This is a genomic window from Spiribacter curvatus (assembly GCF_000485905.1).
In the GTDB taxonomy this organism is placed as follows: domain Bacteria; phylum Pseudomonadota; class Gammaproteobacteria; order Nitrococcales; family Nitrococcaceae; genus Spiribacter; species Spiribacter curvatus.
This window is the reverse complement of the sequence record NC_022664.1, coordinates 1,801,468-1,857,285: the sequence shown is the minus strand read 5'-3', so window position 1 is coordinate 1,857,285 and position 55,818 is coordinate 1,801,468. Positions and strand designations below refer to the sequence as shown.

General features: G+C 65.0%; 59 protein-coding genes and 1 pseudogene (2 of these 60 cut by a window edge). 42 read left to right on the top strand and 18 right to left on the bottom strand.

Translation table 11 applies throughout. The features are described from left to right. From SPICUR_RS09830 to SPICUR_RS09635, 14 genes are all read left to right on the top strand, one after another. A protein-coding gene (locus tag SPICUR_RS09830; protein ID WP_418064541.1) for a nucleotidyltransferase family protein crosses the window boundary here: on the top strand, positions 1-228 show its 3' portion. 114 nt of this gene lie to the left of the window's left edge; 228 of the gene's 342 nt are visible here — the last part of the coding sequence; its start codon lies beyond the left edge, outside the window; it ends in the stop codon at positions 226-228. Positions 229-475: 247 nt separating this feature from the next. After that, complete coding sequence (locus SPICUR_RS09110) at positions 476-856, top strand: helix-turn-helix domain-containing protein (RefSeq protein WP_237220331.1); 381 nt, start codon at positions 476-478, stop codon at positions 854-856. Next, entirely contained in the window at positions 856-1,437 is a 582-nt protein-coding gene (locus SPICUR_RS09105; protein ID WP_023368281.1) for a PIN domain-containing protein, read from the top strand. Before SPICUR_RS09110 ends, SPICUR_RS09105 begins: the two co-directional genes overlap by 1 nt. A gap of 456 nt (positions 1,438-1,893) precedes the next feature. After that, positions 1,894-3,246, top strand: a complete 1,353-nt coding sequence (locus tag SPICUR_RS09100) for a hypothetical protein (protein ID WP_023368279.1) — start codon at positions 1,894-1,896, stop codon at positions 3,244-3,246. A 49-nt stretch (positions 3,247-3,295) separates the two neighbouring features. Beyond that, positions 3,296-3,697: a type II toxin-antitoxin system RelE/ParE family toxin gene (locus SPICUR_RS09095; RefSeq protein ID WP_023368277.1), complete on the top strand. Its 402-nt coding sequence runs from the start codon at positions 3,296-3,298 to the stop codon at positions 3,695-3,697. After that, positions 3,690-4,091: a helix-turn-helix transcriptional regulator gene (locus SPICUR_RS09090; RefSeq protein ID WP_023368275.1), complete on the top strand. Its 402-nt coding sequence runs from the start codon at positions 3,690-3,692 to the stop codon at positions 4,089-4,091. Before SPICUR_RS09095 ends, SPICUR_RS09090 begins: the two co-directional genes overlap by 8 nt. Next, positions 4,081-4,476: a protein-export chaperone SecB gene (locus tag SPICUR_RS09085; RefSeq protein ID WP_023368273.1), complete on the top strand. Its 396-nt coding sequence runs from the start codon at positions 4,081-4,083 to the stop codon at positions 4,474-4,476. Before SPICUR_RS09090 ends, SPICUR_RS09085 begins: the two co-directional genes overlap by 11 nt. A gap of 48 nt (positions 4,477-4,524) precedes the next feature. Further along, entirely contained in the window at positions 4,525-5,718 is a 1,194-nt protein-coding gene (locus SPICUR_RS09080; RefSeq protein WP_023368271.1) for a LegC family aminotransferase, read from the top strand. A 78-nt stretch (positions 5,719-5,796) separates the two neighbouring features. Next, a complete protein-coding gene (locus tag SPICUR_RS09075) occupies positions 5,797-6,075 on the top strand; it encodes a hypothetical protein (protein ID WP_023368269.1) in 279 nt (92 codons plus the stop codon). 24 nt (positions 6,076-6,099) lie between these two features. Beyond that, positions 6,100-6,618, top strand: a complete 519-nt coding sequence (locus SPICUR_RS09070) for a hypothetical protein (protein ID WP_041381895.1) — start codon at positions 6,100-6,102, stop codon at positions 6,616-6,618. A 27-nt stretch (positions 6,619-6,645) separates the two neighbouring features. Next, positions 6,646-7,833, top strand: coding sequence for a UDP-N-acetylglucosamine 4,6-dehydratase (locus SPICUR_RS09065; protein WP_023368265.1), 1,188 nt, complete (start codon positions 6,646-6,648; stop codon positions 7,831-7,833). 9 nt (positions 7,834-7,842) lie between these two features. After that, the gene (locus SPICUR_RS09060; protein WP_023368263.1) at positions 7,843-8,562 is read left to right on the top strand and encodes a sugar transferase; all 720 of its coding nucleotides are present in this window, start codon (positions 7,843-7,845) and stop codon (positions 8,560-8,562) included. Further along, positions 8,559-9,875: a nucleotide sugar dehydrogenase gene (locus SPICUR_RS09055; RefSeq protein WP_023368261.1), complete on the top strand. Its 1,317-nt coding sequence runs from the start codon at positions 8,559-8,561 to the stop codon at positions 9,873-9,875. Before SPICUR_RS09060 ends, SPICUR_RS09055 begins: the two co-directional genes overlap by 4 nt. Before the next feature lie 93 nt (positions 9,876-9,968). After that, the gene (locus SPICUR_RS09635) at positions 9,969-12,431 is read left to right on the top strand and encodes an MraY family glycosyltransferase (protein WP_148291349.1); all 2,463 of its coding nucleotides are present in this window, start codon (positions 9,969-9,971) and stop codon (positions 12,429-12,431) included. On the opposite strand, the gene SPICUR_RS09045 is transcribed toward SPICUR_RS09635, so the two are convergent. After that, positions 12,387-13,739: an O-antigen ligase family protein gene (locus SPICUR_RS09045; protein ID WP_148291348.1), complete on the bottom strand. Its 1,353-nt coding sequence runs from the start codon at positions 13,737-13,739 to the stop codon at positions 12,387-12,389. The two genes, SPICUR_RS09635 and SPICUR_RS09045, sit on opposite strands and share 45 nt — an antisense overlap. A 775-nt stretch (positions 13,740-14,514) precedes the next feature. Between SPICUR_RS09045 and SPICUR_RS09040 the strand changes: the two genes are divergently transcribed. The 3 genes from SPICUR_RS09040 to SPICUR_RS09030 are packed head-to-tail and all read left to right on the top strand — an operon-like array spanning position 14,515 to position 17,920. Next, positions 14,515-15,435: an NAD-dependent epimerase/dehydratase family protein gene (locus tag SPICUR_RS09040; RefSeq protein WP_023368253.1), complete on the top strand. Its 921-nt coding sequence runs from the start codon at positions 14,515-14,517 to the stop codon at positions 15,433-15,435. After that, on the top strand, positions 15,432-16,004 hold the full coding sequence (locus tag SPICUR_RS09035; RefSeq protein WP_041381893.1) for a sugar transferase: 573 nt from the start codon (positions 15,432-15,434) through the stop codon (positions 16,002-16,004). The genes SPICUR_RS09040 and SPICUR_RS09035 overlap by 4 nt, the downstream gene beginning before the upstream one ends. Before the next feature lie 17 nt (positions 16,005-16,021). Beyond that, the gene (locus SPICUR_RS09030) at positions 16,022-17,920 is read left to right on the top strand and encodes a polysaccharide biosynthesis protein (protein ID WP_023368249.1); all 1,899 of its coding nucleotides are present in this window, start codon (positions 16,022-16,024) and stop codon (positions 17,918-17,920) included. On the opposite strand, the gene SPICUR_RS09025 is transcribed toward SPICUR_RS09030, so the two are convergent. After that, entirely contained in the window at positions 17,854-19,224 is a 1,371-nt protein-coding gene (locus SPICUR_RS09025) for an O-antigen ligase family protein (RefSeq protein WP_148291347.1), read from the bottom strand. The genes SPICUR_RS09030 and SPICUR_RS09025 overlap by 67 nt on opposite strands. Before the next feature lie 823 nt (positions 19,225-20,047). Beyond that, complete coding sequence (locus SPICUR_RS09020) at positions 20,048-20,932, bottom strand: fructosamine kinase family protein (protein ID WP_023368245.1); 885 nt, start codon at positions 20,930-20,932, stop codon at positions 20,048-20,050. 101 nt (positions 20,933-21,033) lie between these two features. On the opposite strand from SPICUR_RS09020, the gene SPICUR_RS09015 reads away from it, so the two are divergent. Together SPICUR_RS09015 and rfbB are read left to right on the top strand one after the other, a co-directional pair. After that, complete coding sequence (locus SPICUR_RS09015; RefSeq protein WP_023368243.1) at positions 21,034-21,318, top strand: type II toxin-antitoxin system Phd/YefM family antitoxin; 285 nt, start codon at positions 21,034-21,036, stop codon at positions 21,316-21,318. Positions 21,319-21,371: 53 nt separating this feature from the next. Beyond that, a complete protein-coding gene (rfbB, locus tag SPICUR_RS09010; protein ID WP_023368241.1) occupies positions 21,372-22,466 on the top strand; it encodes a dTDP-glucose 4,6-dehydratase in 1,095 nt (364 codons plus the stop codon). Between the two features lie 42 nt (positions 22,467-22,508). Here the strand turns inward: rfbB and SPICUR_RS09825 are convergent, their stop codons facing one another. Together SPICUR_RS09825 and SPICUR_RS09820 are read right to left on the bottom strand one after the other, a co-directional pair. Further along, positions 22,509-23,069: a GNAT family N-acetyltransferase gene (locus SPICUR_RS09825; RefSeq protein ID WP_076742149.1), complete on the bottom strand. Its 561-nt coding sequence runs from the start codon at positions 23,067-23,069 to the stop codon at positions 22,509-22,511. Then, entirely contained in the window at positions 23,059-23,259 is a 201-nt protein-coding gene (locus SPICUR_RS09820) for a type II toxin-antitoxin system TacA family antitoxin (protein ID WP_237220360.1), read from the bottom strand. The genes SPICUR_RS09825 and SPICUR_RS09820 overlap by 11 nt, the downstream gene beginning before the upstream one ends. A gap of 256 nt (positions 23,260-23,515) precedes the next feature. On the opposite strand from SPICUR_RS09820, the gene SPICUR_RS09000 reads away from it, so the two are divergent. Both SPICUR_RS09000 and SPICUR_RS08995 read left to right on the top strand, forming a co-directional pair. After that, a complete protein-coding gene (locus tag SPICUR_RS09000; protein WP_418064546.1) occupies positions 23,516-24,067 on the top strand; it encodes a glutathione peroxidase in 552 nt (183 codons plus the stop codon). A gap of 9 nt (positions 24,068-24,076) precedes the next feature. Then, the gene (locus tag SPICUR_RS08995) at positions 24,077-24,877 is read left to right on the top strand and encodes an ElyC/SanA/YdcF family protein (protein WP_023368231.1); all 801 of its coding nucleotides are present in this window, start codon (positions 24,077-24,079) and stop codon (positions 24,875-24,877) included. 28 nt (positions 24,878-24,905) lie between these two features. Here the strand turns inward: SPICUR_RS08995 and SPICUR_RS08990 are convergent, their stop codons facing one another. Further along, entirely contained in the window at positions 24,906-25,115 is a 210-nt protein-coding gene (locus SPICUR_RS08990) for a DUF2905 domain-containing protein (RefSeq protein WP_202951845.1), read from the bottom strand. After that, positions 25,112-25,774 (bottom strand): ribose-5-phosphate isomerase RpiA, encoded by a 663-nt coding sequence (gene rpiA, locus SPICUR_RS08985; protein ID WP_023368227.1) that lies wholly within the window; start codon positions 25,772-25,774, stop codon positions 25,112-25,114. Before rpiA ends, SPICUR_RS08990 begins: the two co-directional genes overlap by 4 nt. 51 nt (positions 25,775-25,825) lie before the next feature. Between rpiA and ilvA the strand changes: the two genes are divergently transcribed. After that, positions 25,826-27,337, top strand: a complete 1,512-nt coding sequence (gene ilvA, locus SPICUR_RS08980; RefSeq protein ID WP_023368225.1) for a threonine ammonia-lyase, biosynthetic — start codon at positions 25,826-25,828, stop codon at positions 27,335-27,337. Positions 27,338-27,416: 79 nt separating this feature from the next. Here ilvA and SPICUR_RS08975 read toward each other — a convergent pair whose 3' ends face one another. Continuing rightward, entirely contained in the window at positions 27,417-27,773 is a 357-nt protein-coding gene (locus tag SPICUR_RS08975) for a TraR/DksA family transcriptional regulator (RefSeq protein WP_023368223.1), read from the bottom strand. Positions 27,774-28,333: 560 nt separating this feature from the next. Between SPICUR_RS08975 and SPICUR_RS08970 the strand changes: the two genes are divergently transcribed. The 6 genes from SPICUR_RS08970 to SPICUR_RS10040 all read left to right on the top strand — a co-directional run bounded on the left by SPICUR_RS08970 (position 28,334) and on the right by SPICUR_RS10040 (position 30,444). Continuing rightward, a complete protein-coding gene (locus tag SPICUR_RS08970) occupies positions 28,334-28,645 on the top strand; it encodes a type II toxin-antitoxin system RelE/ParE family toxin (protein WP_237220330.1) in 312 nt (103 codons plus the stop codon). Then, a complete protein-coding gene (locus tag SPICUR_RS09815) occupies positions 28,638-29,009 on the top strand; it encodes a HigA family addiction module antitoxin (protein ID WP_023368219.1) in 372 nt (123 codons plus the stop codon). The genes SPICUR_RS08970 and SPICUR_RS09815 overlap by 8 nt, the downstream gene beginning before the upstream one ends. Before the next feature lie 123 nt (positions 29,010-29,132). Then, entirely contained in the window at positions 29,133-29,348 is a 216-nt protein-coding gene (locus SPICUR_RS08960; RefSeq protein WP_023368216.1) for a DUF1289 domain-containing protein, read from the top strand. After that, a complete protein-coding gene (locus tag SPICUR_RS08955; RefSeq protein ID WP_023368214.1) occupies positions 29,317-29,586 on the top strand; it encodes a cysteine-rich CWC family protein in 270 nt (89 codons plus the stop codon). Before SPICUR_RS08960 ends, SPICUR_RS08955 begins: the two co-directional genes overlap by 32 nt. A 12-nt stretch (positions 29,587-29,598) precedes the next feature. Further along, entirely contained in the window at positions 29,599-30,111 is a 513-nt protein-coding gene (locus SPICUR_RS08950) for an adenine phosphoribosyltransferase (protein WP_023368212.1), read from the top strand. Between the two features lie 117 nt (positions 30,112-30,228). After that, positions 30,229-30,444, top strand: a complete 216-nt coding sequence (locus SPICUR_RS10040; protein WP_023368210.1) for a hypothetical protein — start codon at positions 30,229-30,231, stop codon at positions 30,442-30,444. 59 nt (positions 30,445-30,503) lie between these two features. On the opposite strand, the gene SPICUR_RS08940 is transcribed toward SPICUR_RS10040, so the two are convergent. The 4 genes and pseudogenes from SPICUR_RS08940 to SPICUR_RS08925 all read right to left on the bottom strand — a co-directional run bounded on the left by SPICUR_RS08940 (position 30,504) and on the right by SPICUR_RS08925 (position 36,465). Further along, positions 30,504-31,298 carry an ABC transporter permease gene (locus tag SPICUR_RS08940; protein ID WP_041381889.1) on the bottom strand — a complete coding sequence of 265 codons (795 nt, stop codon included), beginning with the start codon at positions 31,296-31,298 and terminating at the stop codon, positions 30,504-30,506. A 2-nt stretch (positions 31,299-31,300) separates the two neighbouring features. Beyond that, positions 31,301-32,315: pseudogene (locus SPICUR_RS08935) on the bottom strand (ATP-binding cassette domain-containing protein). After that, the gene (locus tag SPICUR_RS08930; protein WP_023368206.1) at positions 32,315-35,368 is read right to left on the bottom strand and encodes an efflux RND transporter permease subunit; all 3,054 of its coding nucleotides are present in this window, start codon (positions 35,366-35,368) and stop codon (positions 32,315-32,317) included. The pseudogene SPICUR_RS08935 and the gene SPICUR_RS08930 overlap by 1 nt, the downstream one beginning before the upstream one ends. Then, on the bottom strand, positions 35,365-36,465 hold the full coding sequence (locus SPICUR_RS08925) for an efflux RND transporter periplasmic adaptor subunit (protein WP_041381886.1): 1,101 nt from the start codon (positions 36,463-36,465) through the stop codon (positions 35,365-35,367). The genes SPICUR_RS08930 and SPICUR_RS08925 overlap by 4 nt, the downstream gene beginning before the upstream one ends. Before the next feature lie 69 nt (positions 36,466-36,534). Between SPICUR_RS08925 and SPICUR_RS08920 the strand changes: the two genes are divergently transcribed. Then, positions 36,535-37,380, top strand: a complete 846-nt coding sequence (locus tag SPICUR_RS08920; protein ID WP_023368202.1) for a universal stress protein — start codon at positions 36,535-36,537, stop codon at positions 37,378-37,380. A gap of 17 nt (positions 37,381-37,397) precedes the next feature. Here SPICUR_RS08920 and SPICUR_RS08915 read toward each other — a convergent pair whose 3' ends face one another. The 3 genes from SPICUR_RS08915 to folE are packed head-to-tail and all read right to left on the bottom strand — an operon-like array spanning position 37,398 to position 39,013. Beyond that, positions 37,398-38,048, bottom strand: a complete 651-nt coding sequence (locus SPICUR_RS08915) for a LysE family translocator (RefSeq protein ID WP_023368200.1) — start codon at positions 38,046-38,048, stop codon at positions 37,398-37,400. Between the two features lie 24 nt (positions 38,049-38,072). Continuing rightward, entirely contained in the window at positions 38,073-38,453 is a 381-nt protein-coding gene (gene folX, locus SPICUR_RS08910; RefSeq protein ID WP_023368198.1) for a dihydroneopterin triphosphate 2'-epimerase, read from the bottom strand. Next, positions 38,450-39,013, bottom strand: a complete 564-nt coding sequence (gene folE, locus SPICUR_RS08905; RefSeq protein WP_041382569.1) for a GTP cyclohydrolase I FolE — start codon at positions 39,011-39,013, stop codon at positions 38,450-38,452. Before folE ends, folX begins: the two co-directional genes overlap by 4 nt. Positions 39,014-39,133: 120 nt before the next feature. On the opposite strand from folE, the gene SPICUR_RS08900 reads away from it, so the two are divergent. From SPICUR_RS08900 to SPICUR_RS08850, 11 genes are read left to right on the top strand one after another with little or no spacing between them, the layout of a single operon-like run. After that, positions 39,134-41,437 (top strand): glycoside hydrolase family 15 protein, encoded by a 2,304-nt coding sequence (locus SPICUR_RS08900; RefSeq protein ID WP_023368194.1) that lies wholly within the window; start codon positions 39,134-39,136, stop codon positions 41,435-41,437. Beyond that, positions 41,434-42,732, top strand: coding sequence for a glycosyltransferase (locus SPICUR_RS08895; RefSeq protein ID WP_023368192.1), 1,299 nt, complete (start codon positions 41,434-41,436; stop codon positions 42,730-42,732). The genes SPICUR_RS08900 and SPICUR_RS08895 overlap by 4 nt, the downstream gene beginning before the upstream one ends. A gap of 21 nt (positions 42,733-42,753) precedes the next feature. Then, a complete protein-coding gene (gene wrbA / locus SPICUR_RS08890) occupies positions 42,754-43,356 on the top strand; it encodes an NAD(P)H:quinone oxidoreductase (protein ID WP_023368190.1) in 603 nt (200 codons plus the stop codon). 11 nt (positions 43,357-43,367) lie between these two features. After that, on the top strand, positions 43,368-44,327 hold the full coding sequence (locus SPICUR_RS08885; protein WP_023368188.1) for a glutathione S-transferase family protein: 960 nt from the start codon (positions 43,368-43,370) through the stop codon (positions 44,325-44,327). Between the two features lie 17 nt (positions 44,328-44,344). Next, on the top strand, positions 44,345-45,010 hold the full coding sequence (gene ribA / locus SPICUR_RS08880; RefSeq protein WP_023368186.1) for a GTP cyclohydrolase II: 666 nt from the start codon (positions 44,345-44,347) through the stop codon (positions 45,008-45,010). Beyond that, entirely contained in the window at positions 45,007-46,083 is a 1,077-nt protein-coding gene (locus SPICUR_RS08875) for an efflux RND transporter periplasmic adaptor subunit (RefSeq protein ID WP_023368184.1), read from the top strand. Before ribA ends, SPICUR_RS08875 begins: the two co-directional genes overlap by 4 nt. Positions 46,084-46,087: 4 nt before the next feature. Next, entirely contained in the window at positions 46,088-49,228 is a 3,141-nt protein-coding gene (locus SPICUR_RS08870; RefSeq protein ID WP_041382564.1) for an efflux RND transporter permease subunit, read from the top strand. Continuing rightward, positions 49,225-49,827 (top strand): glutathione S-transferase family protein, encoded by a 603-nt coding sequence (locus tag SPICUR_RS08865; protein ID WP_041381885.1) that lies wholly within the window; start codon positions 49,225-49,227, stop codon positions 49,825-49,827. Before SPICUR_RS08870 ends, SPICUR_RS08865 begins: the two co-directional genes overlap by 4 nt. A gap of 12 nt (positions 49,828-49,839) precedes the next feature. Next, positions 49,840-50,532: an AzlC family ABC transporter permease gene (locus SPICUR_RS08860; protein WP_041381883.1), complete on the top strand. Its 693-nt coding sequence runs from the start codon at positions 49,840-49,842 to the stop codon at positions 50,530-50,532. Next, positions 50,525-50,845: an AzlD domain-containing protein gene (locus SPICUR_RS08855; RefSeq protein WP_023368176.1), complete on the top strand. Its 321-nt coding sequence runs from the start codon at positions 50,525-50,527 to the stop codon at positions 50,843-50,845. The genes SPICUR_RS08860 and SPICUR_RS08855 overlap by 8 nt, the downstream gene beginning before the upstream one ends. Positions 50,846-50,903: 58 nt before the next feature. After that, complete coding sequence (locus SPICUR_RS08850; protein WP_023368174.1) at positions 50,904-51,863, top strand: LysR family transcriptional regulator; 960 nt, start codon at positions 50,904-50,906, stop codon at positions 51,861-51,863. Here the strand turns inward: SPICUR_RS08850 and SPICUR_RS08845 are convergent, their stop codons facing one another. Genes SPICUR_RS08845 through glpK form a run of 3 tightly spaced genes read right to left on the bottom strand, consistent with a single transcriptional unit; the run spans position 51,864 to position 54,356 of the window. Further along, complete coding sequence (locus SPICUR_RS08845) at positions 51,864-52,376, bottom strand: TspO/MBR family protein (protein WP_023368172.1); 513 nt, start codon at positions 52,374-52,376, stop codon at positions 51,864-51,866. Continuing rightward, entirely contained in the window at positions 52,376-52,819 is a 444-nt protein-coding gene (locus SPICUR_RS08840; protein WP_023368170.1) for a VOC family protein, read from the bottom strand. The genes SPICUR_RS08845 and SPICUR_RS08840 overlap by 1 nt, the downstream gene beginning before the upstream one ends. Before the next feature lie 43 nt (positions 52,820-52,862). Further along, positions 52,863-54,356: a glycerol kinase GlpK gene (gene glpK, locus SPICUR_RS08835; RefSeq protein ID WP_023368168.1), complete on the bottom strand. Its 1,494-nt coding sequence runs from the start codon at positions 54,354-54,356 to the stop codon at positions 52,863-52,865. A gap of 110 nt (positions 54,357-54,466) precedes the next feature. Here glpK and SPICUR_RS08830 point away from each other — a divergent pair, with 110 nt between their 5' ends. Together SPICUR_RS08830 and glpD are read left to right on the top strand one after the other, a co-directional pair. Further along, the gene (locus SPICUR_RS08830) at positions 54,467-55,318 is read left to right on the top strand and encodes a DeoR/GlpR family DNA-binding transcription regulator (RefSeq protein ID WP_023368166.1); all 852 of its coding nucleotides are present in this window, start codon (positions 54,467-54,469) and stop codon (positions 55,316-55,318) included. Positions 55,319-55,365: 47 nt separating this feature from the next. Further along, a protein-coding gene (glpD, locus tag SPICUR_RS08825; RefSeq protein WP_023368164.1) for a glycerol-3-phosphate dehydrogenase crosses the window boundary here: on the top strand, positions 55,366-55,818 show its start. The gene runs 1,077 nt beyond the window's last position; only the first 453 of its 1,530 coding nucleotides appear in the window; the start codon lies at positions 55,366-55,368; its stop codon lies beyond the right edge, outside the window.

Sequence of the window (55,818 nt, the reverse complement as noted above, 5' to 3'; positions counted from 1 at the left end):
CGCGCGCACAATGCTCGGGTTTTTGGTTCGGTCGCACACGGTGCGGATACTGATGCCAGCGATTTGGATATCCTGATTGATCCGTCCCCTAACGCCACTTTATTTGACATCGGGGCGATCAGGCATGAACTGCTGACGTTACTGGGTGTTCCGGTAGACGTTGTCACACCAAAAGCGCTGCCCCCTAAATCAAGGGAAGCGGTACTGGCAGAAGCACGACCGGTATGAGTCGTGATGCCGGCCGTAGTCATGAGAGGGTTTGGCTGTCGGAAGTGTCTCGGTATGCAGAGGTCACTCTGTGACCGACCGGAAGCAAGGTAAGTGTTGCGTTTGTTGCACTTATTGCACATAATATTCGTGTCTTGGAACTTCTGAGGTTGATTCGATGGGGGTTGTAGATAAAAATCATGAGATTTCTCTGTCAGGTCTTACTCCCCGTGACAGGGAGATGGCGCTAGCAGCTCAGCGGTGCATCATGGCGGCGCTTGACCACTCGCGTGCTGCGGCCATTACCCTGCAGACCGATACTGATGAGCAGCCGACTGTTGAGCTGCCACCCGCAGCGCTAAAAGTGATTGGGCAGTTACTGGGAGAAATGAGTGAGGGGCGTGCCGTCACCCTCATGCCTTCTCAGCAGGAAATGACAACGGTCCAGGCAGCGAACTTTCTCAACGTATCGAGACCGTTTGTGATTAAAGAGATCGAAAAGGGCCAGTTACCCTGTCGCAAGGTTGGCTCTCATCGACGGGTTGCTTTCGACGATCTCGTGGCCTACGCGAAACAGATGCGTGAAGGGCAAAATGTAGCGCTCGAGCGCATGGCTGAAAATGAAAGAGAGCTTGGTCTCGACGATTGATGGCGGGCTACTTTCGCTATACAGCACTTTTGGATGCATGCGTTCTCTACCCTATCGCTATCGCCGATTCGCTGTTGAGTTTAGCAGTGGCAGGTTTCTATGCCGCTAAGTGGACAGCCAGGATAGAGGATGAATGGATTGCGGCGCTTGAAAAAAACCGACCAGACCTCAGGGGTAGGCTTGGGACTAGGCGGGATAGCATGCGTAGTGCGATACCAGATTGGGAAGTGAAAGAATCGGCTTGGTTGCCTGTGGAAGAGAGTTTGATTATGCCTGATCTTAACGACCGGCATGTGCTCGCAGCGGCAATCACTGGGCATGCTGACTGTATCGTCACCACAAATCTGAAGCACTTCCCAGAAAGCGTGCTCTTTGAGTTTGGCGTCGAAGCAATTGATCCTGACACCTTTATTGTTAACCAGTGGGATCTAGATCCAGTCACCGCGATAAGCGCGTTTAAGCAGATGCGAGCACGGCGGAAACGACCGAATACGGGCGCAGCAGATTTCTCGGACTATCTCGAGCGGGCTGGCTTACCTGCGACTGCCCATCGCCTGCGTGACGCCTCAGAGCTGATTTGATAGAGACACTCGGGTATACGAATGTTTGCTTGGTGCAAAAACTCTGAATAAATGACAACAAATTATGATGAAAAAAAGTTCATATAGCGGCCGACTGGGATGAGCATATTTTGGCGAACGGGAAGCTTTGGAATGGCGTCTCCCGAAATCGCAATCTTGAGCTGTCACGCATTAAGAATAACGATGGGACGTGGGCTGTAACCCTCCGCAAAGGAAAGTCTGGCAGTGCCCTTCGAAAGGACGCCAGGTTTTCCAAGTCCGGAATGAACCTGGAACAAGCAACCCGGGAAGCGTATAGGGTGCTGCAGCAGTTTGTCTCTGGTAAGGCATAACCAGTCGCTAGCTGTGCAGTCTCATGAGGTTGTCCCCGGTTAGTCCGACGGTGCGAATCGGTGTCTGGTGGTTGAGGCATGAATCCCCGGCCAAGGGTTGGAACAAAGCGACAAGGAGTCAGTCATGCCACTTGCCAATCGCATCGAACAAACCTCGCACGGCTTCAAAGGCGAGCCCGCCCGGCTGATCCCGAGCGTTGCGGACAACGCACTGGAGAGGCGGGGTGTCTCTATCCTCCTCTCCGCGCTGACGGCGGTGCATGAGTACCGCAAGGTCATGCTTGAGTCGCTCGGGCATCGGGTGGGGCAGCGCGCTAGGCTCGAGGCGTGGACCGAGGTCGTCTTCCCGGATGAGAAGTCCCGGGGCAAGAAAAACGACGATCGCAGGCCCGATGGCGCGATCGTCCTCAACACGGGCAAGAAGACCTGGAAGGCGCTGGTCGAGGCCAAGGTCAATAATGCCGAGCTCGATGAGCAGCAGCTCCTGGACTACTTGCGCCGGGCTCGGACGCATGGCTTCGATGCGGTCATCACCATCAGCAACCAGTTCACCGCATTGCCAGAACACCACCCGGTGGCCGTGGATGGCCGGCTGACCCAGAGCGTGAGTCTTTATCACTGGTCGTGGACCTATCTGCTCACCCAGGCCGAGCTGCTGCTGGAGAGCGAGGGGATCGAGGACGCCGACCAGCACTACATCCTCGGGGAGGTCGTCGCCTACTTCGATAGTGACAAGAGCGGGGTGAAGGGCTTTACCGAGATGAACGCCGAGTGGGGCGATCTGGTGCAGCGATGCCGATCCGATGCCCGACTGAATCGCACGGCAGACGAGGTGGTGAACACCGTCTCGAGCTGGCACCAGGAACAGCGCGAGCTCTGCCTCAAACTCTGGCCGCTGGTGCGCGCCCGTGTCGACCTCAAGCTGCCCCGGGCTCACAAACGCGACCCCAAAAAGCGCCTGGCTGATGACTGCGTCGCCCTTTGCAATGACAAACGCCTGACCTCGCAGATCGTCGTGCCACACGCGGCGGCACCGATGGAGATCGTGGCGGACCTCAACCGTCGCGTGATCACCTGCGAGATGACCCTCGACGCCCCAGCGGACAGGAAATCGACCAAGGCCCGAGTGAACTGGCTGACTCGCCAGATTCCGGTGGGCGAGGACGGGGGTGACGCCAGGGTCTGGATCCAGGCAAGGCGCCGTGGCGGCTCTGCCGAGACCGCGAAAACGCTGTCAGCGCTGCGCGATGATCCCATCGCCATCGACGATGACAGCACCGCTAACACGCCGCCCACATCTTTTGTCATCTGGATGGAGGCCGATGACGCCCGCGCCTTCGGCGGCAAGCGCAAGTTCGTCGAGCAGTTGGAGGCTCTCGTCCCGACCTTCTACGAGCACGTCGGCCAGCACCTCAAAGCCTGGGTGCCCCCGGCGCCGAAGGTGAAGCGGGAAGTGGAGGAGGAGCCGGAGGCATGAGAGGCCTATCACCGCAGAGTATTGACGAGTGTTTACCTGAGAGTTAACAATGCACCTCCTGAAAATGCCATGGAAAGGCAAGTTTGAGCTGCTGGCCGTCTGCCGCGATCGAGGTGACTGCCTGTTGCTGGAGTTTTTCGACGAGCTGGAGGCCAACTTGGTCAAAGATCGGGACCGTATGGTGAGTTTGTTGGAGAAAGCGGCGATAAGTGGTCCCCCAAGGCACAACACAGACGCCAGTAAGCGTCTGGACGACGGAGTTTACGAGTTCATACGCGGCTCCCTCCGAGTCCTCTGGTATTACGACAGTGGACGGGTGATCGTCTGCACACATGGCTTCGTTAAGAAGGGGCAAAAGACGCCTCGCCAGGAAATCGGCACCGCGAAGCGGTATATGGCGCAGTACCAAGCCGCGAAGCGTGACAACACGCTGGAGGTAAGCGATGAGTAAGCGGAGTTTTACAGATCTGCTAGAGGAAGCGAAGACCGGCGACGCATACTGGGTAGAAAAAGTCTCGCTCGAGTTCACCGAGGATCTTTGCGAGCGGATGGACCGGCAGGGGATGAGTCGAGCTGACCTTGCGCGCCAGATTGGGGTCAGCCGCGGCTATATCACCAAAGTCCTGCGTGGCAGTGGAAACGTCACGCTCGAGACCATGGTCAAGCTTGCCCGGGCAGTTGGTGGTGAGTTGGAGGTTAGGCTGAACGAGCCGGTTGATAACCGCCAATGGTCTGCCGACCCGAAGCCGGCAAAGGAACCAAAGCGTTTGTTGGGCGGTTTCACGAAAACCGGTTTACAGAAGCCGATGGCAGGAGGTCGTCGTGACACCCCCATTGCAGCTTGAGAACTATTTCTTCAAGCGCTTGCTGGTGGATGCGCAGTTGCCTGATGGGGAGGACGACCCGCAGTTCGAGCGCTCACCTGCGGTAAACACTGAGATTGAACTCTATCCGCATATCGAGGATGAAAACCGCTATCAGTTGCGGATGACTATTATGCGGGACGAGGCTGAGCTCGGGCCAGGCACTTATGACGTTGAAGTCGAGGTTTACGGTTTCTTCTCGGTATCACCGGATTGGCCAGAGGACGAGCGTGAGACAGTCGTGCGCATAACCGGCGCATCAATTCTCTACGGCGCTGCCCGAGAGCATCTACTATCCGTGACAGCCAGAGGACCCTGGCCCGCGTTGATGTTGCCCACCGTAAGCTTCGCGCCGAGCGCAGAATAGCCCTCCCTAAGCTCCGCAAGTTGGAGCGCAAATGGCACACATAGCCTCATGACCCTAATCAATAACATCCGCTCCATCTACGGCGATGGCCCCGTGCCCCTGCATCGCCCGATCTTCGCCGGCGATGAAAAGGCGCGCGTGCTCGAGTGTATTGACTCCAACTTCGTCTCATCGGCTGGGGAGCTGATTGGCGAGTTTGAGCGCCAAGTGGCGGCGTTTACTGGCGCGTGCCATGCCGTAGCCACGGTCAATGGCACAGCGGCGATTCAGGTAGCGCTGCGCCTATCCGGCGTTGAGCCCGGCGACGAAGTCATTACGCAGGCATTGACCTTTGTCGCGACGGCGAATGCGGTGGCTTACACGGGTGCCTCGCCGGTGTTTGTGGATGTGGATGAGGACACGTTGGGGCTGTCGCCGGAGGCGCTTGAGCGGTTTCTGGAAGACGCCGCAGAGGTAACCGGAAAGGGTGCCATCAATCGTCACACGGGCCGCCGCATTGCGGCGGTGCTGCCGATGCACACCTTTGGCCACCCGGCCCGTATCGAAGCGATCGCTGAGATCTGCGAGCGCTATCGCCTACCGCTGGTGGAGGACGCCGCTGAGGCCCTCGGGAGTTGGGTAGATTCGCCGGGCGACACAGCGGGCGAGCTGGACACCGCGATCAACCGCCGTCACGCCGGCACCATCGGCCGACTCGGCACACTCAGCTTCAACGGCAACAAAATCATCACTACTGGCGGGGGTGGCATGATCCTGACCGATGACCCGGATCTCGCCGCCCGCGCCAAGCACCTCACCACCACCGCCAAGCGCCCGCACACCTATGAGTTCGTCCACGATGAGCTGGGCTATAACTACCGTATGCCCAACCTGAACGCCGCCCTGGGCGTGGCGCAGATGGGGCGTCTGCCCGAGATGATTGCCGCCAAGCGCGAGGTCGCCGCCCGCTACGAGGCCTTTTTCGCCGATCGCCCCGAGACCTTCATCACCGAGCGTCCCGGTACCACGGTCAACTACTGGCTGAACGCCATCCTGATGGCGGATCGCACTGAGCGCGATGCCCTGCTCCAGGCCACCAACGCCGAGGGCATCATGACCCGTCCCATCTGGGAGCTCATGACCGATCTGCCCATGTACCAGCATTGCCAGCACGACGGCCTGGCAGTCTCTCGCTGGCTGCAGGACCGCATCGTCAATCTGCCCTCGTCAGTGCCTGATGGGCGGCTGACCCAAAGTGGTTGACCGACGAGCGGACTCGCTCGGCCGTGGGTGTGTTGTACGATGTGAGTCGAGGGTACCTGAAGAGTTCGCGGAGGCCACATGCAAGCAGAACAGTTGTCTCGGGCCGGCATAAGCCCGGAAGCGCTCGAGGCCGAGCTTAATCAGATGCATGCCCCTGACTTCGTTAAAAACCTGCGCGTTAGTTGGGGTCAGGATGCAACCGGTGATGAGGCGGTGTGGGTCTGGATGCGTGTCCCCGAAGGCGTGACAGCGCAGCCGGGGGCCATGGCTGCCATTAAGGCATACAAGAAACAGATACAGGTTAGGGTTTTTGAGCTTGCCCCTGGCGTCTGGCCTTATTTCCGACTCGAGAACTGAGGCGGCTGAGACAAGGAGGTCTCTATGGCGCTGGCAGATGATTTGCTTGGCCAGGCCCACCAACTCGCAAGACACGAGCCGAAAAGGCCCAAACAAGCCAGCCTTCGGCGGGCGGTATCCACTGCCTATTATGCGTTGTTCCATCTTTTACTCGACGCGGTGGCCCGGGAGGTCGTCTCTGGACAAGGCCAGTATCAGCTCCGTGGCTTAGTGGCGCGATCCTGTCAGCACGGGGCCATGAAGGATTTCTGCCAGACCATCGTTAATTCCGATGGCAAAAAGCTGCCGGTGCCTGCTAATGACCTGTTGGATCGGCCGCTCTCACCCGCGCTGGTTGATGTTGCAAATGCGTTTGTCCAATTGCAGCAGGCCCGACATGAGGCGGACTACGATCTCAGTCGGCGCATCGCGCGTGACGATGCCCAAGAGTTGCTGGATGCAGCGGATCAAGCATTCCACTCGCTTCGCAGCATCGACAAAAAAGCATCGCAACGGCGCCTTTTCCTGCTCGGCTTGATGTTCCACCAACGCTGGAACCGGTAATAAGCCGTCTCATTTCCGGGAATAACGATGAATACGCTCTCCCTCATCGGCCGCGACGCGCCGCTCTTTGACGAAGATATCGCCGCGCACGAGCCGGCGCTCACCGAAAAAGTGGCGGGTAGCCGATTTCTGATCATCGGTGCCGCAGGCACGATCGGTCAGGCGGTCACTCGAGAGATCTTCCGCCGCAATCCGGCCGCGCTGGATGTGGTGGACATCAGCGAGAACAACCTGGTCGAGCTGGTCCGCGACCTGCGATCAAGTATTGGCTACATCGATGGTGACTTCCGCACGTTTGCCCTGGATGCTGGCTCGACCGCTTTCGCGGCTTTAATGCGCGAGCCCACCGGGTATGACTATGTGCTCAACCTCTCGGCGCTTAAACATGTGCGGTCTGAGAAAGACCCCTACAGCTTGATGCGCATGGTGGAGGTCAACATCGAGAACACCCTCGCCACGGCGCGCTGGGCGCGGGAAAAAGGCGCGTCGAAGTATTTCTGTGTCTCCACCGACAAGGCCGCCGCACCTGTCAACATGATGGGCGCGAGCAAGCGCATCATGGAGCTCTTCCTGATGCGCGAGAGCCAGACCCTGCCGGTTTCCATGGCGCGCTTCGCCAATGTGGCGTTCTCAGACGGTAGTCTGTTGCACGGATTCAATCAGCGGCTGCTGAAGCGTCAGCCCATTTCCGCGCCGAGCGACGTGCGGCGGTATTTCGTGACCGACACCGAGTCGGGCGAGCTCTGTCTGCTCTCCTGCCTGCTGGGGGAGAGCCGTGACATTTTCTTCCCCAAGCTCAGCGAGCGGCTGCATCTGATGACATTCTCCGAAATCGCGGTGCGCTATCTGGCCGCACGCGGTCTGGAGCCGGTGCCCTGCGAGACGGAGGACGAAGCGCGTCAGAGCGTTGAACGTCTTGCCGCGAAAGGCCAATGGCCCTGCTATTTCTTTGCGAGCGACACCACCGGCGAGAAGGACTTCGAGGAGTTCTACACCGACGGCGAGGATATCGACTGGCAGCGCTTTGAGCGCCTGGGCGTGATCCGCAATCCAGCCGAGTTTGATGAAGCCAAGCTCGATCATTTCCTCGCCGAGATCGCGCGCCTTCGCGCCACCGGGACCTGGCAGAAATCGGATCTGGTGGAGCTGTTCTTTGAGATGCTCCCGGATTTTGCTCACAAAGAGACCGGGCGGTATCTGGACTCACGGATGTAGTCTGACGGTATGCAACGATTCTTTGATCTGATTTTCTCCTCGCTGGCGCTTCTGGCGCTGGCACCCTTGCTGATCCCAATTGCCATAGTGCTGCGCCTGACCGGCGAGGGCGAGGTGTTTTTCCGCCAGGACCGCGTGGGGCAGGGCGGCCGCCCGTTCGGGCTTTTGAAGTTCGCCACCATGCTCAAGAATAGCCCCAATATCGGGACGGGCACCGTTACGGTGGCGCGCGACCCGCGCGTGCTGCCAGTGGGCCGTTTCCTGCGCAAGACCAAGCTGAACGAGCTCCCGCAGCTCATCAACATCTGGCGCGGTGAGATGAGCGTCATCGGTCCCCGTCCGCAGACGCAGCGTTGTTTCGATGCGTTTCCGGAGGAGGCTCAGGCGGACATTGTGCGGGTGCCGCCGGGGCTGTCCGGGATCGGCTCGATAATCTTCCGCGGTGAAGAAGACCTATACGAGGGCTTTGAAGATCCCGACTGGGTCTACGACACCCTGATCATGCCCTACAAGGGCGAGCTCGAGCGCTGGTATGTCCGCAATCGCACACTGCGCAATTACTTTCTGCTCATCGCGCTAACCGCATGGGTAGTGGTGTTTCCGAGCAGCGGGCTCGTCTGGCGGGTTTTCACTGATCTGCCGCAGCCCCCAGCAGAGCTCGCCGCCCACTTGCCGGGGTATCCCTCGACGCAACCCCGCTCTCAACCCACGCATGGACGCCACGAATGAACTTACCTGATAACCCAAAGATCGCCGTCATCGGCCTCGGCTATGTCGGTTTGCCGCTGGCCGCTGCCTTTGCCGAGGCCTACCCGGTCACCGGCTTCGATATCGATCCACGCCGCATCAGTGAGCTGAAGGCAGGCTATGACCGCACCGATGAGCTGACGGTGGACGAGTTGGATGCGGGCGTTGCCCACGACATCCGCTACACCAGCGACATGAGCCGCCTGCGCGACTGCAATGTCTTCGTGATCACCGTGCCTACGCCCATCGATGAGCACCGCCGCCCGGATCTCACGCCCTTATTAAAGGCCAGCGAGACCGTCGGTCAGGTCATTCAGCCCGGCGCCATCGTCATTTATGAGTCCACCGTCTACCCCGGTGCCACCGAGGAAGACTGCATTCCGGTGATCGAACGGGTCTCGGGGCTGACCTATGGCGAGGACTTCCATGCGGGCTACAGCCCCGAGCGCATCAACCCCGGCGACAAGGCCCATCGGGTGACCGATATCGTCAAGGTGACCAGCGGTTCATCGCCCGAGGTCGCCGACTTCGTCGATGCCCTCTATGCCGGGGTCATTACCGCGGGTACGCACAAGGCCCCGAGCATCGCCGTCGCCGAGGCCGCCAAGGTCATCGAGAACACCCAGCGCGATGTGAACATTGCGCTGGTCAACGAACTGGCCATGCTTTTCAACCGCTTGGATCTGGATACGGAAGCCGTGCTCGAGGCCGCTGGCACCAAGTGGAACTTCCTGCCCTTCCGCCCGGGGCTGGTGGGTGGTCACTGCATTGGCGTCGATCCCTACTACCTCACCCACAAGGCCCAGGCCGTGGGTCATCACCCCGAGATGATCCTCGCCGGCCGGCGCCTCAATGACGCCATGGGCGCCCATGTAGCGCATGAAGTGGTCAAGGGCCTGATCCAGCGCGGCGTCTGCATCCCCAAGGCGCGCATCCTCGTGCTCGGCCTCGCCTTCAAGGAAGACACTCCAGATCTGCGCAACACCCGCGTCATCGACATCGTCCGCGAGCTTGAGGACTACGGCGCCACCGTCCCCGTCCATGATCCGGTGGTGGATGCGGAAGAGGCGCGGGAGGAGTTTGGGCTGGAATTGGTGCCGGCGGAGGCGCTGGAGGGGCTCGCGGGTGCGGGTGCCGAGGATGCCGCGGGCTATGACGCCGCCATCCTCGCCGTTGGCCATCGCCCGCTCGTCCAGCAGGGCGCTGAAGGGATCCGGGCGTGGCTCAAGCCCGGCGGGTATCTGTATGACGTCAAGTACGCGCTCCCCGCCCACGCGGTGGATGGGCGGTTATAGCGCCGACGGGCGCTCCCTCCGTGTGGGGGATACCCAGATCGCCGCTGATCGGATAGTTTCGGCCTTAACAATGCAAGCAGACAGGATGTCGGTTTGGAACAACTTCTCGCGGCAGGCACTGCTGGATTCACCGCTGCACTGTTGGTCGCGGTCTTCGCGATTGGGGTGCTGCGCCGACACGCGAGGCGCTTCGGCCTGGTGGACCGGCCCGGTGGGCGTAAGCAACATCAGCGGCCAACACCGGTTGTGGGTGGTCTGGGCATGGCCATCGCGCTGGCGGCCGCGTTGCCAATCGTACTGGGACTGCATGAGACCGATTCAGGCTTTGGCACCCTTCTAAGCGCGGGCGCCCCCTTTGCGGGTGCGCTTCTCGGTCTGCTGCTCTTCGGCCTTGTCGATGATCAGCGTGGTCTGGGCAGCGCTCCGAAGTTCGGCGTACAAGTGATGGCAGCACTCGTGGCGGTCTTTGCTGCGGGACTCGCGCTTGAGCGCATCGGTATATGGCCGGGTGGTGGACTCATTGCAATGGGCTTTCTCGCCGCACCGGTCGCCGTGATTGCCATCGTTGGCTTTGTGAATGCCTTCAAAATGATCGACGGCGTGGATGGCCTGGCCGGGAGCACGGCAGTGGTCATGCTCGCTGCGTTGGGCATTGCGGCATGGGTGGCTGATGCCGCCTCGGCCATGCTGATTGCCGCGACGCTATGCGGTGCCTGCCTCGGTTTTCTGGTCTTTAATCTGCGCACGCCCTGGCGCCCACGAGCGACTGTTTTCCTCGGCGACGCAGGCACGTTGATGCTTGGGTTCGCGATCGCCTGGGTGGCGATCGATGTCTCGCAGCGCGCGGCCTCTCCGATTGCGCCGGTGGGCATTGCCTGGGTGCTCGCGTTGCCGGTCATCGATACGCTCAATCTGATGATCCGGCGATTGATGCGGGGTCAGAGCCCGTTTCACGCCGATCGCAATCATTTGCACCATATTCTTGGACGCGCCGGGTTCACGCCCGGGCAGACGGCGATGATCTTCAGCGGCCTCACGCTTGTCATGGCCGTGATTGGCCTGGCGGGGTCGCTCATCGGTGTCCCCGATGTCCTGCTCGGATTGGCCCTTTTGCTGGTCGCCAGTGCTCACTATTTTTTCGTGCGCTACGCCTGGCGGACCACGAAGGCGATCCGGCGGCTGCGGGGGTTGTTGGCGCGATCGGATGCCGACCGGCTACCGGTCATCGACCGCATGGCGCTTGTGGGGATCTACACCGTTGCGTTGGCGCTGCCGGCAGGCCGAGGTGGGATAGTGGGCGCTGGAGTGGCGTTGATCGGGCTGGCATCACTCGCGCAACGACAGGCGATCGCCGCCGCTCTGCGCGGCCTTGCCATTACACGGCTTGCGCTCATGATGGCGGCCTGGATGACGCTTGCCGTTTTTCTGCGGCCCGAGCCGTTGGCAGCCGTCTGGCTCCCCGTGATGTGGATGACCGGGGCGTTCGCGCTGCCGCTCGGCTGGTGGCTCGGCCGCTACCGGCATCATGCGTTACCGCTTTTCTCGCTGGCGGTGGCGTCGCTCATCGGCACTTGGGCGCTCGGAGCGGACTGGCAGATGCTCGAAGCCGGCTACCTCCGCACCGCCGATCACTGGGGTAGTGTCCAGACCGGTGGCCTCCTCCTGGTGCTGATGCTCATGGTTCTGGTCGGTGCCGGTGCCTACGGGATCACGAGCTATACACGGCGCTGGCGCGCACGGGCGAGCCTGGTGAGTGCTGTCCTTGGGGTAACCATGCTGCTGCTCTTGCTGCTTGGCCTGTCCTTGCAATCGGCCGTCGCGGCCGGGTTGGTTGGGCTTGTCGCCATGGTGGTGGCCGCCATGCGACCGGGTGAGCAGCGTGCGCTTCGCGTCAGCGTTGTGGGCGCGACGGTTGTGACCATCCTGCTGGGGAGTCTGCTCGCGAATACGTTCAAGCCGCCGGGCGTGTCCCTGGATGAGCAGTACTGGGGGCCGGTTCAGGCTGCTTTCCTCTATCTCGGTGGCGCAACGACGCAGGCCGAGACGCGCTATCCCGGCGTCGCCTCGAGGCTGGCGGACTGGCGGTCGGTTGTTCAGGCATCGGCGCAGCGTCCCCTGGCGGGCGACGGGCGGCCATTCACGGCGGAAGAGCGCCCGCAGGGGGCTTTACCAACTTATCGATCAGCTTATGCATCATTGCTACTGACAGGCGGACTGCCGGGGCTGGGCTTGTTCGTCGCATTGATCGCTGTTTGGATGCGGGCGGTCTCGCGTGCGGGCCGCCGTCAGGCCTGGCCGCTCGTTCAAGTCATCACCGCGTATGGGCTTTTGTGGAGTGTGCTCGGCTTGTTCTTGCTCTCGCCCGTGGTTCATGACCCATTGAGTGGCGTGATCATCACCGCTGTCTGGGCGTTGGGCGTGGCGGCCAGTCTTGATTCGCATCAGTCCAGCTCGGCGGGCGCACCGCCTGCCACGAGTGGAGATGAACCGAGTTCTCCCTCTAGGGTGCCATTACGTATCGTCGACGGGGGAGCGGCGCGCCGGATCGACCGATAAGCCCACCAGCACGGCAGTCATGAATGCGAACGTCATTGCACCGATGTTGTGATTGAAGTTCACCTGCGTGAGTCCGGTCGCCATAAATCCAAACATGAAAATAAGCCCGGCAGTCGCTACGGCGAGACAGGGCGCCTTTAACGTTTGCGACGGGTCGCCGGGTGGTCTGGTTCTCAGTCGCAGAAAGCACACCGCTGGCATGAGGTAGAGGCCTAAGAGAACCGCTCCACCAATGATCCCCTTTTTGACGAGCGTGTTGAACCACTCGTTGTGGGCGTGAGTGAATTGCGCGGCGCCAGACGCGATGTAGCCCGACGCACCCAGTTCGCGCGTTCGCTCGATGTAGCCTTGCTCACCCCAGCCGGTCAGTGGCCTTGACTTGAACAACCGCCACGCGCCTTTCCACATATCAAGTCGGTAGCCAACGCTGCTGGTGCGGTCGGTGCCGTCAATGTAATGCTCTAACTGCTGCGCGGCGCCGGTTATGCGGTGTGCGACGCCGGTCGCCGGTTGGAGATAGACGGCAGCGACCAGTAGCGCGAGCGCCATCGGAGCGAGGACGAGATAGCGACGCGTGTGACCAAGCCGCACGGCGGCCCAGAGCCCGATCAGCAGTGCCGGGCCAAGTGCCAGCCAGGCGCCGCGACTGCCGGAGAGGAAAGACCCCGTCAGGCCGCCGATGCCACCGAGGATCAATATTGCAACCGTGAGCGCACGACCGCGTCGCGTTGTCGGTCGGCTGGCCGCCCAGATCGTGCCGGCCAAGCACATCAATCCGATCAGCATGCTGGCATTGCCGAACTGGATCGTCTGCGCAAAGCCGTTGGCGCGCGAGTGGCCCTCGATGAGTTTCTGGGTGATGGCCAGTCCACCCGTGCCGATGCCGCCCACCGCCAGACCCAGCCAAAGCGCACCCTGTTGGATACGCGCCTGGGCGAAGACGCTCAGGCAGAAGGCCGCGAGCAGAAAGCGGCTGGGCCGGTCGAACTCCCTCAGGCCTTCGCCCCGCAGCGCCGCGTCCCCCATCCAGTAGAGGGCGTAGAGGATCATGAACGCAATCACCGCCTTCACGGCGGTCGGCAGAGGCGGCTGTTGTGCCCAGGTGCGACGGTTGGCGACGAGGTGGGTGACCGCCGCGATGAGCAGTGCCACTGCGCCGATGGAGTAGCCATCCGGGACGGTCAGCGCCAGTGCCGGGAACAGGAATACCGCGGCGGTGATGAACTGCTCGCTGCGGGTGAGGGGCGCCCTCGGCGGCGTTGGCGTTGGCGTGGGCGTAGGCGGGTTGGATGCGCTGGCGGTGTTCAATGTGCGGGTCCGATCGTCCGTGAGCAGGGGCAATATACCTTGATCAGTGGCGATGACGCATTGTTGGCTGGGAGTGACATGCGCTGGGTGACGGACGTGGCGCGCGGCGCGGCGCGGGGCGGCGCGCTGGGCTTTGTCGGGGACGGTGGGCAATGTCTGACCGCTGAGCGTTGAGGAGTGATCAGTGAGCGGTGGGCAGTGAGCAGTAAGCAGTGAGCAGTGAGCGCAGCCTGTCCCAACTCGGAAGGTCCCTTGGTTGCGATACCTTTTTCTGGGGAGTGGTAATGCGCGACGTTCTACGTCCAACGGTTTTATGCCATGCGTTAGTGCGGTTGAGCGGTCTCAGCCGGGTGAACGCCGTTCCGGCGCGCGTAACTCGTTGATTCTCCGATCTGCATAATAGGAGGCCGTTTTACGTCTGGCCTAATGATGTTGTACGAAGAACGTCATGCCTAAGCCCCCTCCGCTATAACACCCTCATCGCCTTGCCTGCCCAAAGCGCGTTAGTGCGCCCTCAACCATCATGTCGCTCTGAATCAGATCCTTAGCCCAGCAGTTTTCCCTGATGAGTTCGCGGAGGGGCCGGTCTCGGATGCGTGCCTAATAAGGCCTTACGATGCAGGTGGGCAAATCACCGGGAGCAGAGCACACACCACCAATATCGATGAGGCCGCCCCAAGTAGACCCGCCGCCGTATACTATGGCTCATGATCTCCCGCATTGCCGTTTACAATCTGCAGATCCCCGCGACCGGGCGCGATGACCGCGATATGCGATGACGGATGTGTCAACACCGATCCTGGTCACCGGGGCCAGCGGGTTCGTCGGCCGCGCGCTTATGCCCGCCCTTGCCACGGCGGGTTATGCGCTCACCACGCGCCTGCCCCGACCGGCACCCGACACCGACTGGACCGATTGGCTGATGCCCGGCGGTGCGGTGATCCACCTCGCCGCAAAGGCCCATGAGCAGGCGGCTGGGGCGGGGCTTGATGGGCTTCGTCCGGCGAATGTCGCGGCTACCGTCAATCTGGCCTGCCAGTCTCAGGCCGCCGGGATCCGGCATTTTATCTTTTTGAGCTCTATCGGCGTGCTTGGCTCGGCGAGCAGGACACCGCTCACCGAGGCCGATCCACCCGCGCCGGCGAGCCCTTACGCGCAGAGCAAGCATGAGGCGGAGACCGCGTTGTGCCAGCTCGCCACGGGCAGTGACATGCTCGTTACGATCATCAGGTCGCCCCTCGTTTACGGACCCGGTGCGCCGGGCAATATCGGCCGGCTCCTACATTGGGCCTGTTCTGGGCGGCCATTGCCGCTGGCCGCGGCGACGACCAACCGCCGTCACCTGCTTGGCCGTGACAACCTCGTTGATTTCATCGAGCATGCGCTCATGCACCGTCAAGCCGCCGAGGGGGTCTTCCATGTTGCTGATGATCGGGCTGTCTCGACCCGCGAGCTACTGACAGTGCTCGCCGCAGGCGCGGGTCGTTCGCCGAGGCTCTTCAATGTCCCGCCGAGGCTGCTGTGGGCGGGCGCCCGGCTGATTCGTCGTCGCGACCTCGCCGAGCGGTTGCTCGGATCACTGACTGTCGACACGGCACGAGCACGTGAGCGGCTCGGCTGGGTGCCGCCGCGCCCCGTCGAGGCGGGGCTGCGCGAGGCGGTCCTGCGGTCCAGCGCCCAAGGCGAGTCGGTATGATCCAGCGGGGGACCATCCGCGCGTTGGATCTGACGTTGTCAATGATCGGCGGTCTGGTCCTGTCACCGATTTTCCTCGGTGTGCTCCTGGTTGGCTTCGCGGAAACCGGATCGCCGCTGTTCCGCCAGGTGCGGGTCGGTCGACATCAACGGCCCTTCACACTGGTGAAGTTCCGTACCATGCGCCCGGATACACCCTCGGTCGCTACCCATCTGGCCGATACCTCGGCCGTGACCCGGCTGGGTGGTTTCCTGCGCCGCACCAAACTCGATGAGCTGCCGCAGCTCTGGAACGTGATCAAGGGCGACATGAGCCTGGTCGGACCGCGACCCTGTCTGCCCGAGCAGCGCGCCCTGATCGAGGCGCGCGCGGCGCAGGGCGTATTCATCCATCGCCCCGGGATCACCGGGCTTGCCCAGATCCATGGCATCGATATGGCCGAACCTGAACGACTGGCCGAGTGGGACGCGCGCATGCTCCGCTCGTTCTCATTGCCGGCGTATTTCCGCTACATTGTGCGGACGGTGACCGGCGCGGGACGCGGGGACCGGATCCACTCAAGGGATTGATACGCAGGGATTGAACAATGGGCCGACCGAAAAAACGCGCCACCATGCTGGTCGGGGATGCCCTGATGATGGCATTCGTGGTCTGGGCGGCGTTTGCACTGCGCATGGGCGAGGGGTTCTCGGTCAAGTTCTACCAGTTCTGGTACCTGCACCTCCTCCTGCCGGCGATCAGCCTGCCGCTTTTCTACATCTCGGGGATGTACAACTCGGTCCTGCGGCACATGGGCCCCTCCGATGTCTGGTCAGTGGTGCGCGGGGTGACCCTCTCGACCCTGGCGTTCATCCTGATCGTGGTGCTCGGTGACCTCGTCGCCGTTCCGCGGACCACCCTCACGATCTACTGGCTGATTGGCCTGCTGTTCATCGGCGGCAGCCGTTTTCTGGTGCGGGCGTGGCATCAGCACTATGCGCGCTCGCGCGGCAATCAGGAGCCCGTGGCCATCTATGGCGCCGGCGCGGCCGGGCTGCAGTTGGTGAGCTCGCTGATGGCCACGGGTGAACATATCCCGGTCGCCTTCATCGATGACAACCGCCAGCTCCATGGCACGCTCGTGCGTGGCGTGCCCGTGTACCCGCCGAGCGAGCTGGATCGGCTGATCCGGCGCCTGAGCATCCACTCGGTGCTGGTGGCGTTACCGTCGGTGTCGCGCCAACGCCGCCGCTCCATCATCAAGGCACTCGAGCGCTATCCGGTGCATGTCCGCACGATTCCCAGCATGACCGATCTAGTGACCGGCTCCGCGCGGCTCCGGGATGTGCGCGAGGTGGATATCGAGGACCTGCTCGGTCGCGATCCGGTCGACCCGGATCAGCAGTTGCTCGAGGGATCGATCACCGGACGCTCGGTCATGGTGACCGGCGCGGGAGGCTCCATTGGGGGTGAGCTCTGCCGCCAGATCATCCAGCTTCGCCCCCGGCGCCTGGCGATCTTCGAGCGCTCGGAGCTGGCGCTCTATCGCATTGACCGCGAGCTCCGCGCCCTCGCCAAGACCCATGGCCATGACTGCGAGATCATCCCGCTGCTTGGATCGGTGGTGCATCGCCGGCGCATGACCGAGTGCATGCGCAACCACGGCATCGAAACCGTCTATCATGCCGCCGCCTACAAGCATGTCCCGCTGGTGGAGGCCAACCCGCTCGAGGGGATCCGCAACAACGCCTTCGGGACCTGGCATACGGCGGCTGCGGCCGAGGCGGCTGGCGTGCGGTCGTTTGTCCTGATCTCCACGGACAAGGCCGTCCGGCCGACGAGCATCATGGGCGCGACTAAACGCATCGCTGAGCTCGGTGTTCAGGCGCTGGCCGCAGAGGCCTCGACAACGGTCTATAGCATGGTGCGGTTCGGCAATGTCCTTGACTCTTCGGGCTCGGTCATCCCGCTGTTTCGTGAGCAGATCCGCGAGGGTGGGCCGGTCACCATTACCCATCCCGATGTCACACGCTATTTCATGACCATCCCCGAGGCGGCGAGCCTGGTCATTCAGGCCGGCTCGCTGGCGAAGGGTGGCGAGGTGTTCGTGCTGGATATGGGCGAACCGGTCCGTATCCATGAGCTGGCGCGGCGGATGATCCAGTTGAGCGGCTTCACGGTTCGGGACCGGGAGAACCCGCACGGTGATATCCCGATCGAGTATATCGGCCTGCGCCCGGGCGAGAAGCTCTTCGAGGAGCTCCTGCTCGGTGAAAACTGTGAGCACACCGATCACCCGATGATCCAGCGCGCGCGGGAGGAGTGTCTGCCCGTCGGACGCATCGTCGAGTGTCTGGAGTGCTTGGAGACGGCTTGTCGGGAGCAGGATGTGGAGGCGGCTGAGCGGATGCTCGGTGAGTGCGTGGTGGGTTTTGAGCGTCAGGACGCGCGGGATTCATTCGCATCGCTGACAGCGCCGACCAGCACGGCCGTCATAAACGCATAGACCATCACGCCGATATTGTGGTTGAAGTTCACCTGCGTCATGCCGGTCGCCATCAGACCGAGCGTGAAGATGAGCCCGGCGGTGGGCAGGGCGATTCGGCCGGCGAGTCCCTCACGGCGGTCGCGTTCACCTCGCCGATACACACCGCTGAAGACAATGAGGGGCGACAGGTAGAGCCCAAGCAGGATCGTGGCGCCCACAATGCCCTTTTTCGCCATCACGTTCAGCCATTCGTTATGGGCATGGGTGAAGTCGGCGGCGACCGGGTCGATCACGCCCGCCGCTCCCAGGGAGTCGGTCTTGCTTACGTAGCCAAGCTCGCCCCAGCCCAGCATCGGCCGGGCCTGGATCAGCTGCCAGGCGCCTTTCCACATCTCCAGTCGAAGCTCGACACTGCGGGCGCGGACCGCGGGAGCGAGGGGATGCTCGGGTGCCGCGGCGGCTGTGGTGTCCGCCGTGTTGCCGGGAGGCGGGGTGTCGGTGCTGGCGGTGGACAGGAGATAGGTGGCGGCGGTGGTGAGCAGGATCATCGTCGCGGTGATCAGCATGAGGCGTCGCCCGCGCCCCAGTGACCCGGTGACCCAGAGCCCGATGAGCAGTGCAGGGGCGAAAGCGAGCCAGGCGCCGCGGGTGCTCGGCAGCAATGCCCCGATCAGACCGCCGCCAGCCCCGCCTATAAGGGTGACGATGAGCAGCGTCCTCTGGACGTTTGGACGGTTGTGGTCGGTGGGCAGGCGCATCGCCCAGAGAAGGCCGGCCATGCACATCAAACCGATGAGAACGCTAGCGTTGCTGAACTGAATGATCTGCGAAAAGCCCGATGGGCGCGGGATGCCCTCGATCATTCGCTGCCATAACGCAACCCCTCCGGCACCGATGCCGCCCACCGCCAGACCCAGCCACAGCGCGCCCTGCTGGATACGCGCCCGGGCGAAGACGCTCAGGCAGAACGCCGCGAGCAGAAAGCGGCTGGGTCGGTCGAACTCTCTCAGGCCTTCGCCCCGCAGCGCCGCGTCCCCCATCCAGTAGAGGGCGTAGACGATCATGAACGCGATCACCGCCTTCACGGCGGTCGGCAGGGGCGGCTGCTGCGCCCAGGTGTCGCGAGCGGCGATGCGGTGGCTGACCGCCGCGATGAGCAGTGCCACTGCGCCGATGGAGTAGCCATCCGGGACGGTCAGCGCCAGCGCCGGGAACAGGAATACCGCGGCGGTGATGAACTGCTCGCTGCGGGTGAGGGGCGCCCTCGGCGGCGTTGGCGTTGGCGTGGGCGTAGGCGGGTTGGATGCGCTGGCGGTGTTCAATGTGCGGGTCCGATCGTCCGTGAGCAGGGGCAATATACCTTGATCAGTGGCGATGACGCATTGTTGGCTGGGAGTGATATGCGCTGGGTGACGGACGTGGCGCGCGGCGCGGCGCGGGGCGGGGCGGCGCGCTGGGCTTTGTCGGGAACGGTGGGCAATGTCTGACCGCTGAGCGTTGAGCAGTGATCAGTGAGCGGTGGGCGCTGGGCGCTGGGCAGTGGGCAGTAAGCAATGAGCAGTGAGCGTAGTCTATCCTAACCCGGAAGGGCCCTTGGTTGCGGTACCTTGTTTTGGGGAGTGGTAATGCGCGACGTTCTACGTCGAACGGTTTTATGCCATGCGTTAGTGCGGTTGAGCGGTCTCAGCCGGGTGAACGCCGTTCCGGCGTGCGTAACTCGCTGATTCGACACTCGGCCTGGTCATGTGCCGTTTTACTTCGGGCATTGAGATACTTGACGGAGAACGTCACGCGTTATCCCCCCTCTGCCATAACACCCTCACCGCCTTGCCTGCCACCTACCGAACCGGCTGCGCATCGGCGGCTTGTCTTCACCCGCCGAAACCTGGAGCGGATGATGCGTGATGATCGTCCGGCCACAAGGGTGGCGACGCCCAAGCGCTTGAGGAGATTATCGACGAGCGGTATGTCGGATAAATCTCGACGCCGTGGTGGCCGGCTGAGGTGAATGCGCCGAGGACCCAATGGACATTGCACTGCAAGGATGCACCTAAGTGCAGACGTGCCATGTTTTCAGAAAATGGCACATCATGTATCGCGCGATCTAGGGAGGTCTGATGGCCTTTCGATAGACGGATTGGGCGATCACACCTGCGCCAGCAACCGATCGATCATCCCCTCCGCCTCTCGGGCATACGGCCCGCCGAACAGATTCGCGTGATTGAGGATGTGGTAGAGCTGATAGAGCTCGCGGCGCACGGGATATCCCGCATCCAGCGGCCACACTGCCTCGTAGGCCGAGTACGCCGCCGCCGGCAGTCGGCCGAATAGCTCGGACATCGCCAGATCGCTCTCCCGATCGCCAAAGTACACCGCAGGGTCGTAAAGCACCGGCGCGCCCGACCCATCAAACGCGACATTCCCCGACCAGAGATCGCCGTGCAGCAGTGAGGGAGCCGGGGTGTAATCGCTGAAAAACGCCCCTAACCGTGCCGCCAGCGCCTCGCCGCGATCCTGCAACCGCCCGCCAAAGCCATTGCGACGTGCGAGGTCGAGCTGAAACCGCAATCGATGCTCGCGGTAGAACGCTACCCAGTCGCGCCCCCAGGGATTGACCTGATCGGTGTCGCCGATGGTGTTGTCGCGATCCCAGCCGTACTGATCCGCCGTCACTGCGTGCAGATGCGCCAAAGCATGACCCAACGCCGCTGTATCCCCGCGCGGACGCAGATCGATCCACTCCATCACCGCATAACTGCGATTGCCTGCGACGCCGGTAGTCAATGGTCGCGGCACGCGCGGGCCTTCGGCGGCCGCAGCCATGGCCGCCAGCCCCGCCGCCTCGGCCTCGAACATCCACAGCCGATCGGCGCGGTTGAGCTTCACGAACCAGCGCTCTGTCGGCCCCTCCAGCCGATAGGCGGCATTGATATCGCCACCACCGACCGATGTGCGCCGCATGGGCGCGGGCGCATGACCCGATGCCTCGGCGATGGCCTGCTCAATGCCGGCCCAGCAGTCGTCGTTCATTTCATGTCCCGTGACGTGTCGCTGGTGTTGAATCGCACACCATCATCGCTGTCACCGCGATTCGCATCAATGCGTTGCCGAGCGCGGCAACGGCGACTACCTTGGACGGAACACTGGTCACCAAGCGGTGCATGACGATGGATGCCGGTTCCATAACGCTCCCCAAGGCCAAGGCACATCTCCATGAGCTGGCGGATCGTGCCGAACGGGGTGAGTCGGTGACGATCACTCGGCACGGACGGCCAGTTGTCCGACTTGTCCCCGTCGAGGTCGAACGCCAGCCCATTAATGCCGACAGGCTGCGCACGTTGACTGATCAGATGCCGATGGCTGGAGAGGAATCCGGTTTGTTCATGCGCCGGGCGCGGGAGAGTGAACGTTTCTAGCGTCGATAAGCTCAGCGTGAGCGCGCGATCCCCCTTTTGCTAGACTCAATCCCATGAAAATCCTCATCACCGGTGGCGCCGGGTTCATCGGCTCGGCGCTCATCCGCCAACTTCGCAGTGACCGGCGGGCCGAAATCGTCAACGTCGATGCGCTCACCTACGCCGGCAACCCCGAGTCCCTCCCCGGGCTCGAGCATGATCCCGGGTATCGGTTCGAGCGGGTGGATATCCGCGATCGCGAGGCCCTCGAACGGGTCTTTCGTGAGCATCGCCCTGATGCCGTGATGCACCTTGCCGCCGAGAGCCATGTGGACCGCTCGATCCTCGGCCCCGGCGTGTTCGTCGATACCAACGTGGTCGGCACGCAGAACCTGCTCGACGTCGTCCGCGCTTACTGGGAGGGGCTCGACGACCGCCCCGAGGCCAGTGGCTCGAGCCCGCGCGAGGGCTTCCGCCTGCATCACATATCGACGGACGAGGTCTTCGGCGACCTGCCGACCGACGCGCCGGCGTTCACCGAGGCGACGCCCTACGCACCGAGCTCGCCCTACGCCGCCAGCAAGGCCGCGAGCGATCATCTGGTCCGCGCCTGGCACCGCACCTATGGTCTGCCGGTGGTGATCACCAACTGCTCGAACAACTACGGGCCCTACCAGTTTCCGGAAAAGCTCATCCCGCTGATGATCCTGAACGCGCTTGCCGGCAAGCCCCTGCCGGTCTACGGCGATGGGGGACAGATCCGCGACTGGCTGCATGTGGACGATCACGCCGAGGCGCTGTGGGCGGTCCTACAGCACGGCAAGATCGGTCGCACCTACAACATTGGTGGGGATGCCGAGCGCACCAACCGCGAGGTGGTCGAGGCGCTGTGCGAGACGCTCGAGACGATCCAGCCCACGGAGACCGGCAGTGGCTATCGCACCCTCATCACCTCGGTCACCGACCGGCCCGGCCATGACCGGCGTTATGCGATCGACAGTCGGCGCATTCAGCACGAGCTCGGCTGGCGGCCGGCCCACACCTTTGAGCAGGGCCTGTGCGAGACCGTGCAGTGGTATCTGGACCACCCCGAGTGGGTCGCCCGCGTTCAGTCGGGTGCCTACCGCGAGTGGATCGAGGCTAACTACGCCAGGCGCAATAGGCCCTGAGGATCTTGTCAGACGACGCCCTGGCCGGGAAACAGCGCCTGATCAATGGGCTGCGGCGCGGCGCAATGTATCCAGAGTGATGAACATGCGCCCTGGTTGACTCGGGAAAGAATGAAAACCGAGCGCAGTGTAAAATGCTTGTCGGCGGCGCGCGGCATCTTCGCCGTCGTCATCGAGCACATCCAGAACAAGCGCCGCGAGTCCGATCTGAGTGGCGGCATTAAGCACGCGCTGGAACGCATCCGCTATCAGCAACCGCCCCAATCCGCGTCCCTGAACGGGGGACGAAACGCCAAGCATCGAGAGGTAAGCAGCCGGTATCGCGCCATGGGGTGGTACGTTGCGCAAGAGACGTCGGGGTAGTTCGGGAACGTCGGGCAGGTCGAGCCGGTGAGCGTTCAAGGCGTAGTATCCGACGACCACTGCATCCGCCGATACCGCGACTTGAACCCGCGTGTGATCATCGGCCTGCTGTTTTCTGGCTGACCGCTTGAGAAAGTTGTCGACTCGCGTGATACCCGATGCGAACGCTGTGCGGTCATGCCTTCCAGGGTCGAGCGGCTCGATGCGAACGCGCTGAAGATAGTCAGGATCAGTCGGCATCGCCACGAGTGCTGCGGTGCAATTCGAAAAGCCCGCGGAGTGACTCGGTCGGCTCTGCCGGCGTGTCAAGTGCGGCAAGGAATGCCTTGCTATCGGCCTCGCTCAAATGGCTTCGCTCATGGGACTCTATAGTACCTCGCGCATGTTCATGGAGGACGCTGAGTGCATAACTCGTATCCTCCATGCCCATCAGGCTGGCAGCCCGATGAATATCGGCTTTGAGCGAGGGCGGTGCGCGAAACTCCAGACGCGCTGAACGCTTTTCATGGGAATGACGGCTATCCACTGTTCGATCTCCTTAATGGGATGATTAAAGTACGGCATAATGCCGTACAAATCAAGTATTGATCGCGCCCACTGGATCGCTCTCGGGCACCGCATGGTCTACAAAACCGTTGATGGAGCGCGGATAATGGCTCAGCTCCGCTATTACGATGGAGGGACCGATCATGAGACTCGCCTGCATTGCCGCACTGCTGACGGCCCTGATCACCGGAGGACTCTTCATGACATCCACGGCCAAGGCCAACGACTGGCTCGATCACGACATGCGCCGTCTGCACTCGAGTGAGACGGTGAATGTCCAGGCGCTGGCGGACGGGGCGCCGGCGGTATTGCTGGTCAACACCGCCAGTCACTGCGGCTTCACCGGTCAGTTCGAAGGATTGGAGGCGCTGCATCAGGCCTATGCCGATCATGGGCTCAAGGTGATCGGGTTCTCGTCGGATTCCTTCAATCAGGAGGCCGATGACGAGGCGGCCGCCGCGGAGACCTGCTTTGTGAACTTCGGAGTGAGCTTCGACATGATGGCGACCGTGCCGGTCCGCGGCGGCGATGCCCACCCGGTGTTCGCCGAACTGGCGCGTCAGTCCCGTGCCCCGCGCTGGAATTTCAACAAGTACCTGATCAATCCCGCCGGCGAGGTGGTCGAGGTGTTCGGGGCGATGACCCGACCTGGCTCGGATAAGGTCAAGCGCGCGATCGAGCGGTTGTTGTAGCCCCGATCCATGTTCTTTTTCACCAAACTCGCCGGCGCGCTACTAAAGCCACTCAGCCTGGTCGTCATCGCCCTGCTGGTGGGGCTTTTGATGGCGGCGCTGACGCGCTTCCGGCGCAGCGGTCTGGCGCTGATGGGGGTGACAACGCTGTCGCTCGCCTTGATCAGTTGGTGGCCGGTGTCGAACAGCCTGATGGCGCCGCTGGAAGGCGGATACCCACCCCTGGCAGTGAGCACACCCGCTGAACCCACCGAGCAGATGCTGCCGCAGGACGTCGCAGTCATCGTGGTGCTGGGCGGCGGCGCCGTGGATGATCCGTCCCTGCCGTTGAGCGCCCAGCTCTCGGCGACATCCCTGCAGCGACTCATCGAGGGCATTCGGTTGTGGCGGATGCGGCCCGACGCTTTGCTGGTGACCAGCGGCGCCCTGCCACGCGGCCGGTCCCAGGCTGCTATTGCCGCGGATATGGCCGTAGCGCTGGGCGTGCCGCGGGCGCAGATCCGGATGCTGCCGGCGGCGCGGAATACCGACGAGGAGGCGGCGGCTTATGCCGAATGGGTGAGCACCCGCGATGACAACACGGCGGGCTTGCGCCAGCCGCTGCTGGTCAGCTCGGCGAGCCATCTGCCGCGGGCCGTCGCCGCGTTTGAGCACGAGGGCATCGAACCGCGACCGGCCCCGACCGCCTATCGGGCCATCCCACAGCGGTTCGCCCGCCCGGGTGACTTCGCCCCCAGCGCCGATGACCTGCGCACCACCGAGGCGGCCTGGCATGAGTATCTGGGCCGGGTATGGGCCAGGCTGCGCTAATCGCCGTCACCCCCCGTCTGCCGCGCGTTTAACGCCGCAGCCACCAGATAATCACCGACACCACAACGCTGACAATGATTGAGGTGGTGATCGGGAAATAGCCGGTGAACCCCTCGCGACGGATCACGATATCCCCCGGCAGCCGACCGAGGCCGATTCTGCTGATCACCGGCCAGAGTAGACCAATGACCAGGATCGCAATGCCAAGCGTGATCAGCGCCTTCTGCATGCCGCTCAGGCAGCGGTGAACCGCTGCACCCCGGTGTCTGTCCCCACCAGTAGTTCATCCGCCGGCCGCAGGGCGAACAGCCCATTGGTGACCACGCCGGCGATGTCGTTGAGCTGGCGTTCCATGGCGATGGGCTGGGACAGATCCAGGTGCCGGACATCAAGGATGAGGTTGCCATTATCGGTGGTGAACCCCTCGCGTAACGCCGGATGACCGCCGAGCCGGACGAGCGCACGGCCGACGTGGGAGCGCGCCATGGGGATGACCTCGATGGGCAGCGGGAAGTCCCCGAGCGCGGTCACCCACTTGCTCTCATCGACAATGCAGACGAACTGCCGCGCGATGGCGGCGACGATCTTCTCGCGGGTGAGTGCGCCGCCACCGCCCTTGACCATCTGCAGGTGGCGGGTGATCTCGTCGGCGCCGTCCACATAAACGCTCAGCTCACCGACGCTGTTGGCGTCGCGGACCTCAATGCCGTGTCGACGCAGCCGCGCGGCGCTGACCTCGGAGGCGGCAACCGCGGCCTCAATGCGGATATCCGAGGCGGCGAGGGCGTCGATGAACTGATCGACGGTGGAACCACTGCCAACACCGATCACGCTGTCGGGTTCGATCCTATCGACGGCGGCCTCGGCGGCGGCGCGTTTCTGGGTGTCGACGCTCATGGCTTGTCTCTCCTGTACACTGTCGCCCTTTGGGCTGATTCCCGGTTGGGCATGAAATCCTATCTACAACGCATTCTGACAGCGAGTGTCTATGATGTCGCTGAGCAGACACCGCTGACCCGCGCGACTAACCTCTCGCGTCGGCTGGGCAACGAGATCCTGCTCAAGCGCGAGGACATGCAGCCGGTGTTCTCGTTCAAGATCCGCGGGGCGTATAACAAGATCGCGAGCCTCACCGAGGCGCAGCGCCAGAAGGGCGTGATCTGCTCGTCCGCGGGCAACCACGCCCAGGGCGTGGCGATCTCGGCACAGAAGCTTGGCATCAAGGCGACCATCGTCATGCCGCGGACCACGCCGAGCATCAAGGTGGATGCGGTGCGCAACTTCGGTGGCCGGGTGGTGCTCCACGGCGATAATTACGATGCCGCCAAGGCCCATGCCGCCAAGCTCATCGAGGAGCGCGGGCTGACGTTCATCCCGCCCTATGATGACCCGGACGTGATCGCCGGGCAGGGCACGGTGGGCATGGAGATCCTCAGTCAGCACCCACGACCCATCGATGCGGTGTTCGTGCCGGTGGGCGGGGGCGGCCTGATCGCCGGGATCGCCGCGTATATCAAGCAGCTCCGCCCGGATATCCGCATCATCGCGGTCGAGCCCGAGGATGCGCCAACGCTGGCGAGCGCGATGGCCGCCGGCGAGCGGGTGACGCTCGATGAGGTGGGGATCTTTGCCGACGGCGTGGCGGTGCGCCAGATCGGCGAGGAGACCTTCCGGATTGCCCGCGAGCTGGTGGATGAGTGCATGCTGGTGAGCACCGATGAGATCTGTGCCGGCATCAAGGATATCTTCGAGGATACCCGTACGGTGATGGAGCCCGCCGGTGCGCTGGCGGTCGCCGGGATCAAGAAATATGTCGAACAGCGTGGCGTGACCGGTGAGACGCTGATCGGCATTAATTGCGGCGCCAATATGAATTTCTCGCGCCTGGGCCATGTCGCCGAGCGCGCCGAGCTGGGTGAGCATCGCGAGGCGGTGCTGGCGGTGACCATCCCGGAGCGGCCGGGGAGCTTTCGGGAATTCTGTGAGACTATCGGCAATCGCGCCATTACCGAGTTCAACTATCGGTTCGCGCATGCCGACGAGGCCCATGTGTTCGCGGGGATCGGCCTGAACGATGGCCTGGCGGAGCGCGATGAGGTGGTTGAGGCGCTGCAGGCGAAGGGCTACCCGGTGCTGGATCTGACCGATGATGAGATGTCGAAGGTGCATGTACGGCATATGGTCGGTGGCCGCGGCCATAACGTCGATCACGAGGTGCTCTATCAGGTGCGCTTCCCGGAGCGCCCCGGCGCGCTGCTGAACTTTCTCAAGCGCCTGGGCCGGCGCTGGAATATCTCGCTGTTCCACTACCGCAACCACGGGGCGGACTATGGCCGGGTATTGGTCGGGATCCAGGTGCCGCCGGATCAGCGTGAGAAGTTCGAGGAGAGCCTGGATAAGCTCGGGTATCCGTATCGCAACGAGTCGGATAACCCGGCGTATGCGCTGTTCCTGAGCTAGCGGAGTACACGCCGCGCCGCGCATTGCCCACCGCTGGGGGCGTGGCGCTCGCCGCTCGCCGCTCGCCGCGAGCGGGTTGCTAGTCCGCGCAGTCGATGCAGCGCGTCGCGGCCGGGTCGATCTCGAGGCGTTTCGGGTTGATGAGCTCACCACAGCGCAGGCACTCGCCGTAGGTCCCATCGTCGCATCGTTGTAGCGCCGAGGTGATGCGCGTGAGCGTGAGCTGGGCGCGCTCGTTGGTCGCCTGAGCCATCGCCTGCTGCTGGAGCGCGTCCATGCGCGAGAGCCGCCCGACCCGGGTCTGGTCGAGCTCCACCGTCGCGCGTGAGTCGTCGCGCGCCTGGTTCTGACCCTCGATCTCGGCGCGTAATGCATGCAACCGCTCGCGGAAGTGCGGGATATCGATGCCGTCGTCCTGCATGTCGTCGTCTTGCATGGTGAACGACACTACCACGCCGAAGGGCGTTGTCTGTGTTTTCCAGCGACCGAGTCACGCGTGACGGAGAACGTCCCGCACCGCACCGCTCGACGTCCGCCATCCCGCATGAAGCGAAGGGCATGAACGGCCGCTATGACCGGATCGGCGGCGTCAGGTCGGTCGTATTCTCATGCCCTTCGTTGAACGGACAACGTTATGAGGTTTAACGGAGTCTGAAGCGCGTTACCCCCCTCCCTGAGAACATGATGCATCTCTTCCCTCCTATGATTGCCCCGCTCGACCCACCGTTAATCGGCTTCGCGCCCAGCCACACCCCAGCACTACCCCAGCACCGCCCCAGCACCGCCGCGTTGCCCGACGAACGGCCACCTCACCCACCGTCATCCATGATTAACTGGCCCCGACATCCGACATCCGACATCCGACATCCGACATCCGACATCCGACATCCGACGCTCAACGCCGATCAGCCACCTGCACAGAGGCCGCCATCGATGATTCGATCCTTTGCCTCGCCGGACCTGCTAGCCGTCTGGCGCGGACGACAGCCGGAATGCATGCATCCGAGGCTCGCCTTCGCCGTGCGACGCGATCTCGCGATCATTCATGCCGCCATCGACCAGAATGACCTCCTCCAGGCCTGCGGCGAGCGTCTCCAGCCGCTCGAGGACCCGTCCGTGCCCTTCGATGCCGATGCCGATCCCAACGGCATCCCCATCAACACAGCAGATGAGATCACCGCTCTCGGCGCGCCCAATGAACTGAAGACCCTGCGCGTCGGCTACGGCTGGTGGCTCATTTTCCAGTTCCGCGCCGGTGATGCCCAAGGCATCGACCTTGAAGCCGTCCCCGAGCCAAGCGATGATTGAAAGACAGCCCCCAACCGCGCCTCGCCTGACCGACGACGCCGAATCACCCATTCCGCCGGGGCAGGTCCTTGGCAGCGAGTTCATGGTTCCGCGGATGATGAGCGCCTCATTGCTCGCCCGCGCCCTGGGTGTGCCGGTCAACCGGATCACTGACATCCTTGGTGGCAAACGCCGGATCACCGCTCGAACAGCCCTATTGCTTGCCGAGTATTTCCACACTTCCCCGGAATTCTGGCTCCGTCTTCAGATGGACGCCGATCTCCGGCAGGCCCGTCGGGATCGATGCAACCGCTGCCACACGCGCAGGATGGCGATCGAGCGCCCCCAACACCGTCCCCAATACCGCCCCCAACACAGCCCTTAAAACGCCCGCCCGACCGGCGCAATGCACACGGACCGCGCCTGCTGACCGCACCCACAGGCCGCGTCATTGTCCTTCAGCTTGGGTTTCTGGTAGAACGTATCCCCAACATATTGTGGAGGACGCATGAGCGCATCATCACCCTGTATCAGCATCTGCGAAGTCGAGGACGGCCGCTGCATCGGTTGTGGACGCACCGAGACCGAGATCGTCGAGTGGCGCGACTATCCCGAGGACAAGCGCCTCGCGATCATGGACCGGCTCGACGAGGAGGCGGCCAACGGCGGCTGGCTGGCGGCGGATGCGTTCGATGCCGGTGCGGGCCGGCGGGCTGATGCCTGAGCACGAGCCCAAGCGCTGTCCCCGCTGCGGCAACGACTTCGAGTGCCGCCTGGGGACGATCCATCGCTGCCAGTGCGTCGACATCATGCTCGGTGATGACATGCGCGAGTCCATTGCCGCGACCTACGACGACTGCCTGTGCCGGGCCTGCCTGCTCGAGCTGGCCGAGACTCCGACCCGCGCCACCACCTCGCAGGCGCGGCGCGTTTCCCGCTATCATGGACAGACCAAGGATTGAGGAGACGGAGCCGTGACCGCCACCATCGAGGACCGAGACGCCGCCGTTGCCCAGGTCGAGGGCCTTATCCGCGACATTCCCGACTTCCCCAAGCCGGGGATCATCTTCAAGGACATCACGCCGCTGCTCGGCGATGCCGAGGGCTTTAAAACGGCCGTGGATCTGCTGGCCGAAGACCTGCAGGGTCCGGCCCCGGAGTACATCGTCGGCACCGAGTCACGCGGGTTCATCTTTGGCGCCGCGCTCGCTTACCGCATTGGCGCCGGCTTCATCCCCGTGCGCAAGCCCGGCAAGCTGCCATCCGACGTCTACGCCTGCGAGTATCAGCTTGAATACGGCACCGACGCGCTTGAGGTGCATCGCGATGCGCTGGCTCATGGCGCCCGCACGCTGATCGTCGACGATCTGCTGGCCACTGGGGGAACGGCCCGGGCCACCGGTGATCTGCTGCGTCGGCTGGGGGCGGAGATGCTCGGCTACAGCTTCATCATCGAGCTGGGTTTCTCAACGCCCGCGAACACATGACCGACGCGCCGGTGCACTCGCTGATCCAGTATTGAAGCGAGATGGATAGTTGAATGTCCTCCTGCGGGACTTTTGGATATTCAGGGATCCATTCTATGGCCGCCAGGCAAAGAGTTTATGCGCGCAGGCATCACCCGTGTGACGCTGCGGCGCATTGAAAACGGTGACCCGGGCACTGACATCGGGCTTTATTTCGAGGCCGCCACCATTGTGGGTGTGCCGCTTTTCAGTGCGAGCCCGGCAGAGCTGCGACGCGCCAACCATGAAGCCGCGGATCGACTGACGCTCCTGCCACGTCACGCCCACTCCCCCAGAGTGGATGATGATTTCTAGCGCCGAGCAGCCGCTGGGCGCCTACGTCTGGATCTGGCTGCCGGAGCGGACAGAGCCGGTCACCGGATCAGCCGTCGCCGCGCCAGGGCCGCGCTGATCCAGTAGCTGCCCACCGCATAGCCCAGGATCACCGCCAGATGCAGTACCGGTGCGTCGACGGCCGTGCCGGTCATCAGCGGCCGGACCAGCATCACCACATGCGCGAGCGGCAGGAACTGCGCGCCGATGCCCACCGCGTCGGGCAGCCCCGATAGCGGAAAGAATACGCCCGAGAGCAGCAGCATCGGCGTCATCACCAGCGTGAAGTAGTACAGAAAGAAATCGTAGCTCGGCGAAATCGCGGTGACGATCATCGCGATACCGGCAAACGAGAACCCCGCCAGCAGGATCACCGGCAGCACCAGCAGCGCCTCGGGCCCGGCGACCAGGCCCAGCACCGACGCCACCAGCACGATGGCGCTCGCGTTGATCAGTGCCTTGGTGGCCGCCCAGGCGATCTCACCCAGCACCACGTCATCGACGTTCATGGGGGCGGCGAGCATCGCCGCCCAGGTCTGCTGCTGGGTGAGCCGGGTGTAGGCGGAGTAGAGCGCCTCGAAGGTGGCGCCGGTCATCGCCGCCGAGCAGACGATGCCGCTCGCCAGGAACACCATATAGGGCATGGATTCGACCTCGCCGACGAACTGCCCCAGCCCATAACCGAGTGCCAGCAGATACAGCACCGGCTCGCCGAAGTTGCCGAGCAGCGAGGGCAGCATGAGCTTGCGCCACACCCGCAGGTTGCGCAGCCACACGGCGATGAACCGCAGGCTGAGCTGCGGGGCGGTTTTCAGGTGGTCAGCAACGCTTGCCATCATCAGTCGCGGAGCTCCCGTCCGGTCAGGCGCAGAAAGACATCCTCAAGGCTTGCCGGCCGGTAGAGATACCCCGGCCCGATCAGTGCCTCGATGCGCTGGATCAACGCCTCGCGATCCTGGCCATAGATCAGCACCGTCTCGCCCACCGGCTCGATCCGAAAGCCGGCGTCCGCCAGCGGTGCCAGCCGTCCGCCGACGGCACCACCGCCATCGCGGCCATCGCCGTGCGCCTCGACCCGCCCCGCGACATCCGCGCGGACATCGGGGTCGATATCACCGGCTCTGTTCAGCCGCCCCATCCACTGCATGGCCTGATCGCCGCGCAGCTCCACCACATGCGGCTCGATATGCGCGGCAATCAGCGCCGCCGGGCTGTCGCAGGCGACGATCCGGCCGTGATCGATGATCGCGGCGCGGTCGCAGAGCCGCTCGGCCTCTTCCATGTAATGGGTGGTCAGCAGCAGGGTGCGGCCCTGGCGGCGCAGCGTGTGCATGCGCTCCCAGATGTGCTGGCGGGCCTGCGGGTCCAGCCCGGTGCTGGGCTCGTCCAGGGCGAGCAGCTCCGGGTCGTTCACCAGCGCCCGGGCCAGCGTCAGGCGGCGCTTCATGCCCCCCGACAGCCCCTGGATGGGGTCATCGGCCCGGTCGGTCAGCTCGGCGAAGGCGAGCAGCGAGTCCATCCGCGCCTCCACTGCCCGGCGCCGGGCGCCGTAGTAGGCCCCGTAGGTGATGAGGTTTTCGCGCACGCTGAAGTCCGGATCCAGGTTGTCGAACTGCGGCACGATCCCGGCGCGCTCACGCATGGCCCGGGCCCGCTGCGGGATCGGCTCCCGCGGCACCCCCGCTGCTGGGGGGTGTGAGCCCCAGCAGCATGCGCAGCGTGGTGGTCTTGCCGGCGCCGTTGGGCCCCAGCAGCGCAAAGCACTCGCCCGCCTCGATGGTCAGGTCAATGCCATCCACCACCGTCGTCGTGCCGTAGATCCGGGTCAGTCCCCGGGCCGTCACCGCCGCCATCAGGCCGCTGCCGCCTCCGACGGGCTGGCGTTATGGTCCCGCGCCAGCAGCAGATAGAACGCGGGCAGCACGAACAGCGTAAAGACCGTGCCGATGCCAAGCCCCGTGGCGACGGTCAGGCCGATGTGGAAGCGGCTCACCGCGCCCGGACCGGTGGCGATGAGCAGCGGCACCATGGCCATGATCAGCGCCAGCGAGGTCATAATGATCGGCCGCAGGCGGATGGCGGCGGCCTCCTCGACCGCGTCACGCTTGCCCAGTCCCTTATTGATCTGCAGGTTATTGGCGAACTCGACGATCAGGATGCCGTTTTTGGCCACCACGCCGATCAGCGTGATCAGCCCTACCTGGGTGTAGATGTTCACCGTCGCGAACCCGAGGGTGATGAACGCCAGCGCCCCGGCGATGCTCAGTGGCACCGAGACCAGGATGATCGCCGGATCACGCCAGCTCTCGAACTGCGCGGCGAGCACCAGATAGATCACCAGGATCGACAGGAAGAAGGTCAGCACCAGCGCCCCGCCCTGACCGGCGAACTGCCGCGACTGACCGGTGTAGTCGATGTTATAGCTCGCCGGCAGGATCTGACCGGCGGTGGTCTCGAGATAGTTCAGCGCATCCCCCAGCGGCACACCCGGTGCCGGGATCCCCTCGAGCGTCACCGAATTGAGCTGCTGGAACTGGTTGCGTGAGCTCGGCACCACCGAGTCTTCCAGCGTCACCAGACTCGAGAGTGGCACCGACTCGCCCTGGGGCGTCTCGATGTAGTAGTCCTCGAGCATCGAGGCATCGGCCCGGAACGGGCGATCGACCTGCGGGATGACCTTGTAGCTGCGGCCATCGAGGTTGAAGCGGTTGACGTAACCGCCGCCCAGCATCCCTGACAGACTGCTCCCCAGGTCCGCCATGCTGATGCCCATGTCCGCCGCCTTGTCGCGATCGACGTTGACGGTGGTCAGTGGGCGGTCGAACTCCACGGATTTATTCAGGAACAGGAAGTTGCCGCTGCCCATGGCCTGGCCGATGAAATCGTCCGCGACGCTGTCGAGGGCCTCATAGCTCGCCGAGGTGGTGAGCACGAACTGCACCGGTAGGCCGCCGCCGGATCCGGGCAGACTCGGCCGCGGGAACACCGCCGTATCAAGCCCGGGGTTGGGCGTGAACTTGGCGTTGACCTCCTGCTGCACCTCGGTCTGGCTGCGTTCGCGCTCGCCGGTGGGCACCATCTTGAACCCGCCGAATACGGTATCCGGCGACAGCCCGCCGAGGATCATGAACGACTCGCTGTACTCATCGATGCTCTCCGCCGCGGTCTGATAGCGCTCGGCGAACTCGGAGAGATAATCGAACGTCGCCGTCCGCGGCGCGGTGCCCTGGAAGAACAGAATGCTCTGATCCTCGGTGGGGGCGAGCTCGTTCTGGCTCATGGTGAACATGAAGTAGTTCGAGCCGAGCACGACCACGCCAAACAGGATCAGCACGCTCTTGGTGTCCAGCAGGCTGTGGAGGCTGCGCTTATAGGCCGCCGACAGGCCGTTGAACGCCCGCTCGACAAAGGCCTCGAAGCGCCCCGGATTGCCGCCCGGCTTGAGCACCGCCGCGGAGATCATGGGCGAGAAGGTCAGCGCCACGATCCCGGAGATGAGCACCGCACCGGCCAGGGTGAAGGCGAACTCGGTGAACAGCGTCCCCACCAGACCGCCCATGAACCCGATCGGGGCATAGACCGCGAGCAGCGTCGTGGTCATGGCGATAATGGGCACGGCCAGCTCACGGGCGCCCATCAGGGCGGCGTCGATGTTGGAATAGCCCTCCTCGATATGGCGGTGGATGTTCTCCACCACGATGATGGCGTCGTCGACCACCAGACCGATGGCGAGCACCATCGAGAGCAGGGTGAGGAGGTTGATGGAGTAACCGAGCGCGATCATGACCGTCGCCGCGCCCACCAGTGACAGCGGCACGGCCAGCGAGGGCACGATGGCCGCGCGGATCGAGCCGATGGTCAGGAAGATCACCACCAGCACGATCAGCACCGCCTCGGCGATGGTCTTGAAGACCTCGTTGATGGAGTCCTCGATGAACTCACTGGCGTCATAGGGCAGGGCGAGCTGGACGTCGTCCGGGAGCTGATCGCGCAGGTTGGGCAGTTGCTCGCGCACGGCACCGGCCACATCCAGCGGGTTGGCGCCGGGGGCCTGCTCGACGGCGATGAACACCGAGGGCTGGCCCTTGTACCAGGCCGCCGAGGCGTAGGTCTCGGAGCCGAAGTTGGTCGAGGCGACATCCTCGAGCCGCACCACGGTACCGTTCTGCTCGCGGATCACCAGCCGCTGGAAGGCATCGGGGTCGCTCACGTCGGTGGTCACCGACAGGTTGATGCGGGTGTAGGGGCCCTTGGTGTTGCCAATGCCCGCCTGGTAGTTGTTGGCGCGCAGGACGTCGCGGACCTCGCTCGCGGTGACGTTTAGCGCGGCCATCCGCTCTGGGTCCAGCCAGATGCGCATCGCCGGCGAGCGCCCGAACACCCGCGCCTTGGACACGCCCTCCAGGGCCTGGACCTGGGGCTGGATGACGCGGTTCACGAAATCGGTGATCTCCGGGACCTTCACCGACTCGCTGTAGATCGCCAGGTACATGAGCGCGGTCTGATCGCCGGTGCTCGACTCGATGACCGGGTCCTGGGCGGCGTCGGGCAGCACGTTGCGCTGGCTGCCCACCTTGGCCTGGATCTCCGAGACGGCATCGTTGGCGTCATAGTTGAGCGCCATGTTCACCTCGATGGTGGACTGGCCCTGACGGCTCTCGGAGGTGATGTAGTCGATGCCGTTGGCCTCGGCGATGGCCTGCTGCAGCGGCTGGGTGATGAAGCCCTGCACCAGCTCGCTGTCCGCGCCCGGGAAGGTGGTGGTGACGGTCACCACGGTGTTCTCGGTGGAGGGATACTGGCGGACCTCGAGCAGATCCAGCGAGCGCACGCCGGCGAGCAGGATCAGCAGACTGATCACCGTCGCCAGCACCGGCCGGTGGATGAAGATGTCGGTGAATTTCATCGCCCGCTCACCTCAGAAGGCTCGAGGCGCATGGTCTCGTCGATGGTGACGGGCTGACCGGGGCGGACTTTCACCAGACCGGCGGCCACCACGCGCTCGCCCTCGTCGAGGCCATTGGTGACCTCGACCCGGCCGTCGCGGACCTCACCGGTCTCGATCTGCACCCGCTCGGAGACCAGGCCATCGTCGGTCTCGTTGATGCGCAGCACGAAATCGCCGTAGGTGTTGAAGCTCACCGCCGTGCGCGGAATGGTGATCACCGAGCGCTCCATCGGCTCAAGCACCGTCACCTCGGCGAACATGCCCGGGCGCAGACGGCCGTCCGGATTATCCAGCGTGGCGCGGATCGATACCGCCCGCGTTGCCTCACTGATGGCGCTGTCGATGGCGGTGATCGTGCCCTCGAAGGTCTCCTCGAAGGCGCTGGTGTCCACCTCGATGGCCTGACCGGATTCGATATCGGTGAGGAAGCGCTCGGGGAGGCTGAAATCGGCGTAGATCGGGTCCAGGCGCTGGAGCTCGACGATGTCGCTGCCCGGCGAGAGATACTGACCGACACTCACCCGGCGGATGCCGAGCACGCCCTGGAAGGGCGCGCGGATGGTCTTCTGCGCAAGCCGCTCCTGCTGGGTGTTCACCGCGGCGTTGGCGCTGTCGAGCCGGGCCCGCGCCTCGTCGAACTCGGACTGCGAGATCGCCCGCTGGGGGAGCAGATCCTCGGCGCGGTTGAACTCGATGCGCGCCAGTTCCGCTTCGGTCTCCAGCCCGCGGAGCTGGGCCTCGTCGACATCGGTGTCGAGGCGCACCAGCCGGTCACCCTGTGCGACCGGGTCGCCCGAGTCGAAGTCGATGGTGTCGATGGTGCCGGCGACCTCGGTGCTGACCGCGACCTTATCCACGGCGGTCAGGCCGCCAACGCTGCTGCGCTCGCCCTGCCACTGTTCGGTCGCCACCGCCGTGGCGGTGATATTGACCGGTCGTTGTCCGCCGCCCGGGCCGCCGCCCTGCATCTGCACGAAATACTTGTAGCCGAAGATGCCACCGAAAATGCCGCCCAGCAGGAGCAGGGCGATCAGCAAACGAATGAATACTCTCATAACCTGCCTGACAGTCCATTGAGGATAAAGTTGTTAGTGTAGCAGCGACACTCACAGAGGAGAGGGATCATGGCTCGCTCAGTCCTGCTTTATCTGCACAAGGACGGTCACGAGGCCGATCACGTCGCCGCCGCGGCCGATCTGGCCACCGCTCACGAGGCCCATCTCACCGGGCTCGCGGTGGCCGAGCCGCTGGCCGCCCACGCCGAATACCTGCCACCGGAGGCGCTGGATCGTTACCGCGAGGCCTGGCAGGTGCGCAACGCCGGGCTCGAGACGGTCTTCCGTGACGGGGTGTCGCACTATGCCCTCAGCACCGAATGGCGCTCGGTGGAGGATCTGCGGGTCGATCGCAGCACGCTGGATGTCATCGCCCAGCAGGCCCGCTACGCCGATCTGCTGGTGGTCGGGCAGATCGACCCCGACCGGCCCGCCGATCTGGTGCCCTCGGATCTGCCCGGGCAGGCGGCGGTGCTCGCCGGCCGGCCGGTGCTGGCGATCCCCTACGCGTGGAAGCGCCGGGCGATCGGTCACCGCGTGATCATCGCCTGGGATGGTGGTCGGGAGTCCGCCCGGGCGGTGGGGGATGCCCTGCCGTTGCTGCGTCGGGCCGACGAGGTCCAGGTCGCGGTGATCGGTACCGAGTCGAGCGGGCGCGCTGGCCGCCATGGCGATCTGCCCGGCGCGGATATCGCCGCCTATCTGGCGCGCCACGACATCCGCGTCACCGCGACCCATCAGGGCAGTGTCGACATCCCCGTGGCGGATGCGCTGCTCTCGGCCGCGGCGGATGCCGATGCCGATCTGCTGGTGATGGGCGCCTACGGGCGTTCGCGCTTTCGCGAGATGGTGATGGGCGGTACGACCCGGCGCATCCTCTCTGAGATGACGTTGCCGGTCATGCTCTCGCACTGAGCGTCGCGCGGGCGCGCTCATCGGATCACCGTGGCGGCGGTGCTGAGGGCGAGAAACACCAGTACCGCACCGGTGAGGCGCTCGATCCAGACCCGGTGGCGGCGCAGCCAGGCCGCGCCGCCGCTGGCCGACAGGCCCATGGCGACAAGCGCATACCAGCCGGCATCCACCGTGGTCGCCGTGCCGGCAAGGACCGCCACCGTCCAGCCATTGGCATCGGTGGAGACGAACTGACTGAAAAGCGCCACGAAGAACACCGCGATCTTTGGGTTGAGCAGCGCCATGGCGAGGCCGTCACGCGCCGCCGCCAGACCGCCGGGCGTGCCGCCATGGGCGGCCCCGGCCGGGCCGGCAGGCGCCTCAGACGCCCCGGCAGCACCTGAGTGCGTTGCCTGCATGGCGCTGGCACCAAGCCAGAGCAGATAGGCGGCGCCGGCCAGCGTGATCGCGGTGAATAACGGCTGCTGGGTGGCAATGACCGCGGCCAGCCCCAGCGCCGTTGCCAGGGCATAGACCCCGACCCCCAGGCCGTGACTGAGGGCGGTGATCAGTCCCGCACCGCGGCCGCGGTTGATGGTGCTGCGCACCACCAGCGCCAGACTGGGACCCGGCGACATGGCACCGAGCACGCAGACGGCGACCAGGGCCAGCCAGGCGGAGAGGGTCACGGTCGCCGCTGCCGGACCCGGCCGCTAGTCGCGGCTCGCGGCCATGGTGAGTGACACCGAGTCGGCAAAGCGCAGGGCGTGGGGTTTATCGACCTCCACCTCGGTGTGCCGCACCGCCGTGTGGGCCATCACCAGCTCGACCAGGTCGTTGACCAGCTTTTCGAGCAGCAGAAAGCGATTGTCCTCGACATGGGCGATGACCTGCTTGGTGATGGTCTTGTAATCCAGCGCCTCGTCGACCTCGTCACCCCGGGCGGCGGACAGGGCGTCGTAGTCGATGTGGATGTTGACGACCACGTCCTGGCGCTTGCGCTGTTCCTCGTCGTTGAATCCGACGAAGGTGCGCAGGCGCAGGTCCTTGACGCGGATGCGCGACAGCGGGCGTTGCACGCTGGCCCCACTCATGCCGGCCGCCGGCGGATGAGCTGGAGGAATTCGTTGCGGGCCGATACCGACTCACGGAAGGTCCCGAGCATCACCGATGAGCTCATCTCGGCGTTCTGCTTGCTCACGCCCCGCATCATCATGCACATATGCTGGGCATCCATCTGCACGGCGACGCCGCGGGCCTGAGTGACATGCTGGATCGCCTCGGCCACTTCGCGGGCGAGGTTCTCCTGGATCTGCAGGCGCCGGGCGTACATATCGACGATGCGCGCGATCTTCGAGAGCCCGATCACCCGGCCATCGGGGATGTAGCCCACCTGGGCATGGCCGAAGAATGGCAGGACGTGATGCTCGCAGAGCGAGTAGAATTCGACATCACGAACAATGACCATTTCGTCATTGTCCGATTCGAACATCGCGCCATTGACCAGCTCGTCGAGCGACTGGTGATAGCCCTGGGTGAGGTATTCCATCGCCCGGGCGGCACGATAGGGGGTTTTCTCGAGGCCACCGCGGCGGGTGTCTTCACCCAGGCCCGTGATGATCTGCTCGAAATGATGGTCCAGATCCGGATTCATCATCGATCTCCGTTCGATTGAAAGATAGGGGGTGGCGTACGGCAGGTCGGACAGAACTTTTACACAGTTGTTTCAGAAATTCGACCAATGGGGCATCTAACGATGCGATGGATGGCAATAATGCGCTGGCTGCCCTGGCGCTGGATGGTCCGCCGGGCGGCCCGCTCCCAGGGCTTTATGGACCCGCTCGCGTTCATGGCGCGACTGCGCCGGTTCGGCCAGCCCTCGGAAGTGGCCGAGCCCATCGAGCTGCTACGCGCCGGCATGATCTTCCATGCCCGGGGGTTGATCAACACCCGCGTCATCCAGCACAACCTCGACTGGATCTGGCCCTACTGGATCGAGCAGCAGTTCGATCCCGAAAGCCCGGCCTTCCTGCCGCGGGCGTTCAGCATCACCCATGTCAACCTGACCCACCGCAACTGGACCGCGGTGGGCCGGCCCGACTGCGCGTCGCTGCCGATCGTCGATCCGCGCGGACTGGTGACACCGCTCACCGACAGTGCGTCGGTGGATGCCTGGGTGCTTGGTGATGATGGAGCCTCGTTGATCCCCTCGCGGCTGGCGACGCTCGAGCAGCGCCTCGAGAACCCGGCCGATGATCTCTGCGTGGTGACCGAGGCCGAGGCGGATGGCCTGCGGCTCGCGAGCCGCGCCCGGGTGGTCAACAGCGGTCATGGCCATCAGCTCCAGTGCCGCTACACCGCCACCGCGCCGGCGGGCGGCCGGCTGGCGGTGGCCCTGCGGCCCTACAATCCCGAGGGCATCAGCTTCATCCACCGGCTTGATCAAATGCCCGGCGGGAACGATGGCACGCCGGCCTGGCACTGGCGGATGTATGACGAGCAGCATGTCGTCCACCCCGCCGCGCTGGATTTCGACACCCGCCCCGATCGCATCGACCAGTCGGATTACGAGCACGGCGATGTCGCCAATCAGCTGTCCGCCCCGGGCGAGGCGGTCACCGCCCATCGCAACGACTGCGACACCGGGCTGATCACCGCCGCGGCGCAGTTCGACCTCGCCCCCGGCGAATCCCGCACCGTGACGCTGTCCGTGCCGCTGCCGGCGGCGACCGAGCCACCGCCGCCGGCCTCATGGGCAGAGGCGCTGGCGCCGGCGGCGCGGCTGGATGTGCCCGACAGCGACTATCAGCGCCTCTACGACACGGCGCTGCGCACGCTGCTGATGCACTCGGTGGAGGACATCTACCCCGGCCCCTATACCTACAAGCGGTTCTGGTTCCGCGATGCCGCGTTCATCATCCATGGGCTGTTCAACGCCGGGTTGATCGAGCGCGGCCGTCGGGCGCTGGCGCGATTCCCCGGCCGCCAGACGCTTGCCACCGGCTATTTCCACAGCCAGGAAGGTGAGTGGGACTCCAACGGTCAGGCGTTGTGGATCATCGCCCGCCACTACGCGCTGACCGGCGAGTGGCCGCCCGGCGCGGATCGCGCCGAGTGGCAGCGGGTCATCCGGCGCGGCGTTCAGTGGGTGGCGCGCAAGCGCCTGCCCACGGACAGCGACCGGCCCGAGGCGGGACTGCTGCCGGCGGGGTTCAGCGCCGAGCACCTGGGGCCCAATGACTATTACTACTGGGACGATCAATGGGCCTATGGTGGGCTACGCGCCGCCGCGGCGCTGATGCGCACCGAAGGGGCGGCGGCGCTCGCCGAATGGATCGATGCCGAGGCGGATGATCTCGGTGCCAGCCTCGAGCGGGCCTACGCCGCCGATCGCAAGCGGCTCGGTGCTGTCATGATGCCGGCCTCGCCACGGCGGCGCATGGATGCCGGGGCGATCGGCTCGATCGCCGCGGGCTTCCCGCTGCAGACCCTGGCCGGCGACGATGAGCGTCTGCTGGGCACGGTTCGCTACCTGCTGGACGCGCATCGAGTCAACGGCGGTTTTTTCCAGGAGATGATCCACTCCGGTGTCAACGCCTATCTCACCCTCCATCTCGCCCAGGTGCTGCTCCGGGCCGGGGATGCCGATGGCCTGGCGCTGATGGATGCGGTGGCGCGGCTCGCCAGTCCCACCGGCCAGTGGCCCGAGGCGATCCACCCGCGCACCGATGGCGGCTGCATGGGGGATGGCCAGCATGTCTGGGCGGCGGCCGAGTGGGTGTCGATGCTGCGCAACGCCTTCTGCCGCGAGGAGGATGACGGGCTGGTGATCGGTGCCGGTGTCCAGCCGCGCTGGCTGGCGGCACGCACCGGCTTTGGCTTTGGCCCCACCCCCACGGTCTTCGGCGCGGTGAGCCTGCGCTTCGAGCCGCTGGACGCGGGCGGGCATCGGGTCCGCTGGACCATCGACGGCGACCGCGCGGGACCGGCCTGGATCCGGCTGGCGGTGCCGGGTCATCCGGCGGTGGACTGCGCCACCGGGGCCGGCGAGGCCGAGCTGCCGGAGGCCGGCGTGTGAACATCGTCATGATGACCAATACCTATACCCCGCATGTCGGGGGAGTGGCGCGATCCGTCTCCGCTTTCACCGAGGGCTTTCGTGACCGCGGTCACCGGGTGCTGGTGGTCGCGCCGGTCTTTCCGGATATGCCCGCGGATGAGCCCGATGTGGTGCGCATCCCGGCGATCCAGAACTTCAACGGCAGTGATTTCTCGGTGGTGCTGCCGGTGCCCGGGCAGCTCGATGAGGCGCTGGACGCCTTCGAGCCCGACATCATCCACGCCCATCATCCGTTCCTGATCGGCTCCACGGCGATGCGCGTGGCGGCGGGTCGTGAGTGCCCGCTGGTGTTCACCCATCACACCCTCTACGAGGCCTATACCCACTATGTGCCGGGCGATTCCACAGCGCTCAAGCGCTTCGTGGTGGCGCTCTCCACCAGCTATGCCAATAGCGCCGACCAGGTCTTCGCCCCCAGCGAGAGCGTCGCCGGGCTGCTCCACGAGCGCGGCGTGGTCTCGCCGATGGATGTCGTGCCGACCGGCATCGACCGCGCCGCGTTCAGTGGCGGTGACCGTGCCGCCGGCCGCCAGCGACTGGGCATTGATGCCGGGGCGCGGGTGATCGGCCATGTCGGCCGCCTCGCCGAGGAGAAAAACCTGGGTTATCTCGCCGCCGCGCTGGTGGCGGCGGCGCGGCAGGATCCTGCCGTGGTCTGTCTGGTGGTGGGCGACGGGCCGGCGGGTGAGCGCATTGATGCCATCTTTGCCGGGGCGGACCTCGCCGACCGGCTGGTCCGCCCCGGTGCGCTGGCGCTGCCGGCCCTCGCCGACGCCTATGCAGCCATGGATGTATTCGCCTTCGCATCGCTCACCGAGACCCAGGGGCTGGTGCTCGCGGAGGCCATGACCGCCGGGGTGCCGGTGGTGGCGCTGGACGCGTCGGGTGCACGCGAGGTGGTGAACGGTGATAATGGGGTGTTATTGCCCGAGGATGCCGATCAGACGACGTTCGCCCGGGCGCTGCTCGACTGGGCGACGGTGACCGGGGCGGCCCGTGACCGGCTGCGACAGGCGCTGGCCGAAACCGCCACGGCCTATTCGCTGTCAAGCTGTGTCGATCGGGCGCTGGCGCTCTACGCGGCGCGCTGCGCCGAGCGCGACAGCCACCGGGCGCCGCTCCGCGATGCCGCCCGCGAGGCCTGGCAGCGTAACCTGCGCCGGGTGCAGGCCGAATGGGCGGTGATCCGCGGCATGGCCCGGGCGGCGGGCAAGGCACTGGGGCCGGATGACGGCTCCGACGAATTTCTCTAACCGACACAAGGAACAACACCTATGAGCCGCATTCTGGTTCTCTATTACAGCACCTGGGGACACGTCGAGACGATGGCCGGCGCCATCGCCGAGGGCGCCCGCGCCGTTGACGGCACCGAGGTGGTCGTCAAGCGCGTGCCCGAGCTCATGCCCGAAGATGTGGCGAAGAGCGCCGGCGCCAAGCTCGATCAGGCGGCGCCGGTGGCGAGCCCGGACGAGCTCGCCGACTACGACGGCATCATCTTCGGCACCCCGACCCGGTTCGGCAACATGGCCGCGCAGATGCGCAACTTTCTCGACCAGACCGGATCGCTATGGGCCGGGGGCAAGCTGATCGGCAAGGTGGGGAGCGTATTCGCCAGTACCGGCAGCCAGCATGGCGGCCAGGAGACCACGCTGACCTCGTTCCACACGACGCTGTTCCACCAGGGCATGGTCGTGGTGGGGGTGCCCTACTCCTGCCAGGCGCTCACCACCATGGACGAGATCACCGGCGGCACGCCCTATGGCGCAACCACCCTCTCTGATGGCGATGGCAGCCGCCAGCCGAGCGCGAACGAGCTCGAGATCGCGCGTTTCCAGGGTCAGCATGTGGCGGGCATCGCCGCCCGACTGGCCGACTAGGAGGATATCCGATGGGACTGTTAATCGACGGCGTCTGGCACGATCAGTGGTATGACACCGAATCCACCGGTGGGCGCTTCGAGCGCCCCGCGACGGTGTTCCGCAACTGGATCACCCCCGATGGCGATCACCCGCCGGTCTCCGGGCGCTATCACCTCTATGTCTCGCTCGCCTGTCCGTGGGCGCATCGGGCCCTGATCGTGCGCCGCCTCAAGGGGCTCGAGGCGCATATCGGCGTCTCGGTGGTGCATCCCTACATGGGCAGCGGCGGCTGGCATTTCGATGCCAGCTACCCCGGCGCCACGGCGGATGAGCTGTTCGGGCTCGACTACCTGCACGCCGTCTACCAGAAGGCCGATCCGCACTACACCGGTCGGGTGACCGTGCCGGCGCTCTGGGACAAGGTCCGCGGCACGCTGGTGAGCAACGAGTCGGCGGATCTGGTGCGGATCTTCAACGAGGCCTTCAACGACCTGCCGGGCGTCGACACCGGGCTGGATCTCTATCCCGCCGATCGCGCGGCGCTTATCGATGCGCTCAACGAGCGGATCTATCACGCCGTCAATAATGGTGTTTACAAGGCCGGCTTCGCCACCGCGCAGGCCGCCTATGAGGAGGCGGTGGGGGAGCTGTTCACCGCGCTCGACGAGCTCGAGGCCCGGCTCGGCGATCACCGCTACCTGACCGGTGATGCCATCACCGAGGCCGACTGGCGGCTGTTCACGACGCTGGTGCGCTTCGATCCGGTCTATGTCGGGCACTTCAAGTGCAACCGGCGCCGGATCGCCGACTATCCCAACCTGGGGGGCTATCTGCGTGATCTCTATCAACAGCCCGGGATTGCCGGAACGGTTAATATCGATCACATCAAGCGCCACTATTACACCAGTCACCCGATGATCAATCCCACGGGCGTGATCCCCGTCGGGCCGGTCCTCGATCTGACGGCGCCCCACGGCCGCGGGGCCTAATCCACCCGAGTCAGTCCATGTCCGATTCGCCGCTCGACAATCCGTCCATCGCCCACGAGACCGGTCAGGCCCGCCTGCCCACGCGCTGGGGCACGTTCCGCATCCACGGCTTTCAGGCCGATAACGGCGGCGAGCACGTGGCGCTGGTCATGGGGGATCCGGCCGCCGCCGAGGCATCGCTGGTGCGGGTGCACTCGGAGTGCCTGACCGGGGATGCCCTGTTCAGCCAGCGCTGTGACTGTGGCCCCCAGCTCGAGGCGGCCATGAAGCGGGTCGGTGAGGCCGGCGAGGGGGTGATCATCTATCTGCGCCAGGAGGGCCGGGGGATCGGCCTGCTCAATAAGATCCGCGCCTATGGCGTACAGGACGACGAGGGGGCGGATACGGTCGAGGCCAACGAGGCGCTGGGGTTTGCCGCCGACGCGCGGGACTATGGTGTCGCCGCCTCGATGCTCGGATCGCTGGGCATCTCGCGGGTGCGGTTGATGACCAACAACCCGGCCAAGGTCGAGGGGCTGGAGGCCGCCGGCGTGGGTGTCGTCGAGCGCCTGCCGCTGCTGGCCGGGCGCAACCGCCATAACCACGTCTATCTCGAGACCAAGGCGGCGAAATTCGGGCATCACTTCGAGCCGGTCGGTGGCGCGGGGGGTGATGCACCCGACAACGGGACCGACGGGGCGTGAACCGCAAATCCTACCTCATCGCCCTGGCCGTCGCGCTGGTGCTCGTGACCTGGATGCTGAGCGGGCTTCTGGGCGGCGATGACGCCCCGCCGCCGCAGCCCGGCGCCGGCGCCAGCACGGCGGTGATGGATGTCGAGGTCACCCGGCTCGAGGCGGCGTCGGTGGAGCGGTTCCTGGACAACCAGGGCGATACCCGCGCCGAACACGACATCGAGCTGCGTGCCGAGACCTCGGGCCAGGTCGCCGCGGTGCGGGTCGAAGAGGGCGACCGCGTGGCGGCCGGGGATCCGATCCTGCGGATCGCCATGGGCGATCGCGAGGCGCGCCGGACCGAGGCCGAGGCGCGGGTCAGCCAGCGCGAGGCGGATTTCAGCGCCGCCCGGCGGCTCTCCGGCGATGGCTTTCAGTCGGAGATCGCCGTGCGTGAGGCCCGCGCCGCGCTGGAAGCGGCCCGGGCGCGGCTCGCGACGATTGAAGAGGCGATCGACAACACCACCATCACCGCGCCCATCGCCGGTCAGGTGGAGACCCGCGCGGTGGATGAGGGCGATTACCTGGCCGCCGGCGAGCGGGTGGCGCGGATACTCGACATCGACCCGCTCATCGCCACCGCCCATGTCGCCCAGCAGGATATCGGCGAGGTCGAGACCGGGCGCGAGGCGCGGGTGCGACTCGCCACCGGTGACACCCTCAGCGGTACGGTTCGATATATCAGTGGCGCGGCGGAGCAGGGCTCGCGGACATTCCGCGTCGAGGTGGCCGCCGCCAACCCCGATGGCCTGCCGGTGGGCGTCAGCGCCACTATCCGCATTCCCCTGGGGGCCACCCGGGCGTATTTCCTGAGCCCCGCCTGGCTGGCGCTGGCCGCCTCCGGTGAGGTCGGCGTCAAGACCGTGGACGCCGATCATCGCGTGGTCTTCGAGCCGGTGGAGATTGTCCGCACCGAGCGGGATGGTGTCTGGGTCACCGGGCTGACCGACCCGGTGCGGCTGATCACCGTCGGGCAGGGCTTCGTCCGGGCGGGCGATACCGTCAATCCGGTCCCGGCTGATGCCCCCGCCAACGGCGACTGATCCCATGCGCACCCTGATTGATGCCGCCCTCAGCCGCAGCCGCTCGGTCACGCTGGTCCTGCTGCTGATCCTTATCATGGGGGCGGTTGCCTATCAGGCCATCCCCAAGGAGGCGGAGCCGGACGTCAACATCCCGGTCATTTACGTGTCCATGGCCTATCAGGGGATCTCCCCGGAGGATGCCGAGCGCCTGCTGGTGCGACCCATGGAGCGTGAGCTCTCGAGCATCGAGGGGCTGGACGAGATCAAGGGAACGGCCACCGAGGGCTTCGCCTCGGTGCTGCTCGAGTTCGACGCCGGGTTCGATGCCGATCAGGCGCTGGATGATGTCCGCGAGGGCGTCGACATCGCCCGCTCGGAGTTGCCCCAGGGGGCCGAGGAGCCGCGCGTCAACGAGGTCAACGTGGCGCTCTTCCCGGTGCTCACCGTCGCACTGTCGGGCGCCGTCCCCGAGCGCACACTGATCGACGCCGCCGAGCGCCTGCAGGACGAGGTCGAGTCCCTGCCCGGCGTGCTCGAGGCGGACATTGGCGGCAATCGCGAGGAGCTGCTCGAGGTCACCGTCGATGACCGGGTCATGCAGACCTACGATGTCTCCTATGCCGATCTGTTCAACCTCGTCGATCGCAATAATCGCCTGATCGCCGCCGGCGCGCTGGACACCGGGGCGGGACGGCTGTCGGTCAAGGTCCCCGGTGTCATCGAGGACATGGACGATGTCCGCAGTCTGCCGGTGAAGGTCGCCGACGACCGGGTGGTCACCTTCGGCGATGTGGCGGACGTCCGGCGTACCTTCAAGGACGCCGACGAGTTCGCCCGCGTCAACGGCCAGGCGGCGGTGACGCTGGAGGTCTCCAAGCGTGTCGGCGCCAACATCATCGAGGTCAACGATCAGGTCCGCCGGATCGTCGAGGCCAGCCGCGCGGAATGGCCGTCGTCCATGGAGGTGACCTATCTCCAGGACCGCTCCGATGACATCCGGACCATGCTGCGGGATCTGCAGAACAATGTGCTGACCGCCGTGGTGCTGGTCATGATCGTGGTGGTGGCGGCGATGGGCTGGCGCCCGGCGCTACTGGTGGGACTCGCCATTCCGGGGTCGTTCCTGGCCGGCACCCTCGCCATCCATGCGATGGGCTATACGATGAATATCGTCGTGCTATTCAGCCTCATCCTGGTGGTGGGCATGCTCGTCGACGCCGCCATCGTGGTGGTGGAGCTCGCCGAGCGCCGCCTGACCGAGGGCTGGTCGGCGCTGGAGGCCTATCGCTACGGCGCCCGGCGCATGAGCTGGCCGATCGTCGCGGCGACCATCACCACGCTCTCGGTGTTCGTGCCGCTGCTGTTCTGGGGCGGTGTGGTCGGGCAGTTCATGAAATACCTGCCGATCACCGTGATCGTCACGCTGACGGCATCGCTCGCCATGGCGCTGGTGTTCATTCCGGTGCTGGGCAGTCGGTTCGGGCGCCGCGAGGCGACCCAGGGCAGCCACCACCGCCGCGTGCGCATCGCCGAGGATGGCGATCTGAACACCCTCGATGGCTTCAGTGGCGCCTATCTGCGGATGCTGCGCGGCGCCCTGAATATGCCCGGCACGGTGCTGGTGGTGATCCTGGCGGTGGTGGTGTCGACCTATATCGCCTACGCCCGCTTTGGCGTGGGGGTGGAGTTCTTCCCCTCCACCGAGCCCGACTATGCCCGCGTCCAGGTCCAGGCCCGGGGTGATCTGTCCATTCGCGAGAAAGACGAGCTGGTCCGGGCGGTGGAATCGCGCCTCAGTGGCTTTGATGAAGTGGATTTCGCCTATGCCCGAACCTTTGCCGATCCGACCCGGACCGGTGGTCAGTCGCTGGCGCGGGATGCCATCGGGGTGGTGCAGCTCGATTTCGTCGACTGGACGCAGCGCCGGCCAGCGGCGGTGATCATCAAAGACATCCGTGCCGCGCTGGCGGATATCCCCGGTATCCGCATCCAGATCGCTGAACAGACCCAGGGGCCGGGGCAGGCCAAACCAGTGGAGCTGCAGGTCTCGGGGCAGCCGGATCGCCTGGCGACGGGGGTTGAGGCGCTGCGCACGCGCATGAGCCAGCTGGGCGGCTTCGCCGATGTCGAGGATAATCGACCGCTGCCGGGCATTGAGTGGGCGCTGCGGGTGGATCGCGAGCAGGCCGCGCGCTACGGCGCCGACGTCCAGCTGGTGGGTAATGCCGTCCAGCTGGTGACCAATGGTGTGCTGATCGCCGATTACCGGCCGGATAACGCCGACGACGAGCTCGACATCCGGGTGCGCTATCCGGTGGCCGACCGCAGCCTCGAGAGCCTTGGCCAACTGCGGGTGCCGACCCGTCATGGGCAGGTGCCGGTGAGTCACTTCGTCGACTTCGAGCCGTCACCCAAGACCGGGACGCTGGAGCGGATCAACGGCCAGCGGGTCCTGACCGTGAACGCCGATGTTGCCGCGGGGCGGCTGGTGGACGAGCGGGTCCAGGCACTGCGCGGGTCGATCGCCGATGAGCCGCTGCCCGAGGGGGTCAGCGTGCGGTTCAAGGGCGAGGACGAGGATCAACGCGAGGCGCAGTCGTTCCTGAGTGTGGCGTTCGGGGTGGCGGTCGCACTGATGTGCATCATCCTGCTGACGCAGTTCAACAGCGTCTACCAGACCGTGCTGGTGCTCTCCGCCATCGTGCTGTCCACCGCCGGCGTACTGCTTGGTCTGATGATCACCCAGCGGCCGTTCGGTATCGTCATGGGCGGTGTCGGGATGATCGCGCTGGCGGGGATCGTGGTGAACAACAACATCGTGCTGATCGATACCTATAATGCCCTGCGCGCCCAGGGGCAGCCGGTCGCCGAGGCGATCCAGCGGACCGCCGCCCAGCGCCTGCGTCCGGTGCTGCTCACCTCGGTGACGACGGTGCTGGGGCTGATGCCCATGGTGCTCAAGCTGAACGTCGATCTGCTGGGCCGGAGTATCGAGTTCAACGCACCCTCCACCCAGTGGTGGGCGCAGCTATCGGCCACCATCGCCGGTGGCCTGACTTTCGCGACGCTGCTCACGCTCGTGCTCACGCCCTGTCTGCTGATGCTGGGGCATAATACGCATCAGGCGCTGGCGCGCCGAAAAACGGGGGGGACACCGGCATGAGACTCTTCACATCGCCAACATCGCCATACGCGCGGTTGGTCCGGGTCGCGCTGATCGAAAAGCATCTCCAGGATCGGGTCGATTACCGCTTCGTCGATCCCTGGGCGTCGCCGGCGGAACTGCTCGCGGTGAACACCCACTCGCGGGTGCCGACGCTGGTCATGCCCAGTGGTCAGGTGCTGACCGAGGCCGGTGTCATCGTGCTGTTCCTGGAGCGGCGCTATCCGGAGCCACGGCTGATGCCGCGGGATACCGTCGAGCGGGTCCATGCCCGGTTGGGTCAGGCCATCGGCTGTATCGATGCCGGCGTCGGCGTGCTGACCGAGCGCCGCTATGGCGATCCCAATACACCGCTCGCCCGCCGGCGCTTCGAGGGTCTCCAGCGTGCCACCGAGAGCGTCGCCGATGCGGTCGACCCCGGTGCCTCGGCGCAGGATCCGGATCTGGGTGATCTGGCCGCGGTGCTGGCCCTTGACTGGGTGCGGTTCCGCTTCGGCGCGGAGGTGCCGTGGCGCGATGGGCAGCCGGCGGTGGGCGACTGGCTGGATCAACTGCTCGGGCGGCCGTCGTTTGTGGCGACCGCACCGCCCGAGGGCTGACCGCGCCAGCCCATGACATCCCCCCGTCGACAGGCGTTCGCCGATGGCCTGAGAGCCGTTGCGCCCATGGTCGCCGCCATTGTGCCGTTTGGTGTCACGGCCGGTGTTGCGGGGCTCGACGCGGGGCTGGGGGCGGCGCTGACGATGGGGATGTCGGTGATCGTCTTCGCCGGTGCCTCGCAGCTCGCGAGCATCCAGCTCATCGATGCCGGCGCGGCAGCCCCTCTGGTGGTGATCACGGCGCTGATCATCAACCTGCGCATGCTCATGTACAGTGCCCATCTGGCGCCGCATTTCCAGCACCTGACGGCGGGCTGGCGCTCGCTGATGGCCTATATCCTCACCGATCAGGCCTATGCCCTGACCATCTCGCGGGTGATGACCGAGGGCGGTGACCGCTGCAGTCACTGGTTCTACCTCGGCGTGGCGCTGCCGCTGTGGGGCGTCTGGCAGCTGGCGACGGCGTTCGGCTACTGGGCCGGGACGGCGATGCCGCCGGCCTGGGAGCTGGGGTTCATCGTGCCGCTGATCTTCCTGGCACTACTGATGATGTCGATCAACAGCCGCCCGGGTGTCATCGCGGCGCTGGTGGCCGGATCGCTGTCGGTGCTGGGCCGTGATCTGCCCGCTGGGCTCGGTCTGACGCTGGCCTCGCTGGCGGGGATCGCCGCCGGCGTGATCGCGGAGGGATGGCGGCGTGATTGATCCGCTCTGGGGGGTGATCGCGGTGATCGGGGCGGGCACGTTCGCCTGGCGCGGGGCGTTTCTGGTGTTCGGTCATGGCCTGCGGATGCCCGATCTGGTGCGCCGCGGCCTCAACTACGTCCCGCCGGCGGTGTTCGCGGCACTGGTGCTCCCCGGGCTCGTTCAGTGGCAGACGGACGGGACGATGGATGCGGCCCGGCTGCTGGCCGGCGCGGTGGCGGCATGGGTGGCCTGGCGTACCCGGGCGACGCTGCCGACGCTGATCATCGGGATGATCGCGCTCTGGGCCCTACGGGCCCTGTTGCCGGCCTGATGGGCACACGGCCGGCGGCAATGGCATACGATGGGGACAGCAACGAATAGGTGGAGTGATGGATCAGGCGGCGGAAATGCATATGTTCGTCCGGGCGGTGGACCGTGGGAGCTTTTCCTCGGCCGCCCGCGATCTCGACCTCACACCCTCGGCGGTGAGCAAGCAGATCCGCCGCCTCGAGGATCGCCTCGGCGTGCGGCTTTTCAACCGCACGACCCGGCGCGTGAGCCTGACCGAGGTCGGGCATGCCTACTACGAGCGCTGCTCACGGATCATCCAGGAGATCGAGGAGGCCGAGGAGGCGGTCACGGCGCTCAATGAAAACCCGCGCGGGACGCTTCGGGTGGCGGCGACCGTGGCGTTCGGCCGGGTCGAGGTGCTGCCACGGATCCAGGAATTCCTGGCCCGCTATCCCGAGCTCAATATCGAGTTCGAGCTCACCGACCGGCAGGTCGATCTGATCGAGGAAGGGATCGACGTGGCCATCCAGTGGCGCGAGCAGATGGATGATCCCTCGCTCATCGCCCGGCGGCTGTGCGTCAATCGCCGCATCATCTGCGCCTCACCCGACTACATCGCCCGGCATGGTGCGCCTGAGAGTCCCGAGGCGCTGCTCTCGCACAATTGCCTGACGCTCTACGAGGTCTCGCAGCTCAACGACTGGGCCTTCGAGGACCCGGTCCAGGGCCATCGCACGCTGCATGTCAAAGGCAACTTCCGCGCCAATACCGCCGATGCCCTGTATGAGGCGGCACTGGCGGGCGTGGGGCTGGCGCGGCTGTCCACCTGGCTGGTGATGCCAGCGATCCGGCGCGGCGATCTGGTACCGGTGCTGCCGCAGTATCCCCACGAGCGCTCGGCGTATTTCCTGCTCTATCCCCATCGCCGGCATCTATCCCGCAAGGTCCGCGCGTTCGTGGACTTCCTCGTCGAGGTGTTCACCCCGGTCCCGCCCTGGGAGCGGGAGGGGATCGAGTTCACCGAGGCCGAGTGGCGGGAGCGGATCGAGCGCGGCTGATCAGGCCGGTGGCGCCGGCCCGTTGAGCAGGATGATGGCGATGTTCAGGTAACCGGCATAGCTCACCCAGACCAGGTAGGGGGCGAGCAGCCAGGCGGCCGGCGGGTGGACGCGGCGGAATCGCAGCATGGTGAGCGCGATGAGCGCCCAGAGCACCACCAGATCCACCAGCGCCAGATCGGGGCGGTGCCACTGGAAGAACAGGATGCTCCACAGCCCGTTGGCGCCGAGCTGGGCGATGAACGGCACCAGCACCGCGAGTCCGCCCACCAGGCCCGTACGCCGCCAGACCTGCCACGCCGCGGCGATCATCAGGCCGTAGAGTGCAGTCCAGGCAATCGGGAAGAGCAGGTCCGGCGGCGTCAGGGGCGGCTTTTCCAGCGCCGCGTACCAGTCGCCGGGTGGGCTGAGGATGCCGCCCATGGCGGCGATCACAACCAGTAGCGTCCAGCCGGCCAGCCCCCACCGGTCACGGCGCCGGTCATCCATGGGCCGTGCGCCGGCCGCGGGCATTACCAGCTCCCCGTGTTGGCCATGGATGCCCAGGGTTCCCGCGCGGGCAGCGCATCGCCGCTCTGCAGCAGCTCCACCGAGATACCGTCCGGGGATTTGACGAACGCCATGTGACCGTCCCGTGGGGGGCGGTTGATGGTGACGCCATGATCCATCAGATGCTGGCAGAGGCCATAGATATCGTCGACGCGATAGGCGAGGTGGCCGAAGTTGCGGCCGCCACTATAGGTCTCCGGATCCCAGTTGTAGGTGAGCTCGAGCATGGGGGCGCGATCACTCGAGCGGGCCCGGTCACCATCCGCTGGCGCGGCGAGAAAGATCAGCGTGAACCGCCCCTTCTCGCTGTCGTGGCGGTTGATCTCCTCCATGCCCAGCAGATCGCGGTAAAAGCGCAGGGAGTCATCGATATCGCTGATGCGGACCATCGTGTGCAGGTACTGCATTGAGCCTCCGGCGTCGTGATCAATAGCGACCATGATAGCGTTTTCAGCGCCCGGTGGTCAGGGTCCGTCGCACGGCATCATGCCAGCCCTCGACGATATGCTCCCGGGTCTGGTGGGAGATGGCCGGCTTGAAGCGGGCATCCAGCGACCACTGCGACTCGAGGCTCTCCAGCGATTCATACAGTCCGTGCTGCAGTCCGGCCAGATAGGCCGCGCCCAGCGCGGTGGTCTCGATGATCCGGGGCCGCTCGACATCCAGCCCGGTCAGATCGGCGAGCCGCTGGAGCAGCCAGCTATTGGCCACCATGCCGCCGTCGACGCGCAGCGTCGCCTGCTGGGTGTGGGAGTCATCGGCCATGGCCTCGAGCAGGTCACCGGTCTGCAGGCAGACCGAATCCAGCGCCGCATGGACGAACTCGGCCACCCCGGTGTTGCGGGTCAGCCCGAAAATCGCGCCCCGCGCGTTCGGATCCCACCACGGCGCGCCCAGGCCGGTGAACGCCGGCACCATATACAGGCCCTCGGCCTCGGCATCATTGGCCAGGCCTTCGCTCTGCGAGGCGTGGGCGATGATGCCGAGCTCGTCGCGCAGCCACTGAATGGCCGCGCCGGCGATGAAGATCGCCCCCTCCAGCGCATAGGTGGGCTGACCGTTGATCCGGTAGGCCGTGGTGGTGAGCATGCGGTTCTCGGAGGGGACCGCCTCGGTGCCGGTGTTCATCAGCGCGAAACAGCCGGTGCCGTAGGTGCTCTTGATCATGCCCGGCCGAAAGCAGCACTGGCCGACAACGGCGGCGTGCTGGTCACCGGCGATGCCCTCGATGGGCAGCGCGGTGCCAAGGATGTCGGCCTCGGTGGCGCCGAACTCATCGGCACTGTCGAGGACCTCGGGGAGGATCGAGGCAGGGATGTCGAACAGCTGCAGGAGGTCGTCATCCCAGGCCTGGCGATGGATGTTGAAGAGCAGGGTGCGACTGGCGTTGGTCGCGTCAGTGGCATGACTGCGACCCCGGGTGAGGTTCCACAGCAGCCAGGTGTCGACGGTGCCAAAGGCGAGTTCGCCCTTCCGGGCGCGCTCGCGGGCGCCGCGGACATTGTCGAGGATCCAGGCGATCTTGGTGGCGGCGAAATAGGGGTCGAGCAGCAGCCCGGTGCGCTCCGCCACCATTGCCTCGTGGCCGGCGGCCTTGAGTGCCGCGCAGCGCTCGGCCGTGCGCCGATCCTGCCAGACGATGGCGTTGTGGACGGGCTCGCCCGTGCGCCGGTCCCAGACGATCGTGGTCTCGCGCTGGTTGGTGATGCCGATGGTGCGGGCGTGGACACCCGCCGCCTTGGCCGCCTTGATCGCGCGTCGGCTGGTGTCGACCGTGGTGTGGAAGAGGTCCTGCGGCTCATGCTCCACCCAGCCGCTGTGCGGATAATGCTGCGGGAATTCCTCCTGCGCGGTGGCCACGATATTGCCCTCGAGATCGAAGACAATCGCGCGTGAGCTCGTCGTCCCCTGATCGATGGCCAGGATGCCTTTGTTATCCGCCATGCCGCTGCTCTCCTCCGGTGTGATTGCGCCCTTGTGCTAAGCCGGTATGATCGAACGCAAACGAAAAATGTCAAGTTCGGTGCTCACAACCGAACCCAAGGAGGTGCGCTTTGATCGGGGCAGCGGATCGACCGGTCGGGCTCAATCGTCGGCAGCAGGCGATGCTCGATCTCGTCCAGGAGCAGGGGTTCGTCTCGGTCGAGGCGCTGGCGCAGCACTTCGCCGTCACCGCCCAGACCATCCGACGCGACATCAACGCCCTGTGCAGCGGCGGTCTGCTGCGCCGCTACCATGGCGGTGCCGGATTGCCCTCCAGTGTCGAGAACGTCAATTATCAGGCGCGGCGCATCCTTCTGCCCGAGGCCAAGGCCCGGATCGGTCGCGCGATCGCCGCGCGCATCCCGGACAAGGCCTCGGTGTTCATCACCCTGGGGACGACCACCGAGGCAGTGGCGATGGCGCTGCGCGAGCATGATGGGCTGCGCGTCATCACCAACAACCTCAATGTGGCGACGGTGCTGGCCGATAGCCCCGGCTGCGAGGTGATCGTGGCCGGCGGGGTGGTGCGCCGGCGCGATCGGGGCATCACCGGCGAGGCGACCATCGATTTTGTCAATCAATTCAAGGTCGACTATGCGGTTCTGGGTATTTCTGGCATTGAGGCCGATGGCACATTGCTCGATTTCGATTACCACGAGGTTCGAGTGATACAGGCGATTCTGCGCAATGCGCGCTCGACGCTGCTCGGCGCCGATCACAGCAAGTTCGGCCGCAATGCGATGGTGCGCGTGGCGGATATCAGCGCGATCGATGAACTCTACACCGATGCCGAACCGCCGGCGTTCGTGCGCCGCGCCATGGCGGAGAACGGCGGACGGCTGGTCGTGACCGACAGCGATGACGGACCTGCGGATTCACTTGACGCCCACCAGCGGGGTGGTATGTTTGAAAACGAACATTAAAAGGCGGCAGTATAGTCGCCAACATTGGAAACGGAGGAGAGGCACCTGTGGCTTCCGAAGGTCAGCAGACTGACCGCTACGACCTGGTGGTCGTCGGCGGTGGTATCAACGGCGCAGGGATCGCACGTGACGCGGCAGGTCGCGGCCTCCGCACGCTGCTTGTCGAGCAGGGCGATCTCGCCAATTACACATCCTCCGCCAGCACCAAACTCGTGCACGGCGGTCTCCGCTATCTCGAATACTACGAATTCCGGCTGGTTCAGAAGGCGCTCAAGGAGCGTGAAGTGCTCATGGGCATCGCCCCGCACATCATCTGGCCGCTGCGGTTCGTCATGCCGCACGTCAAAGAGCTGCGGCCCGCGTGGATGATCCGCATGGGGCTGTTCCTCTACGACCATCTGGGTGGACGCAACAAGCTGCCCGGCTCCAAGGGCCTCAACCTGCAGACCCACTATGCCGGCGCGCCGCTCAAGGATGGCGTGACCAAGGGGTTCATGTAC

Coding starts and splice junctions, on each gene's coding strand:
- SPICUR_RS09820 (WP_237220360.1), bottom strand. CDS start 23,259: ATGGGCATGGAGGATACGAGTTATGCACTCAGCGTCCTCCATGAACAT.
- SPICUR_RS08970 (WP_237220330.1), top strand. CDS start 28,334: ATGCATCCGAGGCTCGCCTTCGCCGTGCGACGCGATCTCGCGATCATT.
- SPICUR_RS10040 (WP_023368210.1), top strand. CDS start 30,229: ATGCGCGCAGGCATCACCCGTGTGACGCTGCGGCGCATTGAAAACGGT.
- SPICUR_RS09100 (WP_023368279.1), top strand. CDS start 1,894: ATGCCACTTGCCAATCGCATCGAACAAACCTCGCACGGCTTCAAAGGC.
- SPICUR_RS09075 (WP_023368269.1), top strand. CDS start 5,797: ATGCAAGCAGAACAGTTGTCTCGGGCCGGCATAAGCCCGGAAGCGCTC.
- SPICUR_RS08975 (WP_023368223.1), bottom strand. CDS start 27,773: ATGCAAGACGACGACATGCAGGACGACGGCATCGATATCCCGCACTTC.
- folE (WP_041382569.1), bottom strand. CDS start 39,013: ATGAATCCGGATCTGGACCATCATTTCGAGCAGATCATCACGGGCCTG.
- SPICUR_RS08925 (WP_041381886.1), bottom strand. CDS start 36,465: ATGAGAGTATTCATTCGTTTGCTGATCGCCCTGCTCCTGCTGGGCGGC.
- rfbB (WP_023368241.1), top strand. CDS start 21,372: ATGAAAATCCTCATCACCGGTGGCGCCGGGTTCATCGGCTCGGCGCTC.
- rpiA (WP_023368227.1), bottom strand. CDS start 25,774: ATGAGCGTCGACACCCAGAAACGCGCCGCCGCCGAGGCCGCCGTCGAT.
- SPICUR_RS09825 (WP_076742149.1), bottom strand. CDS start 23,069: ATGCCGACTGATCCTGACTATCTTCAGCGCGTTCGCATCGAGCCGCTC.
- SPICUR_RS08870 (WP_041382564.1), top strand. CDS start 46,088: ATGCGCACCCTGATTGATGCCGCCCTCAGCCGCAGCCGCTCGGTCACG.
- SPICUR_RS09110 (WP_237220331.1), top strand. CDS start 476: ATGGCGGCGCTTGACCACTCGCGTGCTGCGGCCATTACCCTGCAGACC.
- folX (WP_023368198.1), bottom strand. CDS start 38,453: ATGAGTGGGGCCAGCGTGCAACGCCCGCTGTCGCGCATCCGCGTCAAG.
- SPICUR_RS09030 (WP_023368249.1), top strand. CDS start 16,022: ATGGGCCGACCGAAAAAACGCGCCACCATGCTGGTCGGGGATGCCCTG.
- SPICUR_RS08885 (WP_023368188.1), top strand. CDS start 43,368: ATGGGACTGTTAATCGACGGCGTCTGGCACGATCAGTGGTATGACACC.
- SPICUR_RS09090 (WP_023368275.1), top strand. CDS start 3,690: ATGAGTAAGCGGAGTTTTACAGATCTGCTAGAGGAAGCGAAGACCGGC.
- SPICUR_RS09065 (WP_023368265.1), top strand. CDS start 6,646: ATGAATACGCTCTCCCTCATCGGCCGCGACGCGCCGCTCTTTGACGAA.
- SPICUR_RS08920 (WP_023368202.1), top strand. CDS start 36,535: ATGGCTCGCTCAGTCCTGCTTTATCTGCACAAGGACGGTCACGAGGCC.
- SPICUR_RS09035 (WP_041381893.1), top strand. CDS start 15,432: ATGATCCAGCGGGGGACCATCCGCGCGTTGGATCTGACGTTGTCAATG.
- SPICUR_RS08865 (WP_041381885.1), top strand. CDS start 49,225: ATGAGACTCTTCACATCGCCAACATCGCCATACGCGCGGTTGGTCCGG.
- SPICUR_RS09070 (WP_041381895.1), top strand. CDS start 6,100: ATGGCGCTGGCAGATGATTTGCTTGGCCAGGCCCACCAACTCGCAAGA.
- SPICUR_RS08845 (WP_023368172.1), bottom strand. CDS start 52,376: ATGCCCGCGGCCGGCGCACGGCCCATGGATGACCGGCGCCGTGACCGG.
- wrbA (WP_023368190.1), top strand. CDS start 42,754: ATGAGCCGCATTCTGGTTCTCTATTACAGCACCTGGGGACACGTCGAG.
- SPICUR_RS08860 (WP_041381883.1), top strand. CDS start 49,840: ATGACATCCCCCCGTCGACAGGCGTTCGCCGATGGCCTGAGAGCCGTT.
- SPICUR_RS09020 (WP_023368245.1), bottom strand. CDS start 20,932: ATGAACGACGACTGCTGGGCCGGCATTGAGCAGGCCATCGCCGAGGCA.
- SPICUR_RS08940 (WP_041381889.1), bottom strand. CDS start 31,298: ATGGCAAGCGTTGCTGACCACCTGAAAACCGCCCCGCAGCTCAGCCTG.
- SPICUR_RS09060 (WP_023368263.1), top strand. CDS start 7,843: ATGCAACGATTCTTTGATCTGATTTTCTCCTCGCTGGCGCTTCTGGCG.
- ribA (WP_023368186.1), top strand. CDS start 44,345: ATGTCCGATTCGCCGCTCGACAATCCGTCCATCGCCCACGAGACCGGT.
- SPICUR_RS09080 (WP_023368271.1), top strand. CDS start 4,525: ATGACCCTAATCAATAACATCCGCTCCATCTACGGCGATGGCCCCGTG.
- SPICUR_RS08960 (WP_023368216.1), top strand. CDS start 29,133: ATGAGCGCATCATCACCCTGTATCAGCATCTGCGAAGTCGAGGACGGC.
- SPICUR_RS08930 (WP_023368206.1), bottom strand. CDS start 35,368: ATGAAATTCACCGACATCTTCATCCACCGGCCGGTGCTGGCGACGGTG.
- SPICUR_RS08955 (WP_023368214.1), top strand. CDS start 29,317: ATGCCGGTGCGGGCCGGCGGGCTGATGCCTGAGCACGAGCCCAAGCGC.
- SPICUR_RS09040 (WP_023368253.1), top strand. CDS start 14,515: ATGACGGATGTGTCAACACCGATCCTGGTCACCGGGGCCAGCGGGTTC.
- SPICUR_RS09815 (WP_023368219.1), top strand. CDS start 28,638: ATGATTGAAAGACAGCCCCCAACCGCGCCTCGCCTGACCGACGACGCC.
- SPICUR_RS09095 (WP_023368277.1), top strand. CDS start 3,296: ATGCACCTCCTGAAAATGCCATGGAAAGGCAAGTTTGAGCTGCTGGCC.
- SPICUR_RS09105 (WP_023368281.1), top strand. CDS start 856: ATGGCGGGCTACTTTCGCTATACAGCACTTTTGGATGCATGCGTTCTC.
- SPICUR_RS08850 (WP_023368174.1), top strand. CDS start 50,904: ATGGATCAGGCGGCGGAAATGCATATGTTCGTCCGGGCGGTGGACCGT.
- SPICUR_RS08900 (WP_023368194.1), top strand. CDS start 39,134: ATGCGCTGGCTGCCCTGGCGCTGGATGGTCCGCCGGGCGGCCCGCTCC.
- SPICUR_RS09055 (WP_023368261.1), top strand. CDS start 8,559: ATGAACTTACCTGATAACCCAAAGATCGCCGTCATCGGCCTCGGCTAT.
- SPICUR_RS08840 (WP_023368170.1), bottom strand. CDS start 52,819: ATGCAGTACCTGCACACGATGGTCCGCATCAGCGATATCGATGACTCC.
- SPICUR_RS08995 (WP_023368231.1), top strand. CDS start 24,077: ATGTTCTTTTTCACCAAACTCGCCGGCGCGCTACTAAAGCCACTCAGC.
- ilvA (WP_023368225.1), top strand. CDS start 25,826: ATGAAATCCTATCTACAACGCATTCTGACAGCGAGTGTCTATGATGTC.
- glpK (WP_023368168.1), bottom strand. CDS start 54,356: ATGGCGGATAACAAAGGCATCCTGGCCATCGATCAGGGGACGACGAGC.